Here is a 55,816-nt window from a genome sequence, read left to right on the forward strand (position 1 = left end):
ATGGGCGCGTCTACGCCGGTCAGGCGACGCCGGAGTATGCGACGATGCCCCTCCGCACGGCGAGCAATGCGTCACGCGCGACGGGCGCCAGCCGACCGGTCGCGACGCCGGAGAGCTGGTCGAGCAGGTCGATCACCTGTTTGGCCCAGCGCACGAAGTCGCCGGCGGGCAGATCCGCCTCGGTGAGCACGGCGGCGAGTGAACGGCCGGATGCCCACTGGTGCATGGCGATGCAGAGTGCGGTGGAGAGCGGCTCACTACCTGGCAGGCGGTGTTCGCGTTCCAGATCGTCCAGCTTCGCCCACAGCTCCTCGGTCTTGGCCAGGGCCTCACGGAATGCACCGCGCGGGAGGAAGCGCTCTGCCGGATTCGGCTCCTCGCGCCGCGGCTCGAATACGAGCGCACACGCCATCGCCGCGAGCCCTGGCGCGTCGAGCTCGGCCCAGACGTTCCGCCGCAGACACTCGGCCACCAGGAGGTCGCGCTCTCCGTAGATGCGGCCGAGCACGCGGCCGTGCTGTGTCGGTGCCAGCGCCCCTTCCCGCTCGGAGAGGTACCCGAGTTCGACGAGCACGTCTGCGACGCGGTCGAAGACCGTGGCCACAGCGCCCGTGCGGGTGCGGATCTGGCGCGTGAGGGCATCCGTCTCCCGCTTGAGGCGCCACCAGCGCTCGGCCCAGCGGGCATGCTGCTCGCGCTCCGCGCATCCGTGACAAGGATGCTGCTTCATGCGCCTGCGCAGATCGGCAAGCTCCCTGCTCCGCGACTCCCGCGCAGCGGCGCTCTGCGAGCCTGCTCTGGCACTCTTGCGCTCGAGTTCGGTCAGTTGGCGGCGCAGCGCCGAGTACTCGGCGAAGTCTCCGAGGTGGCACTGCATGGCACGCTCATACCCTGCGAGCGATTCCTCCTGCTTGCGCACCGTGCGGGCAAGGTCGACGACCGCGCGATCGGCTTGGAACTGCGCGAACGAGGACTCGAGCACCTCGCGTGTGCGCTCCCTGCCGAACTGTGCGATGAGGTTGACCGCCATGTTGTAGGTGGGGCTGAAGCTCGAGTTCAACGGGTAGCTGCGTCGGGATGCGAGCGAAGCGACCGCCTGCGGATCCAGACCGTCGCGCCACTGGATGACGCAGTGGCCTTCGACATCGATGCCGCGGCGTCCGGCACGGCCCGTCAGCTGCGTGTACTCACCCGGCGTGATGGGAACTCGCGCCTCGCCGTTGAACTTCTCGAGCCGCTCCAGCACGACGGTTCGGGCAGGCATGTTGATGCCGAGGGCGAGGGTCTCGGTCGCGAACACGACTTTCACGAGCTTGCGGCGGAACAGCTCTTCCACGACCTCCTTGAAGGCGGGAAGCAGACCGGCATGGTGTGCGGCGACGCCGCGCTGCAGGCCCTCCAGCCACTCCCAGTACCCCAGCACGGCGAGGTCTTCGTCTGCGATGGTGCGGCAGCGTTCCTCTGCCACGCGCCTGATCTCCTCGCGTTCATGCGCCTCGGTGAGGCGGATGCCCGACCGCAGCGTCTGCGACACCGCCTGATCGCAGCCGGCGCGGCTGAAGACGAAAACGATCGCCGGGAGCAGATTGCGTTGGTCGAGCAACCGGATGACGTCGGCGCGGTCGAGGCGGTCGGAGTCGCCGCGGCCGTGCCCGCGCCGTCTGCCGCGGTCGCTGAACTGGCGCGACCCGGACGGTCTGCCGCCGAACCTCGCCATCTGCACCAGCTCGGGGTTCACCCGATTCGCTGCGCCCCTCGCCGCCGATTCGAAGAGGTCGACCAGGCGCTGTCGCACGAGCACGTGCTGCTCCAGGGGAACTGGTCGGCTTTCGGAGACGATCACATCAGTGTCGCCGCGCACCGCCTGCAACCAGTCGCCGAATTCCTCCGCATTCGAGACCGTCGCAGACAGGGAGACCAGTCGCACCTCGCTCGGGAGGTGGATGATGACCTCCTCCCATACGGCGCCTCTGAACCTGTCGGCGAGGTAGTGGACTTCGTCCATGACCACGTACGCGAGGTCTGCGAGCAGGTCTGAGTCCGCGTACAGCATGTTGCGCAGAACCTCGGTGGTCATGACCACGACGCGCGCGCCCGCATTCACGTTGGTGTCGCCGGTGAGCAGGCCGACGGCATCCGTTCCGTACTCGTCGGCGAACTCCTGGTACTTCTGGTTCGACAGCGCCTTCATCGGTGTCGTATAGAAGACCTTCGCGGTGGGATCCCTCATGGCCAACGCCACTGCGAACGCCGCGACGACGGTCTTGCCTGCTCCGGTCGGCGCCGCAACGAGAACGCTGTGGCCGTCCTCGAGGCTTGCGCACGCCTCCACCTGAAACGGATCGAGGTCGAATCGCTGGCTCCTGCGGAAGTCCTCGAGGCGTGGATGACCCGTCCTACCGCGGGATGCCGAATAACGTTCCGCGGGCGAGAGCTGCTCGGTCACCCGATCAGCCTAGGGTGCGTGGCGGAAGTCGGCTCAGCGAGCGGAGGCGGCGGCGTCGCCCGGCTGCGGATCGAAAGCGCAGCCGGTTTGCTGCGGGCCCCGCACTCGACGGTGAGCTCGGCTATCCGGCAGCGAGTTCGGCATCGATCTCGAGCGCGCGCTTGGCGACTCGGCGGTCGTGCAGCCAGGCCACGCACCACGCGAGGATGTAGAGCACGACGAGCGGCAGCGCCAGCAGGAACATGGAGATCACGTCTGCCGAGGGAGTCGCGATCGCCGTGAAGACCATGATCGTCAGGATGGCCCAACGCCATGACTTGATGATCGCCTTCGCGCTGATGACTCGCATGAAGTTCAGCAGGACCACGAACACCGGCAGAACGAAGGCTATGCCCACCACGATGATGAGCTTGAGCACGAAGTTGAAGTAGTCGGACGCGACGAGCAGGGTGGTCTCGCCGCTGGGCACGAAGCTCGTCAGCACGCTGACGATGTGCGGAACGACCCACCAACCGGCCGCGCAGCCGGCGAGGAACAGCGGAACGGCGGTGAAGAAGAATCCGAACGTGTAGCGCTTCTCTTTGCGGTTCAGCCCAGGGGTGAGAAACGCGAAGATCTGGTACAGCCACAGCGGTGACGTGATGATGACACCGATGTAGACGCTCAGTTGCAACTTCAGATCGAAAGCCGCCGTGACGTTGGGCCAGTTGATGCTTGCGTGTTGCGTCTTTGCAATCTCGTGCACCGGCAGGCTTATCGCATCCCACACGAACGGCTCGAGGAACCAGCCAGCTATCGCGCCGACCAGAATTCCGCCGGCGATCCACATGAGGCGGTTCTTGAGTTCCCGAAGGTGTTGCCCAAGGGACATCCTGCCGTCGGGGTTGCTACCGCGCTTGGTTCGAGCGGCAGTGCTCACGGCAGCTAGATCTTGTCGGCGGGCTTGTCAGCCGCGGCGGGCTCGGCCTTGGCCTCGTCCTTCGAACCCTTGGCCGTAGCGGCCGCCTCGTCTTCTTCCTGCCCCTCGCGGATCTCCTTCTTGAAGATTCGCGTCGACTGACCGATGCTCCGCGCCAGTGCGGGAAGTCGAGTCGCGCCGAACAGGAGCACGATAATGAGCAGGATGATCCAGATGTGCCATCCGCTGAACAGATCGCCAAGCATTTCAATGTCGCTTTCGCAGTAGGTGGGAGAACCGACTCGGGTCGGCACTCACGAGGAGTTTACCGCGTCGGATCCGTGCTTCCCGCCGAGTATGCCTGATCGTTGCACGGCGCACACGCCGGGCCTGCCATTCCTCGGCGAACTCACGGGCCGGGCGGAAGGCCGCCGGATGGAACGGCGGCTCGGCCGGCTCGTCGTCTGATCGCGCCGATAAGGCATCCGTCTTGTCGGCGAGATCGCCGAGAGCGGCCAGAGCGGCCATCGCCTTCACGAACAGCCGGTAGGCGAGCCACGCGACCATCGCAAGTAGCGCCAAGACCAGCACCACCCAGATGACGAGCCACGACCACCACGGCATGGTGTCCACCCTACGCGGCGCCCGCGGCGGCCGGCCGGGAGTCGTCGTAGCGTGCGCCGCCCGCGCGCACCCAGTCCGCCACCGCCTGTCTGGCATCCTCGGGCGCCGTCACCACGACCTGGCCCGCGAACCTCGCCACCATGCGCTTGAGACCGTGGTAATGCGCCACCCTGACCTTCGTGTGCACCACGTCTCCGTCTTGCACGCGAGCTGCGTCGTCTGGAATGTAGTCGGCGATCAGGGGCAGTGCCGCGGCCGAGACATCGACCGACACGGTCAGGTCTTCCGACGACCCTTGGAACAGCCGCTCGGGCAGCACGATGCGGTCGGCGTGCTCGCTGATCGGCTCTCCGGTGGAGGTGAGACCGTCGATGCGGTCGAGCCGGAATGTGCGAACCGCCTTGCGAAGGTGGCACCAGCCGCGCAGGTACCAGTCATCGTTCACGGACTCGATGCGCAACGGGTCGACCGTGCGACGTTCGGAATCGCCGCGGGCGCTGACGTAGTCGAAGACCAGCTGGGTGCGGCCCGCGATCGCCTCGCGCACTGTCGCGATGGTGTCTCGCAGCGCGGCGGGGGCGACGGCCACCTGTGCTGCGCCAGACGCCGTTCCGCGTTCCAGCTTCGCCATGAGGGATGCCATCGCGTCGCGATCTGCCACCTCTGGGAGTGAGCTGAGGTACTGGAGCCCGGCGATGAGCGCAGCGGCCTCGCGGGCCGACAGCCGCGGCGTGTCGTCGATCGCGACCGTATGCGTGAGCGCGATCCGGTCGTGCTGCTCGAGCTCGTCCCAGTCGATGTCGAACAGGTCGCCCGGAAGGTAGGCGTGCGATTCGCCGGGCAGCCCGGAGACGGCGATCAGGTGAACGGCGTCGCGGATCTGCTTCGGCGTGACGTCGAACGCTTCTGCCGCCTCGGCGACGGGCACGCTTTCGTGGTCCATCAGATACGGGATGAGCGACAGCAGCAGGGCGAGCTTGTCGCGGGCGTCGCGGGGCTGGGCCGAATCAGCCACGGGCATCCACCTCCTCGCTCTGCTGGGAGGTGTGCGCTGCGAGTGCGATGCGAAGACGCTCGCGCACAGCATCGAGGAGACGGGGCGGGGAGACGACACGCACCTCTGGCCCGTAACCGGCGAGTTCGTCCGCGAGCAGTGCCGTGTCGGAATAGTGCACCAGCAGGTGACCGTCTTCTGTGCGCCGGGTGTCCTCGCGTTTGCTCAGCCGCACCCAGGCATCCGTCGCGAGCACGACGTCGAGTTCGGCGAGATTGCGCTCCCAGATCTTCTGCAGCTCGTCGATGGCGTGCGATGCGTAGTCGGTGCCCCTTCTTATGAAGGAGATCTGCGTGACGCGGGGACGCCCGATCACGCGCGAAAGCAGGAACGTGCGCGGGGCATCCGCTCCCCTGTCGTGGGCGTGCAGCAGCCACCGCCCGTGGAACTGCACGAGCGCGAGGGGTTCGACGACGCGCTTGGTCGGCTCGCTCTCCCCCGGCTTCAGATAGTCGAAGTGCACGACCACCCCGCGCTCGAGCGCCACCTCGAACGGCTCGAACGCGGCCTCACGAGTGCGGACCCGCGGTGCGAAACCGACGAGCGGGTCATCGGCCTCCACGCCGAGCGTGCGCAGCTTCATAATGGCGCGACGGGAGTCGGCCGACAGCGATCCCTCCCGCCACACGGTTGCCGCGAGACGCAAGAGGGCCATCTCCTGCGGGGAGAACGTGATGTCGGCGGGTAAGTCGTATTCCGTCTTGGGAATGCGATACCGCAGGCCCTGATTGTTGCCAGGGTCCCCCGGGTCTTCCACGGTCTCCAGCGGAATGCCGAGCTCCCGGATGTCGTCTTTGTCGCGCTCGAACTGCCGCTCCAGGGCGCTGTTGTCGCCGCCCTCCCTGTACCGGGAGTTGTAGCCCTGCACGCTCGAGAGGATCTCGTTCTTCGTCAGCCCGGACTCGGTCGCGACGAGCGTGAGCACGAGTGAGAACAGGCGCTCCTCGACCGAAACCTTCTGTGGTGACACGCAGGCAATCCTAAGACTTCGGTGACGACGGGATGCCGCCGGCCAAGTATGCCACGGCCCGACGCCGCAGGATGCGGCGGCCGTCGGGTGCGCGGCGCTACTTCCAGATGCCCAGGATGTCGATCACGTACGCGGTCGCGTCGCTCCCCGGCGTGACGATCAGGAGCTGGCTGCCCACGTTCTTGCCCACGATCTGCTTGAGCACGCTCGCCGGCGGCGTGAAGCCCTGGAGAGCGCTGCTCGGCCAGACGGTCGGAGAACCGTTCAGCCAGCTCGATGATGCGACGCTGTCCGGGCTGTTCCATGCCACGGCCGTGTAGTTGACCAGCACGCCGCTGGAGCTGTCCAGCTTCTTCACCACCGGCCCGGACCCCTGCTTCAGGATCGCGGTGCGCAGCGCTGTCGGCGCGTCGTGGGATGGGATCTTGATGCCGGGCTGGCCGTTCGGCGCCAGTACGACGGTGGGCATTCCGGGCTGCGCGGGGCGCGGGTCGCCCGTCGCTCGGGACGGGTACGTCTTCTGCAGGTCGACCACGAAAATGGCCGTCGAACCACCCGAGAGGCCGGTCTGCGCCTGAGCGCCGAACAGCTGCGAGACGGTGCCCGTCACGGCGACCCGGGAGCCGATGGTGCTGCAGGCGAGTGCCTTCGCGAGACCGGGCGCCGAGCTGCCCCCGATAAGGAGGTTGAGCTCACCAGGGTCGCCGAGCGGCTTGCCCGTTGCCCCGTTGTAGTACGCGACCTGCCCGACCAGAAGGTCGCCCTTGGCCAGCGTCTGGCCAGAACCGGTCTTGAGGGTGCTCTTCTGGATCGACGACGATTGAAGCGGCTTCGGGAACGACCCGCTCGGCGATCCGAACTCCCCGGATGCCCGCACCAGCTTGGATGCATCGCCCGGCTGCACGCACGAGCTCGCCGACGCCGCGGAGCATCCAGTCAGCCCCACCGCAACCAGAGCTACTGCAGCTAGCGCGGTACCGATGCGGCGACCGCGCGTTCCAGGTGCGGCGGCCGGACGGGCTGGGGTTGTGCGTGGCAGGAGTGTGCGCACGATTCCTCTTTCGACGAGGGACGAAGGGGCTGGGGCGGGCTGGCGCTCCGGCATTCCATGCTAGTCGACGGCTTGATCGCCCTTTGCCGGTTCGGGCTGCTCCGCGACGCCTTCGGCGCCGTGGTCGTCGTGCGGTTCGCCGGCCGGCTCTGCTGCGGGCCCGGCGTCGCGTTCCTTGGCAAGACGCGCGGACTCGGATGCTTCGCGCGCCCTCTTGCGCAGGCTCTTCGGGCTGACGACGCGCTCGCCGAGTGCGCCGGGGGTCCAGGCCTCGACGTCGTCGTCGCTGTATTCGCTCTTGGATGCCCGGCGTTTGAGATCGGGGAGCACGACGCCGGGGGCCAGTCTCCGCGCCGTGATGAGGAATCCGGTGTGCGCGATCATCCGGTGGTCGGGCCGTACGGCCAGCCCCTCGACGTGCCAGCCGCGCACCATCGTCTCGTTCGAGACCGGATGCGTGTACTTCTCGCTTCCGCGGATGGCCTCGGCCACGCGCGACAACTGCGTGACGGTTGCCACGTAGCACAGGAGGACGCCACCGGGTTTGAGGGCCGCTGCGCAGGCATCCACGCACTCCCACGGTGCAAGCATGTCGAGCACGATGCGGTCGACGCTGCCGTCGGCGAGTGTTGCGGGCAGCGCTTCTTGCAGATCGCCCACCGTGAGCGACCATGTGGCAGGAACCTCGCCGAAGAACGTCTCGACATTGCCACGTGCCACGTCTGCGAACTCATCGCGCCGTTCGAACGATGCGAGCCGGCCCTGCGGTCCGATGGCACGCAGCAGCCACAATGACAGCGCGCCCGAACCGACGCCGGCCTCCACCACGGTCGCGCCCGGGAAGATGTCCGCCTGCGCGAGGATCTGGGCGGCATCCTTGGGGTACACGATGGCGGCGCCGCGAGGCATGGACATGACGAAGTCCGTGAGCAGCGGACGCAGCGCAAGATGCTCGACGCCGGCCTCGTTCACCACGACAGAGCCGTCCGGCTGCCCGATGATGGCGTCGTGCGGCAGCGGTCCCTTGTGCGTGTGGAACACCTTGCCGGGGACGAGCGTGATGGTGTGCAGGTGGCCCCGTGGACCCGTCAACTGCACGCGGTCACCGGCCCGGAACGGACCAGAGAATGCTGGCGACGGATGCTCCGTCACGCCGCGCGCTCCTCGAAGAGTGCGACGAGATCGGCGTAGCCCTTGCCTTCGAGCGTCGGCCACAGCGTGTGCTCGTCACTTGCCGGAAGCGGGATCATGTGCGGGACTCCGATCGCAACGGTCCCTGCTGCGACCGCCGAGGCGAGGCCGTTCATCGAGTCCTCGATGGCGACGCAGTCGCGTGGGTCGACACCGAGGATGCGTGCCGCGTCGAGATAGGCGTCGGGGAACGGCTTCGGACGCTCCACGCGGTCTCCGGTGACGAGGGTGTCGAAGGCCGGGAACGGGATCTGCGAGACGACCTGCTCGGCCATGCCGAGCACCGACATGGTCACGAGAGCCGTCTTGACGCCGTGCTCACGGACGTCGGCCAACAGTTCCTTCGCGCCGGGCCGCCACGGAACGCCCGTCGTTTCGAGCTGATACTGCACGCGCTCGGTGAGGGTTGCGACGATCGTGTCGGCGTCGAGGTCGACGCCGTGCTGCTGGAACACCCGTGCGGACTCCCAAAGACCGGACCCGACCAGGGTGAGGGCGTCGTCGTGCGTCCAGCTTCCACCGAACTCGGCAACGAGTACGGTCTCCGCCTCCATCCAGTACGGCTCGGTGTCGACGAGGGTGCCGTCCATGTCGAAAAGGACTGCGGCAGGAGCGGCGGAGATCACGAGCATCGAGTCTATTGCCGCTGCGCGGCGCAAAGGCTCAATCGGGTCGGCCATACGAGCGAGCTCGTGCGGCTCTCCCCTCAATCGCCTCTATTGCCGCTGCGCGGCTCAAAGGCTCAATCGGGTCGGCCATTGAGCAAGCGACCGGCGGTGTAACCGAGTCGGCATAGCCGCGTCGGCGCTGGTGTCGCGGCGAAGGCCCACTGGGTCTTCGCTCCCAGCTCCAGCGCGCGTGCGGCCTATTCTGGGTAGACGCGCCCGCGAGGGCGAACAGCAGACGAAAGCGACAGCGTGAGCAACGACAGCGGGATCTTCGACGGACGCATCCTCGTGGTGGCGTTCGAGGGGTGGAACGACGCGGGCGAGGCCGCGAGCGGAGCCGTGCGCACCCTGAAGGAGGCGCTCGAGGTCGTTCCTGTCGCGAGCATCGACCCCGAGCTGTACTACGACTTCCAGTTCAACCGTCCGATGCTGGCTGCCGATGACGAGGGCAGGCGTCGTCTCGAGTGGCCGGGCGCCGTGGTGTACGCCCCGGTCTCGCCCGGCGTGCACATCGACCCGCTCGATGACGAGTCCGGCGAGCACGCCAGCGGCAGCGGGGTCGGCAAGCTTTACCTGCTGCTGGGCACAGAGCCGTCGCGAAGCTGGAAAGCGTTCACGACCGAACTCATCGACGCGGCGCTCACTGCCGGCATCGACGGGATCGTGCTGCTCGGTTCGATGCTCGCGGATGTTCCGCACACGCGTCCCATCTCGGTGTTCGCATCGAGCGACAACCCACAGGTGCGCACTGACCTGGGAGTCGAGCGGCCGACGTACGAGGGGCCCGTCGGCATCCTCAGCGTGCTTGCCGATGCTGCTGAGACGGTGGGCATTCCCACTCTCTCGCTGTGGGCATCCGTGCCGCATTACGTGCACAACTCGCCCAGCCCCAAGGCCATGCTCGCCCTCATCGAGAAGCTCGAGCAGCTCATCGACGTGACGGTTCCTCGTGGCGATCTCGTTGCGGATGCCGCGGCCTGGGAGAGCGGCATCGACGCGCTCGCCGCGGACGACGAGGACATGGCCGCGTACATCGAGCAGCTCGAGCAGGCCAGAGACACGGTCGACTCCCCGGAGGCGAGCGGTGAGGCGATCGCCCAGGAATTCGAGCGCTATCTGCGCCGAAGGGGCGACAAAGGCGATGGGCGGGCCGACGGTCGCGGAGAGGGCAAGGGTCCGGACGAGCCTTGGCGGCGCGAGTAGCCGCTACAGCGCGATGCCCAGCAGGGCGTCGACGAGCGATCGGATGAGGGCCGGATCGTCCACGCCGTCCCGCGCGGCCTGGTCTACGGCTGCGACCGCTCCGGGAGTGTCGAGATCGTCGGCGAGACGGTCGCGAACTCGCTGCAACACATCGAGGGCAGCCCAACCTCGCGGGTTCGGCTGGATGCCGCGCCAGGCATCCAGCCTGTTCAGGGCGTCTTGCAGACCCTGTTCCGTCCACTCCCACTCGTCGCGGTAGTGGTGCGCTAGAAGCGCGAGCCGGATGCCGTCAGCGGGCACGCCGCGCTCCCGCAGCTCCGATACGAGCACGAGGTTGCCCAGCGATTTGCTCATCTTCTCGCCCTGGTAGGCGACGAGGCCGGCGTGGCTGTACACCTTGGCGAGCGGATGTCTGCTGAGCGCCGCCGCATGACCCGCGCTCAGGTCGTGGTGGGGGAAGATCAGGTCCGCTCCCCCGCCCTGAACGGTGAAGTCGTGCCCGAGGTACTTGAGAGCGATGACGGAGCATTCGATGTGCCAGCCGGGTCTGCCGCTGCCCAGCACGGACGGCCAGCTCGGCTCACCGGCTCTCGCTGCACGCCACAGCAGCGGGTCGAGCGGATCACGTTTGCCGGCGCGGTCGGGATCCCCGCCTCGCTCGGCGGACAGTGTGAGCATCTGCTCGCGATCGAGGTTGCTTTCCTCACCGATGCGCCACGGGCTCGTATGCCCCGCCTCGGCCACGTCGAAGTACACGTCGTCGGTTTCCGCGTCGGCCGTGGGCACGCGGTACGCGGTGCCCCGTTCGAGGAGGGTGGCCACGGCATCCGCGATCTCATCGATCACCTCGGTGACCGCGACGTAGTCCTGCGGAGGCAGGATGCGCAGCGCCGCCATGTCGTCGCGGAACAGCTGAATCTGCCGGTCCGCGAGTTCGCGCCAGTCCACGCCGCTTTCCACCGCGCGCTCAAGGAGCGGGTCGTCGACGTCGGTGATGTTCTGCGCGTAGTGCACCTCGACGCCGGCATCAAGCCAGGCCCGCTGCAGCGTGTCGAACGCCAGATAGGTGTTGGCGTGACCGATGTGGGTGGCGTCGTACGGCGTGATGCCGCATACGTAGAGCCGGGCGACGACGTCGTTCGGCTCGGAGCACAGCAACCGGTTGGTCGCCGTGTCATGCAGATGCGGCGCATGGCCCGCGCCGGGCAGATCCGGCACCGACGGTCGGGACCAGGACTCAGGCATTGAGCGCACCCGTAGCGAGCAGGATCATCAGCAGCACCCCGAGAGCGATGCGGTAGACGACGAACGGCAGGAAGCTGCGGCGAGAGATGTAGCGCATGAAGAAGGCGATGACGAGCAGCCCGACAGCGAAGGCCACGATGGTTGCCCCGAACGTGTCGACTGCGTTGAAGACCTCCGGCGTGCACGCGTGCGCGACGGCTGCGTGAGAGCCTGCGGCGCAGGGATGCTTGACCGACTTGTACAGCTCGTACAGTCCGCTTCCGAAGACTGCGGGCATGGCCAGAAGGAAGGAGTATCGTGCGGCCGCGCTGCGCTGGTAGCCCATGAAAAGTCCGGCGGAGATCGTACCGCCCGAACGCGAGACACCAGGTACGAGAGCGAGGGACTGTGCGAGGCCGTACACGGCCGCGTGGCCCCAGGTGAGCTCCGAGATGCGGCGGGTGCGCGCGCCGTAGTGGTCCGCGATCCACAGGACGATGCCGAACAGCACGAGCATCGCCGCCACGATCCACAGCGACCGGAAGGTGGTCTCGATGGCGCTCTGGAACAACAGCCCGAGGATGACGATGGGAATGCTGCCCACGATGATCATCCAGCCGAGGCGGGCATCCGGGTCGTTTCTGGGGATGCGGCCGAACAGGGCGAGGAACCACCTGGAGACGATGTGCGTGACATCGCGCCAGAAGTAGACGAGCACGGCGACTTCGGTGCCCAGCTGGATGATCGCGGTGAACGCCGCGCCCGGGTCGGCTCCTGTGCCGATGAGCTCGCCGACGATACGGATGTGAGCACTCGAGGAGACGGGCAGGAACTCGGTGAGCCCCTGTACGAGCCCGAGGATCAGCGCGTTGACGAAGTCCATTGCAACTTTCGGTCGGTAGGGCGGCCAGAAGGCGGCTCGGTCAGTAGGTGGAGAGAAGATGCCGGAGCACGGTACGGCCGAACACAAGCGCGTCGAGCGGAACCCGCTCGTCGACGCCGTGGAACATCGCAGGGAAGTCCATGTCCGCGGGAAGCCTGAGCGGCGCGAAGCCGTAGCCCGTGATGCCGAGCTTGCTGAGGGCCTTGTTGTCCGTTCCGCCCGAGAGCAGGTACGGCAGCACGACGGCCTCGGGGTCGTTGTGCAGCAAAGCTCCCGTCATGGCGTCGACCAGCGGGCCCGCGAACGGAGCCTCCAACCCGATGTCGCGGTGCACTATCTCGATGTCGACGTCGTCGTCGACGAGTTCACGCACCTTCAGCAGAGCGTCGTCTTCTTCGCCGGCCAGCGTTCGGATGTCCACCAGTGCCTCAGCACGCTCCGGCACCACGTTGTGCTTGTAGCCCGCCTTCAGGAGCGTGGGATTGCTCGTGGTGCGCAACGTCGCCCTGATGAAGCCGGATGCCGTTCCGCTGCGAAGCACCACCTCGTCGGGTCCCAGCTCCACTGGGTCCACTTCGAGCAGTCGGGCGAGCTCCCCCACGAGCTGAGTCGTGGTGCCGGTGAGCCGGACCGGCCACTCATGAGCTCCGATCGCGACGACCGCCTTGGCGAGCGCCGTCACGGCGTTCTCCCGCACCATGCGGGATCCGTGAGCCGCCCTGCCGCGAGCGATGAGGCGGATCCAGACCAGCGACTTCTCTCCCGTCTGCAGCAGATAGGCACGCGTGCCGGCCACGTCGACGGAGTACCCGCCGACCTCGCTGATCGCCTCCGTTGCCCCGTCGAACACCTCAGGATGCTCGTCGACCATGAAATGCGAGCCGAACAGTCCGCCGTCTTCCTCGTCGGCGAAGAACGCGATCACGAGGTCGCGCTCTGGAGCCTCCCCCGCCCGCAGGATGTCGCCGAGCGCAGTGAGAATCATGGCGTCCATGTTCTTCATGTCGACGGCACCGCGACCCCAGAGCAGCCCGTCGTGGATCTCGCCCGCGAACGGGTCGAACGTCCAGTCCGACGGATCGGCGGGAACGACGTCGAGGTGCCCGTGCACCACGAGCGCCGGCTTGCTTCGGTCGCGCCCTTCCACGCGCGTCACTACCGTCGTGCGGCCGGGACGCGACTCGTAGGTGCGGGGGTTCAGCCCGAGTGACGTGAGGTGCTCGCTCACGTAGGCTGCGGCATCCGTTTCGCCTTTGGCCCTGCCCTCGCCCCAGTTGGTGGTGTCGAAGCGGATCAGGTCGCGAGCGATGCGCGCTGTCTCTTCTATGTCCTGCCCGGCTCCCGATCCGCGCGCGCTGACAGTGGCGTCGTCCGGGGTGGTCATGGTGCAACGCTACCCGGGACTGGCGAACGGCGACCAATCGGATGCCCGAGCGCACGCCGCGCGTCGCAGCTGTGTTGTGCACTTTCTGTCGGTCGAACGCGGTCTCCGACACCGCGAAGCGTCGCTCGACGGGAGCTGTTCCGAGAGCGGGTCGCAGGAGGTGAAGGACGGCCCATGCGGCCGTCTACAGGCGGGCGAGAGCGGTCCGGAATCGTGCTAATGTCTTACGTCGGCGGCTGATTCGTCAGCTTGCAGAAGTGCGCGCGGGTGGCGGAATAGGCAGACGCGCTAGCTTGAGGTGCTAGTGCCCGATTAAGGGCGTGGGGGTTCAAGTCCCCCCTCGCGCACAAAACGAAGAAGGCCGGTCCGAAAGGACCGGCCTTCTTCGTTTTGCACGCGTGCGGGTCGCCGCCAACGCCCTGGGTGGGCCCCAGGTGCTTAGGGGACCCGCGCGCCGCGTGTGTCTACCTCACCAGCCGAGTTCGCCGTCATCCTCCTGGAAGGTACCCGTGGGGCCGTCCTTGCCGATGTCGGCCATCGCGGCGACGATGCGTGCGCTCTCCGCCGCGGGACGACCCGGATGGTTGCCCGGGTCGCCACCGCCCAGCTCCGTCGCGGTGATGCCGGGTTCGACCGCGTTGAACTTGACCTCGGGAACTGCCTTCGAGTACTGGACCGTGATCATCGAGACGGCAGCCTTGCTCGATCCGTACACGACGGAGGGATAGCTCGACGCCGGCCTCGACGGCTCGTGCACTGCCCAGAACGACCCGAGGGCGCTCGATACGTTGACGACCACGGGGTTGTCCGACCTGCGCAGCAACGGCAGGGCAGCCTCGGTCGTGCGGATGATGCCGACGGCGTTGGTGTCGAACACCTCGAGGGCGCTCGGTCCGTCGAGGGCTTCGCCACGGCCATCCTTGGTGCGCTTCGCGATGCCGGCATTGTTGACCAGCACGTCGAGGCCACCCTCCGATTCGATCTTCGCGAACGCCGCGGCGACAGATGCGTCGTCGGTGACATCGAGTTGCACGAAGCGCGCGCCGAGTTCCTCGGCCGCCGCCCTGCCGCGTTCCTCGTCGCGTGCTCCGATGTACACCGTGTGCCCGAGCGCGATGAGCCTGCGAGCGGTTTCCTTGCCGAGGCTCTTGTTCGCCCCGGTGATGAGTGTTGTTGTCATGCTTCGAGGTTCGCGCCGTTGCGCCGAGGTAGGCAGTCGTCCCCTTGTCGTAGGAACGACAGGGCCAGGCAAGCGCGCGGTGATCGCAGCAGACTTGGGGAATGGACGATGAGGATTTCGGTCCGGCCCTGCGTCGCTGGCGTGATCGTGTGGAGCCGGACGCCGTCGGCATCCCCTCAGGCGGCCGTCGTCGCGCCGCGGGCCTTCGGCGTGAGGAGCTCGCTGGCCTCGCCGGAATCTCGGTCGACTATCTGACCCGGCTGGAACAGGGGCGTGCAACCTCACCATCAGTGCAGGTGATCGAAGCCCTCGCCCGGGCGCTTCGTCTCTCCGACCCCGAGCGGGAGCTGCTCTTCAGGCTCGGGCGTCAGGCGCTACCGGGGCGCGAGCTGGTGCCGTCAAAGGTGCCGGCAAGCGTTCAGCGGCTTTTGGATCGACTTGCCGGCAACCCGATCGCGGTCTACGACGCCATGTGGAACCTCATCGTCACGAACGCCGCCTACGAAGCGTTGACGGGGGCATCCGCATGGCGAGGCATCGAGCGCAACGGGGTGTGGCGCAATGTGGTCGGCCCCGGCCCCGTCGCCGAACTCAGCCGGGAGGAGGCGGCGGAGCAGCAGGAAGGGATCGTGGCAGACCTGCGCCTCACGGCGGCGAAGTACCCGAACGATCCGCGGCTGCAGCGACTCGTCGCCGAGCTGAGGAAGCAGAGCCGGCGGTTCGAGCAACTATGGGCTTCGGGTGAGCTGCGTGCGCACGAGGACGGATCCAGGCACAAGTTCGTCGAGCATCCCGAGGTGGGTCGCATCGGGCTGGACTGCGACACGTTCATCGTGGCCGGCGACGACCTGAGGGTCATGGTCTACTCGGCGGAACCGGGCACGGAGGATGCCGATCGCCTCGCCCTCGCCGTCGTGCTGGGAAGGCAGACGATCGCCGCCGAGCACTGAGCTGGTGCGATCAGGATGCGATGGGCTCGATCAGCGACGCGTCGTCGGGATCGGCCGTGCGGGAGTTGTTGACCTTGGGGTCGACCTCGTAGCCGCTGATCGTTGCGGCCATCCTTTCGGATTCGGCGGTCAACAGCTGCACCAGGTGCTGCTTGCCATCGTCATCGAGCTTGTCCGGGGTGAGGAACTCCTCCCAGACATCGCGCTCGAGGAAGACCGGCATGCGGTCGTGAACCTCCCCAGAGGCATCCCTGGCCGGTCGGGTGATGATCGCCGTGGAGACCTGCCAATCGTCGCCCACCTTGCGCACCGTGTAGATGCCGGCCGCCGCGAGAAGCCCACCGTCGGCCGAGTGCAGGAAGTGGGCGCGCTTGTGACCGGGCTCTCCCGTCCATTCGTAGTAGCCGCGCATCGGCACGATGGCTCGTGATGAGGCGAACGCGCCCTTCCACAGCCCGTTGCTCGTGACCGTCTCGATGCGGGCGTTGAAGTTGGGACGCTTGGATTCGCGCATGAAGGCCGGATGGAAATCCCAGACGGCTGCGTCGATGCTTCGTTTCAGCTCGCCCGTCTGCTTGTCGACGCGTTCTCTCACGATGGGCACGACGTCTGTCGGGGCAATGGAATAGCTCGGTCGCCAGTCCTGGTAGTCGCCGCCGGCGGCGACGAACTCCTGGATCAGTTCATCGACATGGTCGTCTAGAGCGAATCTTCCACACTGGTCCAGCCTCTCACCTGCCCCCGACAGTCGCATCGCCGCACTCCCCCGTCGCCGTGTCGGGGGCGTTGCCTACGGTTGGACCGGTCGGAACTCTCAATGTGGATCACGGCGGCGGATGCGCCGATCTCGGGATGCTTTCGTGCGGAGTTCCGGCAGCTTAGGCGGTGCCACCGACATAGCGTATCTTCGAAGAAGAAGTCGCGAACGACACGCCGATGGTGTTTGACAGTCTCGAACATGCGTTCGAAACTGTAGGGGTGACTCTTCTGCTTTCCGATCCCCCGGCGGAGTACCCGCCGTCGGTGAGGCGAGCGCGGGCATCCGTCTCGTACGAGGGCCGGAGTGCGAGAAACGCGGCTGCAGGAGACATCGCAGACCTCACGGCCGGAGACACCGCCGTCGAACGCGCACGAGCCGACCTCGAGCGTCTGCTCAGCCTGCGCTCGCGCATGGGCGAGCTGGAGAGCACCCGCGTCGACGATGCCGTGCTGCGCACCCATCCGGCGTTGGCGCAGCTGCTCCCCGGCGGTGGCCTGCAGCCTGGTGGCGTCTACTCGGTGCAGGGAGCGACCTCGCTGGTCATGGCGCTGCTTGCCGCACCGAGCGCCGAGGGCGCATGGTGCGCAGTGGTGGGGATGCCTGCATTCGGCACAGAGGCGGCAGCACGTCTCGGCATCGACCTCGACCGGTTGGTGCTGGTGCCGCAGCCAGGCGACCGCTGGTTCAGCGTGACCGCAGCGCTCGCCGATGCGGTGAGCGTGGTCGTCACCGTTCCCGGGTCGAGGGTCGGTGAGGCGGAGGCGGCCAGGCTGGCTGCCCGGCTGCGGCAACGTCGCACCGTGCTGCTCGTGTGCGGTGCATGGCCGCGGGTGGATGCCAGGCTCGGTGTGGCATCCAGCAGCTGGACCGGAGTCGGCGAGGGCCATGGGTACCTTGCCTCCCGTGAGCTCACCGTCGCCGCGCAGAGCAGATCGTGGGGGCGGGAGCGGAGGGCCAGGCTGGTGCTGACCCCGGATGGGCGGCTGGCGGAGACGTCTCAGCTAGATGGGATTCCCGTGCTGAAGGCGGTGGGGTGAGCATGCGTGCGGCCGACCGGGAAGCATCCTTCGCACGCGAGGACACGCGGCGGAGCATCGTGCTGTGGTGCCCGGACTGGCCCGTGCGTGCTGCGGTGGCCGCAGGACTTGCTGAGGACGGGCATCCGATCGCCCTCATCGACAAGGGTGTCGTGTTCGCGGCTTCTGTCGCCGCCAGGCGGGAGGGAGTGCGACGCGGCCTGCGGGTGCGCGAGGCGCAGGCCCGCTGCTCGGCGCTCACGGTGCTGCCGTACGACGGCGCCGTCGACCAGCGGGAGTTCGACCCCATGCTGACGGCGATCGAGCAGGCGATTCCCGGTGTGCAGCCGGTTCGGCCCGGGCTGTGCGCGCTTCGTGCTCGCGGACCTGCTCGGTTCTACGGTGGCGAAGATGCAGCGGCCGGCGAGCTGCTGCGCGTCGCCGCCGAGCACGGTTCCCCCGACGCATGCGTGGGGATCGCCGACGGCCCGTTCGCGGCAGAGCAAGCCGCGCGGGCCTGTCTCCGTGTCGCATCGGGAAGTCGCACACTGATCGTCGAACCAGGTCGCTCCGCCGAGTTCCTCGCTCCGCTGCCGGTCGACGTGCTCGGTGATGCCGAGTACGTCACGCTGCTGCACCGGCTGAGCCTGGACACGCTTGGCGACGTGGCGAGGCTCGATGCGCTGGAGCTCGAGGACAGATTCGGCGAATTCGGCATCCGCACCCACGCCCTGGCCAACGGCACCGAACGCGTCGCGGTCGTGCCGCGCGAGCCGCAGGCCGTGCTGGAGCGGACGATCGAGTTCGAACCCGGGCTGGAGCGCGTGGACGAGCTCACCTTCGCCTTCCGTCGCACGGCCGACGACTTCGTGGCGGCCCTGACCGCAGCGAAGCTCGTCGCCACCGCGATCACCGTGCTGGTGCTGGCGGAATCGGGGGCGGTCAGCGAACGCACGTGGCTGCATCCGCGGTGGTTCACGGCATCCGATGTCGTCGACCGGGTGCGATGGCAACTGCAGGGTGCAGGCATCGACAGCGGACTGGACTCCCCCGTCGTGCAGGTGACGGTGACGCCGGAGTCGGTCGACGCCGTGAGCAACCACGAGGACGGCCTCTTCGGCGGCGGCCCTGACGAAGGTGTGCACCACGCGCTCTCCCGGGTGCAGAGCATGCTCGGCCACGATGCCGTCGGCACTCCGGCGATCAGTGGCGGGCGCATGCTCGCAGATCGCTCCGTGCTCGTGCCGTGGGGCGACCGGGCGAAGGATGCCGTGGGTCGTGAAGCCGGGAAGCCGTGGCCTGGATCCCTCCCACCCCCGCTTCCGGCCACCGTCTACTCACCGCCGGTGCGATGTGCTGTGACCGCGGCATCGGGTGCATCCATCGACGTGGACGAGACGGGGGTGCTCACCGCGGCTCCGGCGGGCTTCTCCCCCGCGCTCGGCAAGGCTCCGACGCGGGTGACGGCGTGGACCGGACCGTGGCCGGTGGAGGAGCGCTGGTGGGATCCGGATGCCGCCCGCAGCCTGCACCGCCTGCAGCTCGTCGACGAGTCCGGTGGTGCCTGGCTGCTGCTGCTCGAGCACGGCGAATGGATGCTGGAGGCCCGCTATGACTGAAATGGCGCGCTGACATGGGGTGGAAGAACCCGCCGATCTCGTGGTCGGAGCTGGAACGGACACTCTCGGGGCGCAGACCCCCTGAGGGCAGCCTCGCCGAGCTCGACTCTCCCGCGCGCAGCGTGAAGCGCCGCAGCTATCATGGCGAGCCCATCGTTCCGATCGATGGGCCGTACGTGCCGTACGCCGAGCTGCACGCGCATTCCAACTTCAGCTTCCTCGACGGCGCGAGCGATCCGGAGCGGCTCATCGAAGAAGCGGCGCGGCTGCGGCTGACCGGACTGGCGCTCACCGACCATGACGGGTTGTACGGCGTGGTGCGGCTCGCCGAGGCAGCCGAGGCGCACACGAGCGTGAAGACGGTGTTCGGCGCCGAGTTGTCGCTGGGTCTCGGCAAACCGCAGAACGGCGAGCCCGACCCGCATGGTACACACCTCGTCGTGCTCGCCCGCGGTGAGGAGGGCTACCACCGGCTCGCGGGTGCGATCACCGACGCGCAGTTGCATCCGCACGCCGAGAAGGGGCGCCCGATCTACGACCTGCGGCAGCTGGCCGAGCAGGCAGGCGGTCACTGGACCGTCTTGACCGGATGCCGCAAGGGCGCGGTGCGGCAGGCGCTCGCCGGCAGCGCGGGCACAGGGTTGAACGCGGGCACAGGGTTGAACGCGGGCACAGGGTTGAACGCGGGCACAGGGTTGAACGCGGGCGCAGGATTGAATACGGGCGCAGAGTCCAACGTGAGCACAGAGCCGAATGTGGCCGCGGCATCCCGTGCGCTCGACGAGCTCGTCGAGCTGTTCGGGGCCGAGCACGTTGTCGTCGAGCTGTTCGACACCGGGTCACCGCTTGACACCGTGCACAACGATGCGTTGTACGAACTGGCGAAACGGAAGGGGCTGGCATCCGTGGCAACGGGCCTCGTGCACTATGCGACGAGGGCGGAACGCCCGCTCGCCACCGCGATGGCAGCGGTGCGCGCCAGACGAAGCCTGGACGAACTGGACGGCTGGCTGCCTGCGGCCGCCACGGCGCGTTTGCGCTCGGGAGCGGAGATGGCCGCCAGGTTCGCACGCTACCCGGGGGCCGTCGAGCGCACCGTGGAGATCGCAGAGAGCCACGCGTTCGAGCTGCGTTCGGCCAAGCCAAGGCTCCCGAAGCAGGACGTGCCAGAGGGCAGCACGCCCATGAGCCACCTGCGCGAGCTCGTGGCGCGTGGTGTGGCGAAGAAGTATCCGCCGAGCTATCCGCACGCGCGCGCCGACGCGGTCTCTGCGCGCATGGAGCAGGAGCTGAAGGTGATCGAGGAGAAGGACTTTCCCGGATACTTCCTCATCGTGCACGACATCGTGCAGTTCGCCCGCAGCCGCGGCATCCTCTGCCAGGGCCGCGGTTCCGCAGCAAACTCGGCGGTCTGCTACGCGCTGGACATCACCGCCGTCGACTCCATCCAGTTCAACCTGCCGTTCGAGCGCTTCCTCTCCAGCATGCGGCCGGAGGAGCCAGACATCGATGTGGACTTCGACGCCAGACGGCGCGAAGAGGTCATCCAGTACGTGTTCGACAAGTACGGCAGGCGCAACGCCGCACAGGTGGCCAACGTGATCAGCTACCGGCCGAAGAACGCAGTACGCGACATGGCCAAAGCGCTCGGCCACTCCACCGGGCAGCAGGATGCCTGGTCCAAGCAGGTGGAGAGGTACGGCCCAGACGTGTTCACCGGCGATCACGACATCCCGGATGCCGTCGTCGCGCTCTCCGAACAGCTGCTGCGCGCGCCTCGGCACCTGGGCATCCATTCGGGCGGCATGGTGCTCACCGACCGGCCGATCGGAGAGGTGTGCGCCATCGAGCACGCCCGCATGGAGAACCGCACTGTGCTGCAGTGGGACAAGAACGACTGCGAGTGGATGGGCCTGGTCAAGTTCGACCTGCTCGGCCTCGGCATGCTCGCCGCCGTGCAGTACATGTTCGACATGGTCGAGCAGCACCTCGGAGAGAAGTGGACGCTCTCGACGCTTCCCAAGGAGGAGCAGGCGGTCTACGACATGCTGTGCAGGGCGGATGCCATCGGCGTCTTCCAGGTGGAGAGCCGCGCCCAGCTCGGCACGCTCCCCCGCCTGCTGCCGCGCGAGTTCTATGACCTCGTCATCGAGGTGGCCCTCATCCGGCCCGGTCCCATCCAGGGCGGAGCCGTGCACCCGTACATCCGCAGGCGGGCGGGCAAAGAAGACGTCACGTACGCGCATCCGGATCTGCGGCCTGTGCTGGAGCGCACGCTGGGCATCCCCCTGTTCCAGGAGCAGGTGATGCAGATGGCGATGGCCGTCGGCGACTGCTCGGGGGAAGACGCCGACCTGCTGCGCCGCGCGATGGGGTCGAAACGCGGCATCGAGAAGATCGAGACGCTGCGCGACAAGGTGTTCGCAGGCATGGCCGAGCGAGGGCTTTCCGACGAGGAGGCGCAGAGCATCTGGGCGAAGATCGAGGCGTTCGCCGACTTCGGCTTCGCCGAGAGCCACGCACTGAGCTTCGCGCTCATCGTCTACGCCAGCTCCTGGCTCAAGCTGCACTATCCGGCGGCCTTCCTCGCCTCGCTCATCAAGGCGCAGCCGATGGGCTTCTATTCGCCGCAGACCCTGACCCAGGATGCCGTGCGTCACGGCGTCGTCGTGCGGCACGTCGACATCCTGCGCTCGGGCGTGCATCCCGACCTCGAACCCATTGACCAGAATGTCACCCTGACCGGGATGCCCGCGTGCCTACAGCAGAAGCAGCCACCTGTGCCCAAGCGCTTCGACCGCGAAGCTCCGGATGTCTCGGCCGACCACCGCAGAGACGGCGCGCTCGCCGTGCGGCTCGGCCTCGCAGGCGTGAACACGATCGGTGAGAAGCACGCCGAGCGCATCGTCGATGAGCGCGAAAGCGGTGGGCCTTTCACGAGCATGCACGACCTGGCCCGCAGAGTGGGTCTGACGGCACCCCAGCTGGAGGCGCTGTCGGCGGCAGGCGCGTTCGAATCGCTCGGCCTCACACGCAGGCAGGCTCTGTGGTCGGCCGGACCGGCATCCAGGGAGCGCAGGGGCTACCTGCCCTCCACCGCGGTCTTTGTACAGCCACCGTTGCTGCCCATGCTGACGGCGTCGGAGCAGACGGTGTACGACCTGTGGTCGACGGGGATCTCCCCGGGCGATCATCCGATGCGGCACGCTCGAGAGGCGCTGGCCGAACGCGGCATCCGCTCGATCACCGAGTTGCTGCGGGTGGAGGCGGGCACGCGCGTGGAGGTGGCAGGAGTCGTCACGCATCGGCAGCGTCCGGCGACGGCGAGCGGCATCACGTTCCTCAACATCGAAGATGAGACGGGCATGCTCAACGTGATCTGCAGCGTGGGCGTGTGGACGCGCTACCGAAGGGTCGCACGCGAGGCGGCTGCCATGGTGGTGCGGGGCATCCTCGAGCGTTCGGAAGAAGGCATCCTCAACATCGTTGCCGACCGGTTCGAGAATCTGGCGCTCAAGGCGCGCACCACCTCTCGCAACTTCCAGTAGTGCGAGATGGCCCCGCCGACTGGATCGGCGGGCGTCCGTCGCGTGAGGGGATCAGCCCGGCTTGACGCTGTTGTCCTTCGACTTGCCGGGAGCCCCTGCGCTGTTCGGGCCGGCCGGCTCGTCCATGAGATGCAGACCCTGAGTGCTGTTCGCCGACAGGGTGAGCAGCTCGATCCACTCCCGGTTGATGGCGGGAGACTTGCTGCCCGAGTAGCGGAAGTACAGCGGGATGGCGGGATCGATCCAGACCGCACTGCGGCCGTCGCCCACCGAGATGTCATCGCGCCAGGTGAAGAAGAAGCCTTCGCGGCGACGCAGCTTGGCCCCGATCACAACCTGAAGGTGGGCGAGAACACGGTCCTCGAACTTCACCTCGATGTCGGACCCGCCGTACAAAAGAGCACCCACGACAACCTCCGTATGGATCGGCCCCCGATCCGTCAGCATACCGTCGCCCCTGGCCCCACCGCTCTGCCGCGACACGGCTCAGGTTCGGCCCTGGCGCCCATCGTGCGGCCGCGGCACTGTCAAGCCCTTGTCCGTCGCCGGCTCGCTGCGTAGCGTTCAGGGCGCCTCGCAAGACCATCCGTGAAGGAGGAGTTATGGGCGACGAAGACAAGGTCGAGAACAAGAAGGACGAGCTCTGGGGTAAGGGCAAGGAGGCGGTCGGAAAGGCGACCGGCGACGACGAGCTCGAGTCGCAGGGCAAGTTCGATCAGTCCAAGGCGAACCTCAAGCAGGCGGGCGAAAAGGTGAAGGATGCCTTCACCGACGACTGAGTCGAGCGCCTGCGAGCTAGCTCGCAAGGCCGAGCCGATGGAGTCGGTCGAGCGGTGAAACCGCGAATACCGACGACGACTGAGGGCTAGCCGTAGAGGTAGCGAGGGCGGTCCCGCAGCGTCATGCGCGGGGCCGCCCTTCGTCATGTCGGGCTGCCCGCCCCCGGTACGCTCGGCCGGCCATACGGATCAGCGCAGCAGTTCCTGCCAGCCGTCGCCGACGGCATCCTCGAAGATCAGGCTCGTCTGAGTGTGTGCGACCGCCGGGTCGCCCGTGAGGTACTCCAGCACGAAGTCGCGCAACTCCCCCGCATCGCGTGCCGCCACGTGCAGCAGGTAGTCGTCTGCACCCGCGGTGTGGAAGAGGCGTAGCACGCCCGGCCAGTGCGGGGCGGCCGCACGGAACGCGTCGATCTGGGCTCGCGAGTGCTTGGCCAGTCGCACCGCGATCATGGCCTGCAACGGGATGCCTGCGGCCGGGAGATCGACATCCAGCCGGTATCCCGCGATCACGCCTCTGCGCCGCAACGACTTCAGACGAAGCGACACGGTGGACTCGGCGACGCCGAGTTGGGCGGCCAGGGCCGCGCCCGTGACGCGGGAGTTGCGGGACAGCGCGAGCACGAGTGCCCGGTCGATCGGGTCGAGTTCGGAAATCTTCGGATCTGGCATGGCGGCGTCCTCGTCGATGCAAGAGTATGCGGTCAAAGGCGTGACCCTCGAAGGATATTCGGTTCTTCTTCCTCTGCATCGCTGTATCTGCTGATCTGGAGGCATGGCAGCTTCTTCTTCGCCCTCCCGCCCGGCCCGGGCCCACCTGGAGACCGTGGCCGTGCACGCCGGAATGGAGGGGCTCACCGAGGCCGGATCACACGTTCCGCCGATCGACCTCTCGACGACCAACCCGCTGCCCGGCGTGGAGGCCGGGGGCGACTCCTACGAGAACCTGGCGACGGGCGGCGAACCGCAGCCGGGCGACTCGGCCGTCTATCAGCGGCTGTGGCAGCCGGGCGTCGCACGCTTCGAACGGGCGCTCGCCGAGCTCGAAGGAACCGAGGAATCAGTCGCGTTCGGCACAGGCATGGCGGCCCTCACCGCCTGCTTGATGGCCGCCGTGGCCGCAGGCACGCCGCACATCGTGGCCGTTCGCCCGCTCTACGGCGGAACCGACCACGTGCTGAAGACCGGCCTTCTGGGAACGAGCGTCACGTGGGCGAGCCAGAACGGCATCGCCTCCGCAGTCCGACCCGACACCGGTCTCGTCGTGCTCGAGACTCCGGCCAACCCGACGCTCGAGCTCGTCGACATCGCGGATGCCGTGGCGCAGGCAGGCTCGGTCCCCGTTCTCGTCGACAACACCTTCGCTTCGCCCGTTCTGCAGCGCCCCGCCGAGCACGGCGCCCGGCTCGTTCTGCACAGCGCCACCAAGTATCTCGGCGGCCACGGCGACGTGATGGGCGGCGTGGTGGCCACCGACGACGAGTGGGCGCGTCGGCTCAGGAGTCTGCGTGCCCTGACGGGCGCGCTCCTCCACCCGTTCGCCGCATATCTGCTGCACCGTGGGCTTCGGACCCTGCCCATCCGCGTTCGCGCCCAGCAGGCGACGGCATCCGAGCTTGCACACCGTCTGCAGGAGCATCCGGCAGTGCACCGCGTGCTGTACCCGGGATTGCCTGGGCAGGATCCGCTCGGCCTCCTAGGGCGCCAGCTCGACGGCCCGGGTTCTCTGATCTCGCTCGACCTGGGCGACCATGACAGTGCGGTGCGGTTCGCTGAAGCATGCACGCTGGTGACTCACGCGGTGTCGCTCGGTGGCGTGGATTCGCTCGTGCAGCACCCTGCGTCGCTCACGCACCGGCCGGTCGAAGCCGCCGCGAAACCCCATCAGGGTGTCGTGCGGCTCTCGATCGGTCTCGAGCACGTCGACGACCTGACCGACGATCTGATGCACGCTCTCGACGCGGCCGCGGGAAAGCGACCGTCGTCGAGGCGACCTGCGTCGGAGCGACCTACGGCGCGCCGGTCAGTGGTGGCCGAGTCGTTTGCGTAACAGGTCGATGCGCGCCTGAAGCTGTGTGACGCTGGCCTGTGCGACGGCCGGACCACCGCACAGCTTTCGGAGTTCGGCGTGGACGAGGCCGTGCGGCTCGCCGCTTTGCTTGGCATAGAGCCCGACGAGACTGTTCAGCAGGCTGCGCTGCTCCTTCAGGGTGCGGTAGACGGGTGCCGGTGCCTTCGGAGCGTCCGCCTGGGCTGGTGCACGATGCGCGGCGCGCTTCGCTTGACGCGCCTGGCGGGTGCGCAGCAAATCGTGCACCTGATCGGGTTCCAGCAGGCCGGGGATGCCGATGAAATCCCATTCCTCGTCGCTTCCCGGTTCCGCGTACCCGCCGAAGTCGGCGCCGTCGTAGAGCACCCGGTCGAAGGCGGCGTGCGAGTCGAGCGCTTCGAAGGCGAACTCCTGCTGCAAGGAGTCGGATGCCTTGTCCGACCGCTCGGCCGCCGCCATCATGGCGTCCTCCGGATTCCAGAGGTCGCCGTCGCCTTCGGCGGAGACGCGGTCGAGCGCATGGTCGCGCTCCAGTTCCATGTGACGTGCGAGGGCTACCAGCACGGGCACGTCCGGCAGGAAGACCGTCGCCGTCTCGCCTCGACGTCGGGCACGCACGAAGCGACCGATGGCCTGTGCGAAGAAGAGCGGGGTGGCGGCGCTCGTCGCGTACACGCCGACAGCGAGGCGCGGAACGTCGACGCCCTCCGAGACCATGCGAACCGCGACCATCCAGCGGGACGAGCCCTGCGAGAACTCTTCGATGCGGTCGCTTGACTCCTTCTCGTCGGAGAGGACGACGGTGACCTTCTCACTGCAGATACCCTCGAGGATCGCGGCATAGGAGCGTGCGGCCACCTGATCGGTGGCGATCACGAGACCGCCGGCATCCGGCACCTGCTGTCGTACCTCGCTCAGGCGACGATCCGCGGCGTGCAGCACCTGAGGGATCCACTCCCCTTTCGGGTCCAGCGCGGTGCGCCACGCCTGAGCGGTGATGTCTTTGGTGTTGCCTTCGCCGAGCCTGGCCTCCATCTGGTCGCCGGTCTTCGTGCGCCAGCGCATGTGCCCCGCGTAGACCATGAACAGCACGGGACGCACGACGCCATCGGAGAGAGCCCGGCCGTACCCGTAGTTGTAATCGGTGCGGGAGGTGCGGATGCCTTCTTCGTTCTGCAGGTACGTCACGAACGGGATGGGCGAGGTGTCGCTGCGGAACGGCGTTCCAGTCAGCGACAGGCGGCGCTCGGCGTGCTCGAAGGAGTCGCGGATGGCGTCGCCCCAGCTCAGCGCGTCGCCGCCGTGGTGCACCTCGTCGAGGATGACCAGGGTGCGTCGGTCCAGCGTGATGTCGCGGTGCAGCGCGGCGTTCACGGCCACCTGCGCGTAGGTCACGGCGATGCCGCGATAGTGCGACCCGTATCTGCCGTGCGCATTCTTGAAGGCCGGATCGATGGGGATGCCCACGCGCGCCGCCGCCTCCGCCCACTGCCTCTTGAGGTGTTCGGTCGGTGCCACGATCGTCACCCGTTCGACGGTTCGCCGCTTCAACAGCTCGACCGCGAGACGAAGCGCGAACGTCGTCTTTCCCGCTCCGGGCGTGGCCGCAGCGAGGAAGTCGCGTGGCTCGTAGCGGAAGTACGCCTCGAGCGCCTCCGCCTGCCAGGCACGGAGCTTGCTGGCGGTGCCCCATGGTGCGCGCGCCGGGAACGACGGCGAGAGGTGCTCGATCGCCCAGGTGCCGACGGTGTGATCTGCGTTCTGATCGGCATTCTCCTGGCCCGACGGCTGCTGACCGTCGTTGCTTTCGGCATCGGCGCGCGTCGACGCCGAATCGGAGGCCTGCGCGGGCTCGGACGCGGTCGGCTCGGCCATCGCATTCGGATCGGCCCTCGAGTCCGGATCCTGATCAGGGGTGTGGGCAGACGTCGAGACGGGTGCAGGGGTCGAGGCGCTCACTTCACTCAACGGTACCCAAACCGTGCGACGCTCGTGGCGCCATCCCCATCCATGAGTCGCCAAGGGGGACGAGAGCCGCCGAGGGGCCGCCAAACGCGCAGAGCAGAATGGAGGCATGACGGACCCGCTGCATCCTTTCCACCGGTACGTCGCTGTCGGTGACTCGTTCACCGAGGGGATCGGTGACCCCGACGCGAACGCCCCTGGCGGATATCGCGGATGGGCGGACCGTGTCGCCGAGGTGCTGGCACGAGGCACAGACGATTTCGCGTACGCGAACCTAGCCGTGCGGGGCAAGCTGATCCGGCAGATCGCTGCCGACCAGGTGGGCCCGGCGGTCGCGTTGCGACCCGACCTCGTCACCATCTCCGCCGGAGGCAACGACGTGCTCCGTCCGGGAAGCGACCCGGACGAGATCGCCGCGATCTTCGACGACGTCATCGCGAAGCTCTCGGGCACCGGAGCGGCCATCGTCGTCTTCACGGGCGTGGATGTCGGCTTCTCACCCGTCTTCAGGGCGATCCGCGGCAAGGTCGCGATCTATAACGAGAACGTACGTGTGATCGCTGAGCGATACGGATGCCTCGTCGCTGACCAGTGGGCGCTCAAAGACGTGCAGGACCAACGGCTCTGGTCGGTCGATCGCCTGCACATGAACCCGCTCGGCCACCACACGGTCGCGCGCATGGTGCTTGACACCCTCGGCGTGCCGCACGACCTGCAGCCCATGGAACCCGAGCCGCTTCCGGAGCGCTCCTGGCGTCAGGCGCGCGCGGAGGACCTCTCGTGGGCCAAGGAGTATTTCGTGCCATGGGTCGTTCGCCGCATCAAGGGCGTGTCAAGCGGCGACCACCTGCTGCCGAAGCGGCCCGAGCCGGCACCCGTCACAGTGCCGGGCGACGAAGAGACGGCGATGTAGACCGCGACCCGGTCACGGCAGGAGCAGCTGCGGGTGCGTCAACCGCCAGCCGAGGCCCGGATCTTCGACCGCCTTCGACACCGTGAGCGCGCTGCTGAAGCTCTGACCGCCGCCGGCGAACGTGACGGTTCCGACCTCGTCGCCCGGCTTCGCCACGGTGCCTGGGGTCGAACGCACCGTGACCTTGATGGGCGCGTTCGAGAAGACGAAGATGCCGCCCGTCTTCTGGCTCTTCAGTTGCGCAGTGTCGCCCCACACACTGCGGTACGTTCCGTAGTCGGCGCCGGCAGAGCCCACCGTCACCTCGTGGAAGCCGTCCTCCACGCTCTTGAGCAACGTCGGAACATCCGTCCAGAGGTTGGTGTAGTCCGGAGCGCCGGTGACGACCCCGACGAGCTTCAGCGGATGTCCGTGCACCGTCACCGAGGCGGCGAACAGCAGGCAGTGCCCTGCCTGGTCCGTCCATCCCGTCTTGATGCCGACGATCCCGTCGTGGCCGAGCAGCTCGTTGCCGTTCTGCACCGTGCCGGCACCCGGCAGGTCAGCCGTCGGTGTATCGACGATCTGCGCGAGCACAGGATTCGCGATCACGAGCTTGCCGACACTCACGAGATCCGGCGGGGTGCTCACGCTGCCAGGGTCGAGGCCGGACGGGTCGGTCAGGTGCGTCCCGGTGAAACCGTGCGAGCTCAACCACGAGTTGGCGTAGGTGAGGAACGCGTCGACGGAGCCGAAGCCCCAGATGGCCAGCGAGATGGCGTAATTGTTCGCGCTGGGCAGCAGCATGGCCGTCAGCGCCTGCTTCTCGGTGAGCTGCTCCCCCGCCTGCACGGGTGCCCACGAGCCGTCCTCTGCCCACACCTGGTGCAGGATGTCGACGTCAGCGCTCGTAAACGTGATGGTCGGTCCCTCGCTGCCCTGTGGGATCGGATGCTTGTCCAGCAGCACGAGCGCGGTGATCGTCTTCGTCATGCTCGCGATCGGCTCGCTCTGCATGCTGCCGTTCTGCACGAGCAGCCCGTCGCGGCCGACGAGACCGACCGCCGCGCTGCCCCACGCTGGGAAGGCGGGTTGCACGGCGTCTGCACGGAAGGTGGTGGAAGCGGATGCGGCCTCGGCCGCGGCAGGCAGCGGCGCGACCGCGGCCAGCGCGGTGTAGACGGCCGTGATGACGAGGACTGCGAGCACGGTGAGCGTCGCAAACCGCCTGCGTCGCACCCGACCCGCGCGCTTGCGCCCACGCCCTGACGCGGCGCGGGCGTCGGCAGCGGCGAGCGATGCGACGTCGTCGCTTTCTGTGCTCGGGGGTCGAGAGGCGTCAGGCACGGCTGCCATATTAAGGGCGCGCGCTATGTGCCGGTTTCAGGAATGCGCCGACGTGTTCGACTCTGCAGGGATGCGCAGCGCGTACAACGCCACTGCGGCGGCCGCAGCCACGTTGAGCGAGTCGACCCCGTGCGACATCGGAATCGTGACGACGCTGTCCGCTTCCGCGAGCGCCCGGCGGCTGAGGCCGTCTCCCTCCGAACCCATGACGAGTGCGACTCGGTCAGGCGGATTCGCGGCGAACGCATCGAGGCTCACCGCGTCTTCTGCGAGGGCGAGCGCTGCGAGGTGGAAGCCGGCGTCGTGCAGTCGCGGCACGGCATCCTGCCACTCCCCTATGCGTGTCCACGGCACCTGCAGCACGGTGCCCATGCTTACGCGAACGCTGCGCCGGTACAACGGATCGGCGCAGCGCGGGGTGACGAGAACTGCGTCTGCTCCGAGACCCGCCACCGCCCGGAACGCTGCGCCGACGTTTGTGTGGTCGACGATGTCCTCCAGCACAACGACGCGGCGTGCTCCGTCGAGCACCTCTTCCAGCGCCGGAAGAGCCGGCCGATGCATGGCGGCCAGCGCACCGCGGTGCAGGTGGAACCCGGTGAGCGCGGTGAGGGCATCCTCGCTGCCCACGTAGACCGGAAGGTCGGGGAAGCCCTGCAGGAGGGGCTCCAGATCGGGCAGCCAGCGCTCGTGCAGGAGCACCGAGCGAGGAATGTGCCCGGCGGCGAGGGCGCGCGCGATCACCTTGGTCGACTCCGCCAGGTACAACCCCCCTGCCGGCTCGAGCGCGCGTCGCAGCGCGACGTCGGTCAGGCGGGCGAAGTCGGCGAGTTCTGGGGCGTCGATCGTGTCGATGGGGATGATCTGCATGGCGTCCAGGGGGAGGAAACAAATCCGAAAACTGCGCTGTTTACACTGAAGTCGAATGAGGGGAAATCCGTGAGCACAGCCATGACGACGGATGCCGGGATCGACTCCGCCCTCGACATCCTCGCAGACCGCAAGATCGCTGTGCTCACAGGTGCCGGTATCTCCACCGACTCGGGAATCCCGGACTACCGCGGAGAGGGCGCGCCCCGCCGCACACCGATGTCGTTCTCCCAGTTCCTCGGCGATCCGCGATCGCGCAAGCGGTATTGGGCTGGGAGCCATCTGGGTTACGAGCGGTTCAGAGCCGCCGAGCCTAATGCTGGTCACTTCGCACTCGTGCGCATGGAAGTGGCCGGCGTCGTCCCCGGCGTGATCACCCAGAATGTCGACGGGCTCCACAGCCGTGCTGGGTCGCGGCGTGTCGTGCCGCTGCACGGCACTATGGACCGCGTGCTGTGCCTGAGATGCGGGCAGATGTTCGCGCGTGAAGACGTGGCGGCTCAGATCGACGCCTTGAACCCGTGGCTTGGCAGTCCGGATGCCGTGACCATTGCCCCGGACGGCGACGCCGAGGTGACCGACGTCGACTCGTTCGCCATTCCGTCGTGCAGCGTGTGCGGCGGACCGCTCAAGCCCGATGTGGTGTTCTTCGGCGAGTTCGTCCCTCCGTTGCGATTCGAGGCCGCCCGCGAGCTGGTCGACGGCGCAGAGGCGCTGCTGGTGGCCGGATCGTCGCTCGCGGTGAACTCTGGCATCCGTCTCGTGGAGCACGCTCGGCGCCGTAAGCTGCCCATCGTGGTGGTGAACCGTGGCGAGACAAAAGGCGACACCAGGGCGACTCTGAAGCTGGATGCCGGCACCTCGGAGACGCTGGTAGCGCTCGCCGACGCTCTGGCCGGGACTTCGGCCGCGTGAGCACGGCTCGCGCGAGGGCGCGGCGAGCCGGACCGCGGATGCCGCGTCGTGGCAGCGAAACGCTCCTCACGCTCGTGCGGCACGGCGAGACGGATTGGAACCGTGAGCGCCGAATCCAGGGCTCGTCCGATGTGCCACTGAATGAGGTGGGCGTTGCGCAGGCCGGTGCCGCCGGTGCCGCGCTCGCCGACGCGGGATACGCGGCGGTGTACGCGAGTCCGCAGTCGCGAGCGTTCGAGACCGCGCGCATCATCTCCGAAGCGATAGGCGTTCCGCTCTCCGGCACGTTCACGGAGCTGCGTGAACGGTCGTTCGGAGCGGCCGAAGGCATGACGGGCCCCGAGATCGGCGCGCGGTTTCCCCACGGCATCCCAGACGAGGAGGCCAGGGACGACGTGGTGCGCCGTTCACTGCCGGTGCTCCATCGCATCGCTCGTCGTCACCCGGGCGGCCAAGTGCTCGTCGTGACCCACGGCGCCGTCATCAGCTCGCTCGTTCGGCACCTCAGCGGCGGCACGCTGCCGAAGCCGGGCGAGGGCATCCTGAACCTATCGCTCACCCACCTCGTGCACACGCGGGAGGGGCTGGAGCTCGGCGAGTTCAACGTGCCGTCGCACGATGCGCAGCAGATCGCAGATTCCGTGCTGCTGGCATCGCAGCCCTCGGATCAGGACGTGGCGTCCAACGCCGCGCCCGACGCGACCTCTTCGAGCACGGCAAGCAGCGCGGCGGCGGATCCCGCCCAGGTGTAGCGGGCGGCGGCGCTCACGGAGAGCGCCGAGCGTGAGGCCCACTCCCCCGGCTCCTCGAGGCTGCGGACCGCCTGGGCGAAGGTTGCCGCATCCCGTGGGTCCGCGTAGACGGCGGCATCAGCCCCGATCTCCTTGAAGATCGGGATGTCGCTCGCCACGACGGGCGTGCCCACACGCATGGCCTCGACGACCGGGATGCCGAATCCCTCATCGAACGACGCGGTGACCAGCGCCGTTGCATTCAGCAGAGCCGCGAAGTAGTCCTCGTCGCTCGCCCCGTCGTGAAACACCAACCTGGCCTGGGGCGCGGCGGCCTCGAGACGTGCGCGTTGTGCGTCTGTCACGCGGCTCATCAGATGCAACTCGTAGTCAGGCAGGAGCGCAGCGGCCCGCACGAGCGTCTCGACGTTCTTGTACGGCATGAACGAACCCATGTAGACCAGCGACTTCGTCGCGGGCGCAATGCGGGGCCGGGCCGGCACACCGGCAGGCGCCTCTGCCGCGTTCGGTACGACGTGTACGGGTTTGCGGGTGAGGCGGTGCTGCGCGATGAGTGCCGCGGTGGTGTGCGAGACGGCAACGACGGCATCCGAGCGGTTGAGGAGCATCCGCTGAGGCCACCAGGCGAGGTGGTAGAGGCGCCACAGCCCGCGCACGAACGCGGGCAGATCGCGCGGCGGCGTGCGGTTGCGGTAGTAGATGAGGTCGTGCACGGTCTTGACGAGGCGGTAGCGGCGGCCGATGGACCCCATCGTCTGCATGGGCGTGAACACGACGTCCGGCCGCAGCCGGTTGACCTGCCGCGCGACCAACGGCTCGAGCACGCTCGTCGGCGACGAGACCTTCACCCAGGGCAAGGGCGGCAGCATGTCGAGCTGCGCCGTATCGCTGACCAGCATGGTCACCTCGTGCAGCTTGCCGAGCTCGGTGACGATGGATGCCGTGTAGCGGCTTATCCCGTCGTGCCGCCCGATGCGGGTGTACCGGCAGTCGAAGACGAGCTTCATGCCTGCTCGCGCACGAACCGGCGCACCTGGTCGGCGGCCTCGTCGGGCGCCTCGTAGTGCACGAGGTGCCCGACGCCGTGCACAACGTGCAGGCGAGCGTCGGGGAAGAGCGTCTGCAGCCTGCGCTGTGCCGCGATGGGCGTGATGTCGTCGCGGTCTGCGGCGACGAGCAGCACGGGTTCCGCGATGCTGGCCGCATATTCCGACACGTCGTGTCCGACGGATGCCCGGAACGCCTCGAGCACAACCGTGCGGTTGGCGAACGCACTGAAGTATCTGGCGTGCTGGACGTGGATCCACGCGCGCAACGGACGGTCCTTCGTCTTCGCCATCGCCTCGCTCATGACGCGAACGATGAGCCCGTTGCGGAGCAGCCCGAACCCGAGCGACTCGGGAAGCACTGCCGAGAGCCAGTAGTAGAAGATGGCCAGCCGCGTGAAGACCGCCCTCGGCCCCTTCAGCGCAGGCGCGCCGATGGGATTCACGAGCACGACGGCATCCGGACGCGGGCCCGGCCCGCCATCGGCCTCCCCTTGGAGCATGGCAGCGACCACAATCGAGCCGAACGAGTGGCCGAGAAGTACGAAGCGGCCGGTCAGCTCCACTGCCGAGAGGAATGCCAGCAGCCAGTCCGCGTAGCCGTCGACGTCATGCACGCGGGGCAACGGTTCGGACGTGCCGAAGCCCGGCAGGTCGGGAACCAGCACGCGGTACTCCGAAAGACGCGCCGCGATGGGTTCCAGACCGTGGTGGTCTCCGCGGAAACCGTGCACGAGCACCATCGTCGTGGCGGCATCCTGCGGCCCGTACTCCCAGAACGCGGTTTGCGCTCCTTGCACCTCGACGGAGCGTTCGCGCGGGCGCACTTCGGCCCGATCGGAGGGCGCGTTGTTGCTGGTCGGCGCTGCACGGTTGGACATCACGCCCCAGTGTAGGTGAGCGGTCGTGGAGGTCAGCCGGGCCCGGACAGACCCTAGACTCGATGGAAGCGCCGCGTGCGCCACGACGAGACTCTTTTGAACCATCGAGAACGCACTGCAGCCGCAGGAGGACCCGTACGTGACCTTCACAGCACCGATCCAGCTGCCTGGCCTCACCCTCGACCCGCAGTGGTATCGGCGGGCCGTGTTCTACGAGGTGATGGTGCGCTCGTTCGTCGACAGCAACGGCGACGGGACGGGTGACATCCAGGGCCTGATCTCGAAGCTCGACTACCTGCAGTGGCTGGGTGTCGATGCGCTGTGGCTGCCGCCGTTCTTCACCTCGCCGTTGCGTGACGGCGGATACGACGTCGCGGACTACCGCACGATCATGCCCGAGTTCGGCACCCTCGACGAGTTCCAAGACCTCGTCACGAAGGCGCACGAGCGCAACATGCGCATCGTCATCGACCTGCCCCTGAACCACACGAGCGATCAGCACGAGTGGTTCCAGGCGTCACGCAGCGATCCCGACGGGCCGTACGGCGACTTCTACGTGTGGAGCGACACGGACGAGAAGTGGCCCGACATCCGCATCATCTTCACCGACACGGAGGAGTCGAACTGGGCGTTCGACTCAGAGCGACGCCAGTTCTTCTTCCACAGGTTCTTCTCGCACCAGCCCGACCTCAACTTCAACAACCCGGCGGTGCACGACGCCGTCTTCGACGTGGTCAGGTTCTGGCTCGACATGGGCGTCGACGGGTTCCGGCTGGATGCCATCCCGTACCTCTACGAGTCCGACGAGGGCAACGGAGAGGGCGAGCCGCCCACGCACGAGTTCATCAAGCGCATGCGGGCGATGCTCGACAGGGACTACCCGGGCCGCGTCATGATCGCAGAGGCAAACCAGTGGCCGCGCGAGGTCGCAGCGTTCTTCGGGAGTGAGGAGGAGCCCGAGTGCCACATGGCGTTCGACTTCCCCGTGATGCCCCGCATCTTCTATTCGCTGCGCTCGCAGCGGGCTGACGAACTCGTGCGAGTGCTGTCGGAGACCACCGACATCCCGGAGGGCGCCGGCTGGGGCGTGTTCCTGCGCAACCACGACGAGCTCACGCTCGAGATGGTGAGCGAGGAATACCGGCAGGCGATGTACGGCTGGTACGCCTACGACCCGAGGATGCGCGCCAACGTCGGCATCAGACGTCGCCTCGCACCTCTGCTCGACAACTCACGAGCGGAACTCGAACTCGCCCATGCCCTGCTGTTCTCGCTCCCCGGCAGCCCGTTCCTCTACTACGGCGACGAAATCGGTATGGGCGACAACATCTGGCTGCCAGACAGGGACTCGTCGCGCACGCCCATGCAGTGGACGCCCGACCGCAACGCGGGCTTCTCGACGGCGGATCCAGGCAAGCTGTACCTGCCCATCGTTCAGTCGCTCGTCTACCACTTCAACCAGGTGAACGTCGAGGCGCAGCTCGCGCAGTCGCGCTCGCTGCTGCACTGGGTGCGCAACGTGATCTACGTGCGCAAGGCGCATCCGGTGTTCGGACTGGGATCGTTGGCAGTGCTGCCCTCCGACCACTCCTCCGTCCTCGCGTTCGTGCGGTCGTACGCCGGAACGGGCACGGTCTTCGGCGATCAGCCGGAGAACGTGCTGTGCGTGTTCTCGTTCTCCCACAACCCCATCTCGGTCACGCTCGACGCCCCCGAATTCGCCGGATGCTCGCTCTACGACCTGTTCGGCGGCGGGCAGTTTCCCACGATCGCCGAGGACGGGCGCTTCACACTGACGCTCGGCACGCAGAGCTTCTACTGGCTGCACATCGAACCCCCGCACTGAGCCGTCGTGCGCGCCGCCCAAGAGGCGACGACGTGGATCGGATCCCGCTGGTTGCACTGGCGCGCCGCCCGGCCTTTGACGGTGGCTGTTCCTAACGTTGCAGTCATGAAGCAATGGCACGACGAACTGGGCGTATTCGATCTCGAGACAACGGGCGTCGACGTCAATACGTCGCGCATCGTCTCCGCTCATGTCGGGCTGCTGGATGCCGATGGCAATGTCGTGGAGCGCATCGACTGGCTCGTGAACCCTGGCGTGCCCATACCTGAGGCTGCCACCGCCGTGCACGGCATCACGACGGAACGGGCCCGTACGGAAGGACGGGATGCCCGCGACGCCGTGCTCGAGATCGTGGCGGCGCTGCGCACGCTGTTGCGGCGGAACATCCCGATCGTCGCGTACAACGCGCCATACGACTTCTCGCTTCTGCAGCGCGAGGCTCTTCGGCACGGCATCGAGCCCCTGCGCGACCCTTCGCCCATCGTCGATCCGCTCGTGATCGACAAGGCTGTCGACAAGTACCGAAGGGGCAAGCGAACTCTCGCCATCACCGCAGACCACTACGGAGTCAGTCTCGTCGGTGCACATGACGCGGGAGCGGATGCCGTTGCCGCCGGCCGGGTGGCGCAGGCCATCGCGCGTGCCTACCCCGCCGAGCTCGGAGTGGACGTGACAGAACTGCACAGGCTCCAGGTGCAGTGGTGCCAGGAGCAGGCCAAGGACTTCCAGGCCTACATCCGCAGGGTGAAGGATCCGCTGTTCACGACGAGCGGCACCTGGCCCTGCCGCTGAACCGCGTCACCGGAACCACTTGTCCGCCACGCCGCTCCGTCGGCGCCAGGGGTCGAAGGACCGGTTCGAGCAGGGAGCGGGTACGCGAAAGGGCGGCCGGACGGACCGACCGCCCTCGCGGTGTGCTTGGCACGTCGCCGCAGCGCCGAGGGGCACCCATTGGTGCCGGCTGATGCTACTTGCCGAAGCCCTTGAAGCGCTGGTTGAACTTCTCGACGCGACCGGCGCTGTCGAGGATGCGCTGCTTGCCCGTGTAGAACGGGTGCGACGCGCTGGAGATCTCGACGTCGATCACGGGGTAGGAGTTGCCGTCCTCCCACTCGATCGTCTTGTCGCTCTTCACCGTGGAACGGGTCAGGAACGTGGCGCCCGAAGCGAGGTCACGGAAGACCACCGGAGCGTAAGCGGGGTGAATGTCGGACTTCATCAGGACTTCCTCGAAATGCTGGGGATGAAATGCTGGAAAGTGAAACTGCGTGCACAGGATGGGCACGAAAGCTTGACGGCCGGATCGAACGTCCGGGGCCGAAGATCAAGTTTAGCAGAGACCGGCGGTGGGCTACGACCTGCGGTCGACTCCCCCGGTTCAGTCCTGGCTCTGCGCGCGGGCGGCGCGTGCCGTGTACCGCCCGTCGTCCGACGACACCTCGATGGCGAGCCCGAACGTCTCGCTCAGCGTCTGAGAGGTGAGCGTCTCGTCGAGCGGACCCGCGGCGACGACCTTGCCGGCCGAGAGCAGCAGCACATGGGTGAACCCCGTCGGGATCTCTTCGGCGTGGTGCGTGACGATGATCATGGCCGGCGACCGGTCGTCGCTGGCGTACCCCCCGAGCAGAGTGACGAGCTCTTCGCGCGAACCGAGGTCGAGGCTGGCCGCGGGCTCGTCGAGGATCAGCAACTCGGGGTCGGTCATCACGGAGCGTGCGATCTGCACGCGCTTCTGCTCGCCGTCGCTGAGCGTGCCGAAGGCCCTGTCCGCAAGCGAATCCAGCTTCCACTCGGCAAGCACACGACGAGCCCGACGGGAGTCGATCTCTTCGTACTCCTCGTGCCACCGCCCGGTCACCGAATACGCCGCCGTCATCACGACGTCGAGCACGCTCTCCCGCTTCGGGATGCGCTTCGCAAGTGCGCTGGATGCATATCCGATGCGCGGCTTCAGCTCCGCCAGCTCGGCCTTGCCGAGCTCCTCGTCGAGCACCGTGACGGTGCCGGAGGTGGGGTGAGACGCGGCAGCGGCGAGCTGGACCAGCGTGGTCTTGCCCGCTCCGTTCGGGCCGAGAATGACCCACCGCTGATCGGCCGTGACCGTCCAATCCACCGAGTCGAGGATCGCGTTCCCGTCGCGCACCACAGACACGGAGTTGAACGAGAGCACGGTGTTCGACATGGCATCTAGCCTAGCGGCGCACCGCTGGACCTCGTGTGTGCCCGCACCCCGTGGACGGCCCCGCTGATGAGCTACTGCGCAGCGAGGCGGCGGTACAGAGCGAGGGTCTGCTCGGCGATCGCCGCCCAGCCGAACTGCGTCTGCGCCCGCAGCCGGCCGGCCCTGCCCTGCTCGTGTGCGCGATCAGGGTCGGACACGGCGTCGGTGAGCGCCTCGGCGAGATCGGCGACGAAACGGTCGGGGTCCAGAGGCGTTCCCGTGCCGTCGGATGCCTGCTCGATCGGCACCAGGCTCCCCGTCACGCCGTTCTCGACGACCTCAGGTATGCCGCCCGTCGCCGTCGCCACGACGGGTAGCCCGCATGCCATCGCCTCCAGGTTCACGATCCCGAGGGGTTCGTAGATGGACGGGCAGACGAAGACCGTTGCCGCGCTCAGCAGCGCAGCGAGCTCGTTCTGTGCGAGCATCCGATCGATCCACACGACGTCTGCTCGGGAGGCCTGGAGATCCCGGACGAGCCCTTCGACCTCTGCCATGATCTCGGCGGTATCCGGAGCACCCGCGCACAGCACGAGCTGCACGTCTTCCGGCAGCGCGGCGGCGGCCCGCAAGAAGTACGGAAGGCCCTTCTGCCTGGTGATGCGTCCGACGAAGATGACGGTGCGCTTGTCGGGGTCCACGCCAAGCGAGCGCACCAGGTCGGGCTCGTCGACGATCCGCCAACGCTCCAGGTCGATCCCGTTGTAGATGACGTGGGTTCTGGCCGCGTCCACCTTCGGGTAGACGCGCAGAATGTCACGGCGCATGCCCTCGCTCACCGCGATCACGGCATCCGCCGTCTCGTACGCCTCTCGCTCCACCCAGCTCGACACGCGGTAGCCGCCGCCGAGCTGCTCGGCCTTCCACGGCCTCAGCGGTTCGAGGCTGTGCGCCGTGACCACGTGAGGGATGCCATGCAGCATGCTCGCCAGCCGCCCGCCGTGATTCGCGTACCACGTGTGGGAGTGCACGAGGCTCGCGCCCCCGGCATCCTGTGCGAACTGCAGGTCCACTCCCAGCGTGGCGATCGCCGGATTCGCCTCCGCAAGTTCGGCGGGTACTGCGTAGCCCGTGGTGTCGGTCTCGTCGCGTGGACCACCGAAGCAGCGAACCTGCACCTCGATCGAGCGGCGGAGCGCTCGCACCAGCTCCGTGACGTGCACCCCGGCTCCACCGTAGATATCCGGAGGGTACTCCCGAGTCAAGACGTCCACGCGCATGCGGACGACGCTAGTACAGCGGTACCGGCGGCTCTACTGTTGACTCATGACGGGCAAGAAGATCTTCGGCATCGTTTTGGCTGGTGGCGAGGGCAAGCGCCTCATGCCGCTGACGGCGGACAGGGCCAAGCCGGCTGTGCCGTTCGGCGGACAATACCGGCTCATCGACTTCGCCCTCTCGAACCTGGTCAATTCGGGGCTGAGGCAGATCGTCGTGCTCACCCAGTACAAATCGCACAGCCTCGACCGCCACGTATCTCAGACCTGGCGCATGTCGGGGCTGCTCGGTTCCTACATCGCTTCCGTGCCGGCCCAGCAACGTCTGGGGAAACGCTGGTTCTCCGGATCAGCGGACGCGATCCTGCAGAGCCTCAACCTGATCAGGGACGAGAAGCCCGACATCGTCGTCGTGGTCGGCGCAGACCACGTGTACCGCATGGACTTCGCCCAGATGCTGGATGCCCACATGGCCTCTGGTGCGGGCGCAACGGTTGCCGCGATCCGCCAGCCGATCTCGCTCGCCGACCAGTTCGGCGTGATCGAAGTGGACCCGGCACGGCGCGACCGCATCGCGGCGTTCCGTGAGAAGCCACGGGACCCGGTCCCGCTTCCCGATGCGCCCGACGAGGTGCTGGCATCCATGGGCAACTACGTGTTCGACGCCCAGGCGCTCATCGAGGGCGTGCAGCGTGACGGTGAGCGGCCCGACTCGAACCACGACATGGGAGGCGACATCATCCCCGACTTCGTCTCGAGGGGAGATGCGGCCGTCTACGACTTCCAGCGCAACGATGTTCCCGGATCGACCGACCGCGACCGCTACTACTGGCGCGACGTGGGAACCATCGACTCGTTCTTCGAGGCGCACCAGGACCTCGTGGCAGCGCTACCGGTCTTCAACCTGTACAACGACCTCTGGCCGATCTTCAGTCAGCAGTTGAACTCTCCGCCGGCAAAGCTGGTGCGTGACGTGCGCGGCGCCATCGGCACCACCATCGACTCGATCGTGTCGCTCGGCTCCGTCATCAGCGGCGCCCACCTCGAGCGCAGCGTGCTCGGACCGTGGGCGAAGGTGGAGTCCGGCGCACACGTCGTCGACTCCGTCATCTTCGACCGAGCGATCATCGAACCTGGCTCGTTCGTGGGCAGGGCTATCCTCGACAAAGACGTCATCGTGAGCGAGGGGGCGAAGATCGGCGTCGACCCGGAGCGCGACCGCGCCCGCGGTTTCACCGTCACGCCGTCCGGGATCACCGTCGTCGGCAAGGGAGTTCACGTCCTTCCATGAGCATCGCCGAGTCCGCGTCCGCCCGCCTTCTCGTAGTGCTCGACGTGGACTCGACGCTCATCCACGATGAGGTGATCGAACTCCTCGCCGAGCATGCGGGCGCAGGCTCGCTGGTCGCAGACATCACGGAACGCGCCATGCGCGGCGAACTCGACTTCGCGCAAAGCCTCAGGGAACGGGTCGCGACGTTGCGCGGGCTGCGGGAGTCGGTCTTCGTCGACGTCGCGAGCCGGATCCGCATCACCGACGGCGTACCGGAGCTGGTGGATGCCGTGCATGCGGCAGGCGGGATCGTCGGCGTGGTCTCTGGCGGGTTCCACGAGCTCGTCGACGGGCTGGCCGAGCGGCTGCACCTGGACCTGTGGCGGGCGAACAGGCTCCAGGTGATCGACGGCATCCTCACCGGAGAGCTGGACGGACCCGTCGTGGACGCCGCGGCGAAGGAGAGCGCACTTCGCGAGTGGGCGAAGGATGCCGGTACGCCGCTGAGCAGAACCGTCGCGATCGGAGACGGGGCGAACGATCTGCGCATGATGCAGGCTGCAGCGCTTTCTGTGGCGTTCTGCGCCAAACCAGCGGTGCGGGAGCAGGCGAACGTGGCCGTGGAGACGCGGGATCTCGCGCAGGTGCTCCCCCTCCTCGGCCTGCGCGGCTAGGAGGAGCCCCGGCCCGAGCCGTCGGTGCCCGGGCCGTTCTTTCGGGAGCCCTCGCCGGCACGGTCTTCGGTATCTGAGACGTCCGTCGTCGGACGCGGAGCAGACGGGCTCGCATCCGGCGCGGTAGGCGTTTCCGGGCCGCCCGACGGGGCACCGAGCACGAGCACGTGCCCGTGTCCTGAGGGGGGAACCTCGGCCTCGTTCGAGACATCCTCGTCGTCGGAGGCCTCGAACGGTATCGGTGTGCCGGTCAGGGCTGGCTTGGCAGCCGCCGTCGTCGGCCCGAGTGCGGTGCGCGAGCGCCCGGTCCACCTGGTCAGCGGAAGGTATCCGTCGAGTGATTCGTCCTCGATCTCCTCGTCGGTGAACGCCTTGCGTGCCTGCTTGCGCACACGTTCCGCCTCACGCTGTTGCTCGGCCGGGTCGTCGGCGTTGAGCCTGCGGTATTCCCGGATCGCGCCGCGCCAGAGCAGGAAGAAGCCGATCAGGGCGAAGAGGATCCACTGGATCATGTACGAGTAGTGGTAGCCGACTCCCTCTGCTGGCGGGGTGACCTGGATGCGGCCGAGGCCCTGCCCCGACGACCGAGGCGACACGAGAACGCCCCACGCCTGCGAATACACCGACCCGCCCACGACGGGCGCGAGCTCCGAGAGGTCGACCGACTCGATCTGGTGGGCCTGCACGCCGCCCTCGCCGCGCTTCGCCTGGCTCGGCTGGAGGCGCGCCACGACGTCGATGTCACCGCCTGGCGGTGCGGGCCTGGACACGGGCTTCGACATGTCGGCCGAGGCTGCAACCCATCCCCTGTCGATGAGGAACGTCTCGCCGGATTCGACACGGAAGGCCGTGATGACGTCGAAGCCCGTTTCACCACTGCGCACGACGTTGCGCAGGTAGTACTGGTGCCGACTGTCCCACGTTCCATTCATGCTCACGGCACGCCAGACCTGCTGAGGCGAGTACGAGTCGAGCGCGGGCAGAGCCGACGACAGCGGCATGGTGGGTGCGGCGAAGTTCGACGAGTAGAGGCTGTTGTCCGCCGACGCTTCCCTGCCCCTGTCGTACTGCCACAGCGTGAGCCCTCCGCAAATCACCGCGAAGACGACGGCCGCTGCCATGTAGGCGATCCACCGCCCGGTGCGCAGGAACTGCCAACCGGTCAAGCCCTCTGTCACCGAGTCGTACACGGCAGCGGGTCGCGACAGGCCGCCGGCTGCGACCGGCCGTCGGGTCAGTTCCCCTGTTGCACGCGCTACTGCGTCAGCGCGTGCCCTGTCGGTAGACGTGCTCGATCCTCTCCAGCTGTTCGTGGCATCCAAGCCTCTCGGGTGTCGCTACCAGGCTAATGACCCATCCCCAGGCCGCCGTCGACCGGGATCAACGCGCCAGTGATGTATCCGGCGTCATCGGATGCCAGCCAGGCGACGGCCTTGGCGACGTCGGACGCCTCGCCGTACCGCCCAGCGGGGATGGCGCGCTTGTACTCGGCCTGCTGCTCGTCCGGCAGGGCGGCCGTCATGTCCGTCTCGATGAATCCGGGGGCGACGACGTTCGCGGTGATTCCGCGACCGGCCAGCTCACGGGTGAGCGATCGAGCCATGCCGACGAGGCCGGCCTTCGACGCCGCGTAGTTGACCTGCCCGGGCGAACCATACAAGCCGACCACGCTGGAGATGAGGATGAACCGGCCGAAGCGGGCTTTGAGCATCCCCTTCGATGCGCGCTTGACCACCCGGAATGCTCCACCGAGGTTGGTGTCGACCACCGAATCGAAGTCATCGTCGGTCATGCGCATCAGCAGCATGTCCCTGGTGATACCCGCGTTCGCAACCACCACCTCGACCGGGCCGAGCTCGGCCTCCACCGCCGAGAAGGCGGCATCGACCTGCTCGGTGTCCGTCACATCCGCCCGAACCGTCAGCGATCCGGCAGGGCCATCCCCGTTGCGTGCCGTCACCGCGACGCGGTGTCCCCGAGCGATGAACTCCTCGGCGATGGCGCGGCCGATGCCGCGATTACCTCCGGTGACTAGCACGGTGCGGGGTGTCGTCATGGGCAATCCTCGTGAAGTAGGCGGAACGCAAACGGGTCCCATTCTACGGGCGCCGGGCTGCGCCACGGCTCCGGCGCGGCCTCGCATCCGCGCGCTCTGGTCACGTTCGCACCGCGGCAACGCACGTAGGCTGGAGTTGCGGATCGCTCAGCTGATCCACTCGGGAGCCCACCATCATGAAGCGCGAATCGATCACGTCGCTGCCGGCCTCGCCGGCCGTCGACCGCAGTCATCGCATGATCGAGTACACGATCATGATGTCGATCCGTGTGCTGTGCCTGGTCTCGCTGATCTGGGTACGGGGCTGGTGGATCATGATCCCGGCGGCTGGCGCCATCTTTCTGCCCTACTTCGCCGTCGTGGTGGCCAACGTCGCCAAAGCCCGGCCGTCGGCTCCCGAGCGCCCCGGAAGCATCGTTCCCGTCGGCAGCATTCTGCCCCCGGCCGATGAGGAGCACCCTCAGGAAGGTGCGCCAGAGGATACTCATGGCCGGGCAGAAACTCCGGCCGACGATGACCTGCGCGATCACGCCGAGGAGCGGCAACACGGCCCGGATGCGTCAAGATGAGTCTGCTCGACTCGCTCGGGGGCGGCCCTGAGGTTCCGACCTGCTCGCGTGCCGGCTGTCGTGAACCGGCCACCTGGCGCATCGACTGGCGCAACCCGCGCATTCACACTCAGGACCGCCGCAAGACGTGGCTGGCGTGCGACGAGCACGTCGACTTCTTGCGCGGATTCCTCGACTCGCGCGACTTTCCGCTCGAGGTGACGTCTTTGACTGCCTCGGCGTGACTCAGGCCAGGGCGATCAGATCCGCGTAGTCCGCGTTCCAGTGGTCTTCGACGCCGTCGGGGAGGATGAGCACACGTTCCGGGTTCAACGCCTCGACAGCGCCTGGGTCGTGCGAGACCAGCACGACCGCTCCTTCGTAGTGCGCCAGGGCATCCAGAATCTGCTCCCGGCTGGCCGGGTCGAGGTTGTTCGTGGGCTCGTCGAGGAGCAGCACATTCGCGCCAGAAACCACGATCATCGCGAGTGCGAGCCTGGTCTTCTCCCCGCCGGAGAGCACGCCTGCCGGCTTGTGCACGTCGTCGCCGGTGAACAGGAACGAGCCGAGAACTCTGCGCGCCTCGGTCTCGGTGAGATTCGGCGAGCTCGAGACCATGTTCTGGAGCACCGTGCGGCCCACGTCGATGGTCTCGTGCTCCTGCGCGTAGTAGCCGATGCGCAGGCCGTGGCCGGGTTCGATGGCCCCGGTGTCGGGCACGTCGATGCCGCCGAGGATGCGTAACAGGGTGGTCTTCCCGGCGCCGTTGAGTCCGATGACCACGACCTTCGAGCCGCGGTCGATGGCCAGGTCGACAGCGGTGAAGATCTCCAGTGAGCCGTAGCTCTTGGAGAGATCGGATGCCATCAGCGGGGTTCGTCCGCACGGCGCGGGTGTGGGGAATCTCAGCTTCGCGACCCGATCGTCCTGTCGCGCCTCCTCGAGGCCCGAGAGCAGCTTCTCGGCGCGGGCGACCATCTGGTGGGCGGCTGCGGCCTTCGTCGCCTTCGCGCCGAACTTCGCGGCCTGCAACTGGAGGGCCGTCGCCTTCTTCTCGGCGTTGGCTCGTTCCTTCTTCCTGCGCTCCTCGTCGGCCGCGCGCTGGGCGAGGTAGTCCTTCCAGCCCATGTTGTAGACGTCGATGACCTGACGGTTGGCATCAAGGTAGAACACGCGGTTGACGGTCTCCCCCACGATCTCGACATCGTGGCTGATGACGATGAGGCCGCCCTTGTAGCCCTTGAGGAAGTCGCGCAGCCACACGACCGAGTCCGCATCGAGATGGTTTGTCGGCTCATCGAGGATCATCGTCTGCGCGTCCGAGTACAGGATGCGCGCGAGCTCGATGCGTCGTCGCTGGCCGCCTGACAGGGTCTTCAGCGGCTGATCGAGGATGCGATCGGGCAGCCCGAGATTGCTGGCGATCGATGCCGCCTCCGCTTCGGCGGCGTAACCGCCGAGCACGTGGAATCGTTCCTCGAGCCGGCCGTACTTCTTCATCGCAGCGGAGCTGATCGCCTCGTCGTCGCTCGCCATGTCGAGCGCGGCCTGCTGCATCTGCAGGGCAACCGTGCCGAGCCCCCTGGCGTCGAGGATGCGGGTGCGGGCGAGGTCTTCCGGGTTGCCGCTGCGCGGGTCCTGCGGCAGGTAGCCGATCTCGCCGCTGCGCTCGACCTTGCCGGCCGTTGGCAGGGTCTCCCCCGCCAGCACCTTGGTGAGGGTCGTCTTGCCCGCGCCGTTCCTCCCCACCAGTCCCACCTTGTCGCCCTCACCGACGCGGAACGACACGTTGGACATGAGGGTTCGCGCGCCGACGCGAATTTCGAGGTCGTGCACGGCGAGCACAGGCGTGTTCCAGTTCTGTCGGTCGGACGAGGGATGAGCGCGATCGCGCCATACAAGGGTACCGGAGCGCCCGATGCGTGTTTCCGGAGTACGAGAGTCCCCGCTCGCAAGACGCTCTACGAGGCGGCGGCCTGTACGCCGCCGTACGCAACCACGCGATCAGCCGACCGCGGCACGCCGCCGCTCGCGCGGCGTGCAAATGAATTCAGATCGCGAAGCCCAGGGCGCGCATCATGTCGCGGCCGTCTTCGGTGATGCGCTCCGGACCCCATGGCGGCATCCAGACCCAGTTGATGCGGAAGCGTTCCACGACGCCGTCGAGGGCCTCGGCCGTCTGCTCTTCGAGCACGTCGGTGAGCGGGCACCCTGCACTGGTCAGGGTCATGGAGATGACGAGTGCGTCGTTCTCGTCATCCCAGGCGAGGTCGTAGATGAGTCCGAGGTCGACGACGTTCACGCCGAGCTCGGGGTCCATCACGTCCTTGAGCGCCTCTTCGACCTGGTCGTAGAGGGAGGGAGCGAGCGTGGATGGCATGATTTCAGCCTACGCTTGCGTGCTCACCGGAGCAGGGTCTGCCTCGGGAAGCACGGCATCCGTGTCTGGCTCGCCCTCGGAGACGAAGCGCACGTAGCCCTCTTCCTCGAGGCTCTCGGCCAGTTCGGGGCCGCCCTCTTCCGCAACCCGTCCGGCGACGAAGACGTGCACGAAGTCGGGCTTGATGTAGCGCAGGATGCGCGTGTAGTGGGTGATGAGCAGAACGCCGAGGTTCGTGGTCTCGTGGGCGCGGTTGACACCCTCGGAGACGATCTTGAGCGCATCGATGTCGAGGCCGGAGTCAGTCTCGTCGAGCACTGCGAACTGCGGCTTCAGAAGCTCGAGCTGCAGGATCTCGTTGCGCTTCTTCTCACCGCCTGAGAAGCCCTCGTTGACGTTGCGGGAGGCGAAGGAGGAGTCCATCTTGAGGTTGGACATGGCCGTCTTGACGTCCTTGGTCCACGTTCGGATGGAGGGTGCCTCGCCGTCGATCGCCGTCTTCGCGGTACGCAGGAAGTTGGTGTTGGTGACACCCGGGATCTCGACCGGGTACTGCATGGCGAGGAAGAGCCCGGCACGTGCGCGCTCGTCCACAGTCATCGCGAGCACGTCCTGGCCGTCGAGCTCGATGGAACCCTGCGTGACCTTGTACTTCGGGTGTCCGGCGATGGTATAGGCCAGCGTCGATTTGCCGGAGCCGTTCGGCCCCATGATGGCGTGGATCTCGCCGGTGTTGATGGTGAGGTCGACGCCGCGCAGGATCTCTTTGGTGCCCTGGTCGGTCTCGACGGTGACGTGGAGGCCTCGGATGGCCAGCGTGGAAGCGGACTGGGTTGTCATGGATCAGAATGCTTTCGTGATGGTCGGGTCGATGAAGACGTTTCCGTCGATGAGCTCGACGGTGAAAACTGGGACCGGCTCATAGGCCGGGAGGTTCAGCGGCTTTCCGGAGAGCAGCGAGAACTGGGAGCCGTGCGCCCAGCACTCGATGGCCTCACCTTCGATGAATCCTTCGCTGAGCGAGATGTCGCCATGCGTGCAGGTGTCTCCGATGGCGTGGATGTCGCCGGCCGAGTCCTTCACGAGCGCGATCGGCACTCCGCCGACCACCACACGCTTCGCCTCGTTCTCGGCGAGATCCGCCTCGGAGCAGACGCGCTCGGCGCTCATGCCTGCGCTCCCGTGGCGACCGATCCCCCTGCCAGCTCCGCCTCGATGGCGGCCTGCAGGTGTTCCTCGAGCGCGGGCGATCCGATCTGCTGCACGACCTCGACGAGGAATCCGCGCACGACGAGGCGTCGCGCCTCGTCTTCTGGAATGCCTCGCGACTGCAGGTAGAACAGCTGCTCGTCGTCGAATCGGCCCGTCGCGCTGGCGTGGCCCGCGCCGACGATGTCGCCGATCTCGATCTCCAGGTTGGGCACGGAGTCTGCCCTTGCACCGTCGGTGAGCACGAGGTTGCGGTTCTGCTCGTAGCTGTCGGTGCCCACCGCGTTCTGCCCGATGAGAACGTCGCCGATCCATACCGTGTGAGCGGATGCCCCCTGCAGTGCGCCCTTGTAGGTCACGCGGCTGCGCTGGTGCTGCTCGTCGTGGAAGACGTAGACCTGATGCTCGATGTACTGGCCGGCATCCGCGAAGTACGCGCCGTACGCCTCGATCTCGGCTCCCGGGCCTGCGAGGTGCACCGCCGGGTTCAGTCGGATGAAGGATCCGCCGAGCGAGACGACGACGTGCTTGAGGCGCGCGTCGCGGCCGACAGAGGCGAAGTGAGTCGAGACGTGCCTGGAGGCATCCGTCCACTCCTGCACGCTCACCACCGTGAGCTTCGCACCGGCGTCGAGCACGAGTTCGATGTTCTCGGTGAGGCTGGCGTCTCCCATGTTGCGCAGCAGCAGAGTCGCGTTGCTGCCCTCGGTCGCGTGGATGACGGTGTGCGCTGCACGGTCGGAGAGCCCGAGCGATGCTCGCGTGAGGCTTGCCTCCCCCGCATCTCCCGAGATGGTCACGAGCAGGGCGTCGTCGAACGACGTCCACGCGTTCGCGGATGCCTTCTCCTCAGGGATGCCTGCGGCGCCGATGAGCGCGTGGTCGCGTCGCACCCATTGAGCGCTGACGCTGCCCGTGCCCGTCGCCGAGCTCAGCTCGTAGTCGTACCGTGATCCGTCAAGCCCCGGCTCGAACAGCCGCGCGATGCGCGCAACCGGCGTGTAGCGCCAGGTGGCCTCGCGGCCGGTCACGGCGCCGAAGTCCGCGACGTCTGTCGACGTGAAGCGCTCTGATCGAGTCTGTACCGGGATGAAGGTGGGTTCCGTCTCGGTGATGGTCATGCCTGGCGCACTCGCCTTTCAATCGTGATTGAAGGGTTCAACCCACACTGCCTTCCATGCCCATCTCGATGAGCTTGTTGAGCTCGAGCGCGTACTCCATGGGCAGCTCCCGGGCGATGGGCTCGATGAAGCCGCGCACGATCATCGCCATCGCCTCGTCCTCCGGCATGCCGCGGCTCATCAGGTAGAACAGCTGCTCTTCGCTCACGCGCGAGACGGTCGCCTCGTGGCCGAGCTGCACGTCGTCGACGCGGATGTCGATGGACGGGTAGGTGTCGCTTCGCGAGATGGTGTCGACCAGGAGCGCGTCGCAACGCACTGTGTTCGCCGCGTGGTGGGCATCTTTCTCCACGCGCACCTCTCCGCGGTAGCCGGCCCGGCCGCCACCTCGGGCGATCGACTTGGAGACGATCGACGACTGCGTGTACGGCGCCATGTGGATCATCTTGGCGCCGGCATCCTGGTGTTGCCCCGGTCCGGCGAACGCCACGGAGAGCGTCTCGCCCTTGGCGTGGGCACCCGCCAGGTAGATGGACGGGTACTTCATGGTCACCTTGGACCCGATGTTGCCGTCGATCCACTCCATGGTGGCGCCCTCATGCGCGATGGCACGCTTGGTCACGAGGTTGTACACGTTGTTCGACCAGTTCTGGATGGTCGTGTAGCGCACGCGTGCGCCCTTCTTCACGACGATCTCGACGACGGCCGAGTGCAGCGAGTCCGACTTGTAGATGGGCGCCGTGCAGCCCTCGATGTAGTGAACGTAGCTGTCTTCGTCGGCGATGATGAGCGTGCGCTCGAACTGGCCCATGTTCTCCGTGTTGATGCGGAAGTAGGCCTGAAGCGGGATCTCGACGTGCACGCCCTTCGGCACGTAGACGAACGATCCGCCCGACCACACGGCAGTGTTGAGCGACGCGAACTTGTTGTCGCCCGCAGGGATGACGGTGCCGAAGTACTCCTCGAAGAACTCCGGGTGCTCGCGGAGGGCCGTGTCGGTGTCCATGAAGATGACGCCCTGGGCCTCGAGGTCTTCGCGGATCTGGTGGTACACGACCTCCGACTCGTACTGAGCCGCGACGCCGCCGACCAGGCGCTGACGCTCCGCCTCGGGGATGCCGAGCTTCTCGTAGGTGTTCTTGATGTCTTCGGGAAGGTCGTCCCAGGTCTGCGCCTGCTTCTCCGTGGACCGGACGAAGTACTTGATGTTGTCGAAGTCGATCTCGGAGAGGTCTGCTCCCCACGTGGGCATCGGTTTGCGCTGGAAGAGCTGGAGCGCCTTGAGACGGCGCTGAAGCATCCATTCCGGCTCGTTCTTCAGAGCCGAGATGTCGCGCACGACCTGGTCTGAAAGCCCTCGCCTGGCGGTCGCGCCCGCCGCGTCTGAATCGGACCATCCGAATTCGTACTGGCCGAGACCGGCGAGTTCGGGACGGTCGATGAGAACGTCTGACATTGTGATTACCTCGTTTTCCTGCCGCCCGTGACCGGCTTCAGACCGGCTCCGACCTCGATCGCGTGTCGCCGCGGGTCGACGACACCGAGGATCGGATTGTGCGGATGGCTTGCGAGTGCCAACGGTGCACTCCTGAACCCCCCGATTCTACAGGGCGGGGCACGCCGCCGGTCGAATACGCAGCGGGCTCTACGGTTGGGCGTTCGCGTCTTGCCGTCTGGGACGCCGAATCAGTGCCCCGCGTAGGCGGCGGCGATCTCCTGAGGGGAAGCCCACTTGCCGTAGGTGGGCGACTTGGGCCAGCCGGTCGGGGAGTCCTGCCACTCCTCCTGCCGGCCGTACGGCAGTAGGTCGATGAGCGGGAAGGTGTGGCTGACCTGTTCGACGCCCCTGCCGTTCGTGTGCCACGTGCGGTAGACGTCGTCGCCGTCGCGCAGAAACACGTTGAGGGCGAATCCGCCGCCCTTGGGGGCGCCGACGTCTGCGCCGAACTCGCTGTTCGCGGTCGAATACCACGTCATGCGGTTGCCGACGCGCTCCTTGTATTCGAGCGCCTGGTCGATGGGGCCCTGGGTCACGATGACGAAGCGGGCGTCATATGCCTCGAGGAACTCGAGTCTCGTGAACTGCGACGTGAAGCCCGTGCAGCCCGGGCACTGCCACTCCTCATCGTCGAACCACATGTGGTTGTAGACGATCAGCTGTGGTGCCCCCTCGAAAACGTCGACGAGTCGCACGGGCCCATGCTCGCCCTCGAGCGTGTAGTCGGGCATCCGCACCATGGGCAGCCGTCTGCGCTGTGCCGCTATGGCATCCAGCTCTCTCGTCGCGGCCTTCTCGCGCACGCGAAGCGCTTCCAGTTCCCGCTGCCAGGTCTGTGCGTCGACCACTGGAGGTAGTGCGCTCATGAGATCTCCCCGGTTCGATTCGGAATGGGTATTCGATGCCGATGACCTCCACGCTATGCCGACCTGGTGACAACGACCAGGGGCAGATGCTCGATCAGCGGTCCGCGAGCGAGCCGGCGATCCCGCCAACCGAGAAGTACCTGTTCAGCACCGCGAACAGGATGAGCGGCGGCAGCACGATGACCAGGATGAGGCCGGGAGTTCGCGCCGCCTGAAGGCCGATGGGCAGCGTGTAGAGCGCATTCGATTTGATGAACACGAGCGCGACCAGGTAGTCGTTCCAGGTGAGCAGGAAGCAGTAGATCGCCGTCGAGACGATGCCTGGCCAGCAGCTCGGCAGCACGATGCGGAGGAACGAGCCGAAGACGCTGCAGCCGTCCAGCCAGGCCGACTCCTCCAGGCGAACGGGCACGGAGTCGATCGCGGAGGTGAGCATCCAGATCGCGACGGCGACGGAGAGGCCGATGTAGATGAGGGTGATCCCACCAAGGGAATCGACGAGCCCGGCACCGGCGAAGAGCACGAACAACGGGATCACGAGCACCACGACCGGCAGGGACTGAACGACGAAGAGCACGAGCGACGACACGGAGACGAATCGTCCCCGCGCCCGCGAAAGTGCGTAGGCCGCCGGCGCCGCAACGCCGATGGCGACAACCGTGGTCGTCACCGACACCATGAGGCTGTTGCCCAACCAGGTGAGCGCGGGAGTGAACCGGAACGTGGCGAGGATGCCTGCGAGCGGGCCGCCTGGACCGCCGGGCGGCCCAGGCTGGAACGCCGCCGTCAGGGTGGGCAGGAGCGGGGAGATCACAAGCAGCGTGATCAGTGCCAGGGCGAGCATCCGTGCTGCGGCCGCGGCGCGCCCCGCACGCCTCGGCCGATTGCGATGCACTCAGCTCGCCCGTTCGGCCAAAGGCCTCGTGCGTTGCGTTTCGGCGACAGGCTGCTGCGCCGTGTGCACCCGCGGGAACAGGCCGGGGTTCACATCAAGGAGCACCCGCAGCGCACCGACCCAGACGAGTGCTGCGAACACCAGGTGCACCGCGACGAGAAGAGCAGGCAACGCGGTCAGGGCCTGGATGAGCCCGATGGCGGCCTGCACCACGACGACCACGATGAAGCCCACTGTGCGGCGCAGGGGAACGACGGCTCTGGCGCGCGCAAGCGTCGCGGCGAGCACAACGGCGACAACGAGCGTTGCCGTGCCCAGCACGCCGTGCACCGCAGTGATGGCCACCCAGTCGAACGCCATACGCGGCACTTCTGCGGTGTCGCCCGAGTGCGGCCCGGAGCCGGAGACGAGCGTTCCCACAACGATGAGCACGGCCGTAAGGGTGGCGAGCACCCAGCTGAGCACCCGGGCCGGCCTCGTGATGCGGGAGAGGGCATCGCCAGATACTGGCGCCTCTCGCACCCGGTGCCACGTGAGCGTGGTCGTGGTGAGCAGGCCCATGGCCATCACGAAGTGGAAGGCGACGACGTAGGGGTTCAGGCCCGTCCAGACGCTGATGCCTCCTGCGACGGCGTTGACCACGACAAGCCAGAACTGCGACCATGCCAGCCGCGTGATGCTGTGCACCCGCGGCTTCTGCAGCCGTGCCGCGATGATCACCCACGCAACGGCGAAGCACAGCACGACCGTGAGCATGCGGTTGGAGAACTCGATGACGGCGTGGATGCCCAGCTCGGGAGTCGGCGAGAGCGAGCCCGCTTCGCATGTCGGCCAGGTGGGGCATCCCAGTCCCGAACCGGTGACTCTGACGACTCCCCCGCCCAAGACGATGAGGATGCTCACCACGAGGGACGCGGTGGAGGCCCACCTGAGCGAACGCGGGGAGAGCGTGTAGCGGTCGGCGAGGGCGCCGAGGGGTGTCTTGAGCGCCACGATCAGAACGGCAGCAGGGGGTCGATGGCGATCGCCAGGAAGAGCACGGAGAGATAGGTGATGGAACCGTGGAACACGCGCATCGGCGACGGGTTCTCGTGGCGGATCGCCAACGCGTAGAGCCTGTGCGTCTCGTAGATGAACCACACGCCGGCCGCGAGGGCTGTGACCGTATAGACGACGCCCATGTGAGCGACGGGAATGAGCAGAAGCGAGCAGGCGATGGTCGCCCATGCGTACAGGATGACCTGGAGGCCGACCGCCGCGCGCCCTCGCGTGACGCCGAGCATGGGAACTCCGACCGACTTGTAGTCGTCGCGGTACTTCATCGACAGCGGCCAGTAGTGCGGAGGGGTCCAGAGGAACACGACCCCGAAGAGGATGAACGGAGCCCAGTCGAGCGAGCCGGTCACGGCGGCCCAGCCGATCAGCACAGGGAAGCACCCCGCGATGCCGCCCCAGATGATGTTCTGCTGGGTGCGCCGCTTCAGCCAGAGCGTGTAGACGAACACGTAGAAGACGATGGCGACGACCGAAAGCAATGCCGCCAGCCAGTTGGTGGTGAAGTACAGCCAGACAGTGGATGCGACGGCGAGCGCCCATGAGAAGACATACGCTTCGCGCGGCGTCAGCTCTCCCGTCACCAGAGGACGGTTCTTGGTGCGCGCCATGACCTTGTCGATGTCGCGGTCGATGTAACAGTTGAACGCCGCGGCAGAACCTGCACTCATTGCGCCGCCGATCACGGTGGCCGCGATGAGCCAGATGTCGGGTACGCCGCCTGCTGCAAGGAACATGACCGGGATGGTGGTCACGAGCAGCAGCTCCATCACCCGCGGTTTGGTGAGGGCGACGTATGCGGCGAACTTGCGCCGGAACCCGATTCTGGCCGGTGTTGCCCGGCTCTCAACGGCTACGTCCATCGCTCCTCAATCGCTTCTGACCCGTTCGTCGAGTCTAACGTGGCTGCGCGGCCGAAGACTCACCCCGGGTCTGCAGCACCAGCCGGTACGCCCGATTCTCTCCTCGATCCCGTGCTCCGCGCGGAGCGCAGGCGCCGCCGGATGCGGCCGATTCCGTTTTGTCGGGTCGCCACAGAAGGAGGCCGCTCAGGGCCGCCCCAATCTGGCAATCTCCCTATACTTGGGTGTGCTCGCCTATCGATGCGCGCCTGTTCCGCCAGCACCTCACTGGTTCGCGAACGCGCACGCATGGGTGCCGAAGATGTCAGGGCGCGCGCACTACCTCTCACTGGTGCGGGTCCGTTCGACGGGCCCGTCGTCGCACCGACCAACATAAGAAGGGTCAGTCTCAAAGTGGCAGCACTGCAATGGGATCCCATTGACAACAAGGCCGTCGACACCGCGCGCATCCTCGCAGCGGACGCCGTGGAGAAGGTGGGCAACGGGCATCCCGGCACTGCCATGAGCCTGGCTCCGGCCGCCTACCTCCTGTTCCAGCGCGTCATGCGCCGCGACCCGAAGGATCAGCACTGGCTGGGGCGTGACCGTTTCGTGCTCTCGGCCGGGCACAGCTCCCTGACCCAGTACGTTCAGCTCTACCTCGGCGGTTATGGTCTCGAGCTCGACGATCTCAAGGCGTTGCGCACGTGGGGCTCACTGACCCCCGGTCACCCGGAATACGGACACACCGACGGCGTGGAGATCACGACTGGCCCGCTGGGCCAGGGCCTCTCCTCCGCCGTCGGTTTCGCATATGCGGCCAGGTACGAGCGCGGGCTGTTCGACCCCGACGCCGCTCCCGGCACCAGCCCGTTCGACCACTTCGTCTACGTGATCGCCAGCGACGGCGACCTCGAAGAGGGCATCACGAGCGAGGCATCCTCGCTCGCCGGGCACCAGGAGCTCGGCAACCTGGTGGTGCTGTACGACAGCAACCAGATCTCCATCGAGGACGACACGAACATCGCCTTCACCGAAGACGTCAAGGCGCGCTACGAGGCGTACCACTGGCACGTGCAGGTCGTGGACTGGAAGAAGACCGGCCAGTACGTGGAAGACGTGCAGGAGCTCTTCGACGCCATCGAAGAGGCCAAGGCCGTCACCGACAAGCCGTCGATGATCATCCTCAAGACCATCATCGGATGGCCGAGCCCGAAGAAGCAGAACACGGGCAAGATCCACGGCTCCGCACTGGGTGCGGACGAACTGCGTGCCGTCAAGGAGGTGCTCGGATTCGACCCGGAGCAGACCTTCCAGGTGGCGGACGAGGTGCTCGAGCACACGCGCAAGGCCGTCGAGCGCGGTGCGGAGCAGCGCGAGCAGTGGCAGGCCGGCTTCGATGCGTGGGCGGAGGCGAACCCCGAGCGCAAGGCGCTGCTCGACCGGCTGCTGACCGGCGAACTCCCCGAGGGCGTCGAAGAGGCGCTCCCCGTGTTCGAGCCGGGCAAGGACGTCTCCACGCGCGCCGCAGGCGGAAAGGTGCTGAACGCCATCGCACCGCTGGTGCCCGAGCTGTGGGGCGGTTCGGCGGACCTGGCGGAGTCCAACAACACCACGATCGAGTCAGGTGCATCCTTCGTGCCGACCGAGCGTTCGACGCACGAGTGGAGCGGTAACCCCTACGGGCGCGTGCTGCACTTCGGCATCCGCGAGCACGCGATGGCCGCGATCCTCAATGGCATCGTGCTGCACGGTCCGACACGTCCGTTCGGCGGCACCTTCCTCATCTTCAGCGACTACCAGCGTCCGTCGCTGCGTCTTGCCGCGCTGATGAACATCCCGACGATCTTCGTCTGGACGCACGACTCCGTCGCGCTCGGCGAGGACGGCCCGACCCACCAGCCGATCGAGCAACTCGAGACCCTGCGGGCCATTCCCAACTTCACGCTCG

Annotated in this window: 53 protein-coding genes and 1 tRNA gene (1 of these 54 only partly in view); 18 read left to right on the forward strand and 36 right to left on the reverse strand. The window is 67.2% G+C overall.

The window, feature by feature from the left end; all coding sequences use genetic code 11:
• Window positions 1–19 precede the first annotated feature (19 nt).
• The 9 genes from ACO2Q7_RS00830 to ACO2Q7_RS00870 all read right to left on the reverse strand — a co-directional run bounded on the left by ACO2Q7_RS00830 (window position 20) and on the right by ACO2Q7_RS00870 (window position 8,860).
• Window positions 20–2,446, reverse strand: a complete 2,427-nt coding sequence (locus tag ACO2Q7_RS00830; RefSeq protein ID WP_423353754.1) for a DEAD/DEAH box helicase — start codon at window positions 2,444–2,446, stop codon at window positions 20–22.
• Window positions 2,447–2,567: 121 nt separating this feature from the next.
• On the reverse strand, window positions 2,568–3,365 hold the full coding sequence (tatC, locus tag ACO2Q7_RS00835) for a twin-arginine translocase subunit TatC (protein WP_423353755.1): 798 nt from the start codon (window positions 3,363–3,365) through the stop codon (window positions 2,568–2,570).
• A gap of 5 nt (window positions 3,366–3,370) precedes the next feature.
• Window positions 3,371–3,610: a twin-arginine translocase TatA/TatE family subunit gene (gene tatA, locus ACO2Q7_RS00840; protein WP_423353756.1), complete on the reverse strand. Its 240-nt coding sequence runs from the start codon at window positions 3,608–3,610 to the stop codon at window positions 3,371–3,373.
• 1 nt (window position 3,611) lies between these two features.
• Window positions 3,612–3,968, reverse strand: a complete 357-nt coding sequence (locus ACO2Q7_RS00845) for a hypothetical protein (protein WP_423353757.1) — start codon at window positions 3,966–3,968, stop codon at window positions 3,612–3,614.
• Window positions 3,969–3,978: 10 nt separating this feature from the next.
• Window positions 3,979–4,983, reverse strand: coding sequence for a helix-turn-helix transcriptional regulator (locus ACO2Q7_RS00850; protein WP_423353758.1), 1,005 nt, complete (start codon window positions 4,981–4,983; stop codon window positions 3,979–3,981).
• Entirely contained in the window at window positions 4,976–5,992 is a 1,017-nt protein-coding gene (locus ACO2Q7_RS00855; RefSeq protein ID WP_423353759.1) for a helix-turn-helix transcriptional regulator, read from the reverse strand. The genes ACO2Q7_RS00850 and ACO2Q7_RS00855 overlap by 8 nt, the downstream gene beginning before the upstream one ends.
• Before the next feature lie 97 nt (window positions 5,993–6,089).
• A complete protein-coding gene (locus ACO2Q7_RS00860; RefSeq protein WP_423353760.1) occupies window positions 6,090–6,896 on the reverse strand; it encodes a peptidylprolyl isomerase in 807 nt (268 codons plus the stop codon).
• A 207-nt stretch (window positions 6,897–7,103) separates the two neighbouring features.
• Window positions 7,104–8,195, reverse strand: a complete 1,092-nt coding sequence (locus ACO2Q7_RS00865) for a tRNA (adenine-N1)-methyltransferase (protein ID WP_423353761.1) — start codon at window positions 8,193–8,195, stop codon at window positions 7,104–7,106.
• Window positions 8,192–8,860, reverse strand: a complete 669-nt coding sequence (locus tag ACO2Q7_RS00870; protein ID WP_423353762.1) for an HAD family hydrolase — start codon at window positions 8,858–8,860, stop codon at window positions 8,192–8,194. Before ACO2Q7_RS00870 ends, ACO2Q7_RS00865 begins: the two co-directional genes overlap by 4 nt.
• A 291-nt stretch (window positions 8,861–9,151) precedes the next feature.
• On the opposite strand from ACO2Q7_RS00870, the gene ACO2Q7_RS00875 reads away from it, so the two are divergent.
• Window positions 9,152–10,105 (forward strand): PAC2 family protein, encoded by a 954-nt coding sequence (locus tag ACO2Q7_RS00875; RefSeq protein ID WP_423353763.1) that lies wholly within the window; start codon window positions 9,152–9,154, stop codon window positions 10,103–10,105.
• Window positions 10,106–10,108: 3 nt separating this feature from the next.
• Here the strand turns inward: ACO2Q7_RS00875 and mshC are convergent, their stop codons facing one another.
• Genes mshC through ACO2Q7_RS00890 form a run of 3 tightly spaced genes read right to left on the reverse strand, consistent with a single transcriptional unit; the run spans window position 10,109 to window position 13,596 of the window.
• Window positions 10,109–11,350: a cysteine--1-D-myo-inosityl 2-amino-2-deoxy-alpha-D-glucopyranoside ligase gene (gene mshC / locus ACO2Q7_RS00880; protein WP_423353764.1), complete on the reverse strand. Its 1,242-nt coding sequence runs from the start codon at window positions 11,348–11,350 to the stop codon at window positions 10,109–10,111.
• Window positions 11,343–12,212: an undecaprenyl-diphosphate phosphatase gene (locus ACO2Q7_RS00885; protein WP_423353765.1), complete on the reverse strand. Its 870-nt coding sequence runs from the start codon at window positions 12,210–12,212 to the stop codon at window positions 11,343–11,345. Before ACO2Q7_RS00885 ends, mshC begins: the two co-directional genes overlap by 8 nt.
• Window positions 12,213–12,252: 40 nt before the next feature.
• On the reverse strand, window positions 12,253–13,596 hold the full coding sequence (locus ACO2Q7_RS00890) for a M20/M25/M40 family metallo-hydrolase (RefSeq protein WP_423353766.1): 1,344 nt from the start codon (window positions 13,594–13,596) through the stop codon (window positions 12,253–12,255).
• A 261-nt stretch (window positions 13,597–13,857) separates the two neighbouring features.
• On the opposite strand from ACO2Q7_RS00890, the gene ACO2Q7_RS00895 reads away from it, so the two are divergent.
• Window positions 13,858–13,943: transfer RNA gene (locus ACO2Q7_RS00895), tRNA-Leu, on the forward strand.
• Between the two features lie 122 nt (window positions 13,944–14,065).
• Here ACO2Q7_RS00895 and ACO2Q7_RS00900 read toward each other — a convergent pair.
• Complete coding sequence (locus ACO2Q7_RS00900) at window positions 14,066–14,776, reverse strand: SDR family NAD(P)-dependent oxidoreductase (RefSeq protein ID WP_423353767.1); 711 nt, start codon at window positions 14,774–14,776, stop codon at window positions 14,066–14,068.
• Window positions 14,777–14,877: 101 nt separating this feature from the next.
• Between ACO2Q7_RS00900 and ACO2Q7_RS00905 the strand changes: the two genes are divergently transcribed.
• The gene (locus ACO2Q7_RS00905) at window positions 14,878–15,726 is read left to right on the forward strand and encodes a helix-turn-helix transcriptional regulator (protein WP_423353768.1); all 849 of its coding nucleotides are present in this window, start codon (window positions 14,878–14,880) and stop codon (window positions 15,724–15,726) included.
• A 10-nt stretch (window positions 15,727–15,736) separates the two neighbouring features.
• Here the strand turns inward: ACO2Q7_RS00905 and ACO2Q7_RS00910 are convergent, their stop codons facing one another.
• A complete protein-coding gene (locus tag ACO2Q7_RS00910) occupies window positions 15,737–16,480 on the reverse strand; it encodes an SOS response-associated peptidase (RefSeq protein ID WP_423353769.1) in 744 nt (247 codons plus the stop codon).
• 224 nt (window positions 16,481–16,704) lie between these two features.
• Here ACO2Q7_RS00910 and ACO2Q7_RS00915 point away from each other — a divergent pair, with 224 nt between their 5' ends.
• From ACO2Q7_RS00915 to ACO2Q7_RS00925, 3 genes are read left to right on the forward strand one after another with little or no spacing between them, the layout of a single operon-like run.
• A complete protein-coding gene (locus tag ACO2Q7_RS00915; protein ID WP_423353770.1) occupies window positions 16,705–17,523 on the forward strand; it encodes a hypothetical protein in 819 nt (272 codons plus the stop codon).
• Window positions 17,524–17,525: 2 nt separating this feature from the next.
• Window positions 17,526–19,121, forward strand: a complete 1,596-nt coding sequence (locus ACO2Q7_RS00920) for a DNA polymerase Y family protein (RefSeq protein WP_423355925.1) — start codon at window positions 17,526–17,528, stop codon at window positions 19,119–19,121.
• Between the two features lie 14 nt (window positions 19,122–19,135).
• Window positions 19,136–22,669 carry an error-prone DNA polymerase gene (locus ACO2Q7_RS00925; RefSeq protein ID WP_423353771.1) on the forward strand — a complete coding sequence of 1,178 codons (3,534 nt, stop codon included), beginning with the start codon at window positions 19,136–19,138 and terminating at the stop codon, window positions 22,667–22,669.
• 51 nt (window positions 22,670–22,720) lie between these two features.
• Here the strand turns inward: ACO2Q7_RS00925 and ACO2Q7_RS00930 are convergent, their stop codons facing one another.
• Window positions 22,721–23,077: an ATP-dependent DNA ligase gene (locus tag ACO2Q7_RS00930; protein WP_423353772.1), complete on the reverse strand. Its 357-nt coding sequence runs from the start codon at window positions 23,075–23,077 to the stop codon at window positions 22,721–22,723.
• Window positions 23,078–23,271: 194 nt separating this feature from the next.
• On the opposite strand from ACO2Q7_RS00930, the gene ACO2Q7_RS00935 reads away from it, so the two are divergent.
• Entirely contained in the window at window positions 23,272–23,448 is a 177-nt protein-coding gene (locus ACO2Q7_RS00935; RefSeq protein WP_423353773.1) for a CsbD family protein, read from the forward strand.
• Between the two features lie 189 nt (window positions 23,449–23,637).
• Here ACO2Q7_RS00935 and ACO2Q7_RS00940 read toward each other — a convergent pair whose 3' ends face one another.
• Window positions 23,638–24,120, reverse strand: coding sequence for an Lrp/AsnC family transcriptional regulator (locus ACO2Q7_RS00940; RefSeq protein ID WP_423353774.1), 483 nt, complete (start codon window positions 24,118–24,120; stop codon window positions 23,638–23,640).
• 103 nt (window positions 24,121–24,223) lie between these two features.
• On the opposite strand from ACO2Q7_RS00940, the gene ACO2Q7_RS00945 reads away from it, so the two are divergent.
• On the forward strand, window positions 24,224–25,498 hold the full coding sequence (locus tag ACO2Q7_RS00945) for a trans-sulfuration enzyme family protein (RefSeq protein WP_423353775.1): 1,275 nt from the start codon (window positions 24,224–24,226) through the stop codon (window positions 25,496–25,498).
• Here the strand turns inward: ACO2Q7_RS00945 and ACO2Q7_RS00950 are convergent.
• On the reverse strand, window positions 25,472–27,373 hold the full coding sequence (locus tag ACO2Q7_RS00950; RefSeq protein WP_423355926.1) for a DEAD/DEAH box helicase: 1,902 nt from the start codon (window positions 27,371–27,373) through the stop codon (window positions 25,472–25,474). The two genes, ACO2Q7_RS00945 and ACO2Q7_RS00950, sit on opposite strands and share 27 nt — an antisense overlap.
• A gap of 199 nt (window positions 27,374–27,572) precedes the next feature.
• On the opposite strand from ACO2Q7_RS00950, the gene ACO2Q7_RS00955 reads away from it, so the two are divergent.
• Window positions 27,573–28,376 carry an SGNH/GDSL hydrolase family protein gene (locus tag ACO2Q7_RS00955; RefSeq protein WP_423353776.1) on the forward strand — a complete coding sequence of 268 codons (804 nt, stop codon included), beginning with the start codon at window positions 27,573–27,575 and terminating at the stop codon, window positions 28,374–28,376.
• 12 nt (window positions 28,377–28,388) lie between these two features.
• On the opposite strand, the gene ACO2Q7_RS00960 is transcribed toward ACO2Q7_RS00955, so the two are convergent.
• A complete protein-coding gene (locus ACO2Q7_RS00960) occupies window positions 28,389–29,702 on the reverse strand; it encodes a D-alanyl-D-alanine carboxypeptidase family protein (RefSeq protein WP_423353777.1) in 1,314 nt (437 codons plus the stop codon).
• A 36-nt stretch (window positions 29,703–29,738) separates the two neighbouring features.
• Entirely contained in the window at window positions 29,739–30,572 is an 834-nt protein-coding gene (locus tag ACO2Q7_RS00965; protein WP_423353778.1) for a TrmH family RNA methyltransferase, read from the reverse strand.
• Window positions 30,573–30,653: 81 nt separating this feature from the next.
• Between ACO2Q7_RS00965 and ACO2Q7_RS00970 the strand changes: the two genes are divergently transcribed.
• Window positions 30,654–31,487, forward strand: coding sequence for a Sir2 family NAD-dependent protein deacetylase (locus ACO2Q7_RS00970; protein ID WP_423355927.1), 834 nt, complete (start codon window positions 30,654–30,656; stop codon window positions 31,485–31,487).
• A gap of 38 nt (window positions 31,488–31,525) precedes the next feature.
• Complete coding sequence (locus tag ACO2Q7_RS00975) at window positions 31,526–32,239, forward strand: histidine phosphatase family protein (protein ID WP_423353779.1); 714 nt, start codon at window positions 31,526–31,528, stop codon at window positions 32,237–32,239.
• Here ACO2Q7_RS00975 and ACO2Q7_RS00980 read toward each other — a convergent pair.
• A complete protein-coding gene (locus ACO2Q7_RS00980; protein WP_423353780.1) occupies window positions 32,155–33,246 on the reverse strand; it encodes a glycosyltransferase family 4 protein in 1,092 nt (363 codons plus the stop codon). The genes ACO2Q7_RS00975 and ACO2Q7_RS00980 overlap by 85 nt on opposite strands.
• The gene (locus ACO2Q7_RS00985; RefSeq protein WP_423353781.1) at window positions 33,243–34,166 is read right to left on the reverse strand and encodes an alpha/beta fold hydrolase; all 924 of its coding nucleotides are present in this window, start codon (window positions 34,164–34,166) and stop codon (window positions 33,243–33,245) included. The genes ACO2Q7_RS00980 and ACO2Q7_RS00985 overlap by 4 nt, the downstream gene beginning before the upstream one ends.
• Before the next feature lie 139 nt (window positions 34,167–34,305).
• Between ACO2Q7_RS00985 and treS the strand changes: the two genes are divergently transcribed.
• Together treS and ACO2Q7_RS00995 are read left to right on the forward strand one after the other, a co-directional pair.
• Window positions 34,306–36,012, forward strand: coding sequence for a maltose alpha-D-glucosyltransferase (gene treS / locus ACO2Q7_RS00990; protein WP_423353782.1), 1,707 nt, complete (start codon window positions 34,306–34,308; stop codon window positions 36,010–36,012).
• A gap of 105 nt (window positions 36,013–36,117) precedes the next feature.
• Entirely contained in the window at window positions 36,118–36,804 is a 687-nt protein-coding gene (locus ACO2Q7_RS00995) for an exonuclease domain-containing protein (RefSeq protein WP_423353783.1), read from the forward strand.
• 175 nt (window positions 36,805–36,979) lie between these two features.
• Here ACO2Q7_RS00995 and ACO2Q7_RS01000 read toward each other — a convergent pair whose 3' ends face one another.
• From ACO2Q7_RS01000 to glgA, 3 genes are all read right to left on the reverse strand, one after another.
• On the reverse strand, window positions 36,980–37,231 hold the full coding sequence (locus tag ACO2Q7_RS01000) for a type B 50S ribosomal protein L31 (RefSeq protein WP_423353784.1): 252 nt from the start codon (window positions 37,229–37,231) through the stop codon (window positions 36,980–36,982).
• 159 nt (window positions 37,232–37,390) lie between these two features.
• Window positions 37,391–38,194, reverse strand: a complete 804-nt coding sequence (locus ACO2Q7_RS01005; RefSeq protein WP_423353785.1) for an ABC transporter ATP-binding protein — start codon at window positions 38,192–38,194, stop codon at window positions 37,391–37,393.
• A 71-nt stretch (window positions 38,195–38,265) separates the two neighbouring features.
• Complete coding sequence (glgA, locus tag ACO2Q7_RS01010) at window positions 38,266–39,453, reverse strand: glycogen synthase (RefSeq protein ID WP_423353786.1); 1,188 nt, start codon at window positions 39,451–39,453, stop codon at window positions 38,266–38,268.
• Between the two features lie 46 nt (window positions 39,454–39,499).
• Here glgA and ACO2Q7_RS01015 point away from each other — a divergent pair, with 46 nt between their 5' ends.
• Together ACO2Q7_RS01015 and serB are read left to right on the forward strand one after the other, a co-directional pair.
• Entirely contained in the window at window positions 39,500–40,741 is a 1,242-nt protein-coding gene (locus tag ACO2Q7_RS01015) for a glucose-1-phosphate adenylyltransferase (RefSeq protein WP_423353787.1), read from the forward strand.
• A complete protein-coding gene (gene serB, locus ACO2Q7_RS01020) occupies window positions 40,738–41,397 on the forward strand; it encodes a phosphoserine phosphatase SerB (RefSeq protein ID WP_423353788.1) in 660 nt (219 codons plus the stop codon). The genes ACO2Q7_RS01015 and serB overlap by 4 nt, the downstream gene beginning before the upstream one ends.
• Here the strand turns inward: serB and ACO2Q7_RS01025 are convergent.
• A complete protein-coding gene (locus ACO2Q7_RS01025; RefSeq protein ID WP_423353789.1) occupies window positions 41,394–42,719 on the reverse strand; it encodes an SURF1 family protein in 1,326 nt (441 codons plus the stop codon). The two genes, serB and ACO2Q7_RS01025, sit on opposite strands and share 4 nt — an antisense overlap.
• Window positions 42,720–42,742: 23 nt before the next feature.
• Complete coding sequence (locus tag ACO2Q7_RS01030) at window positions 42,743–43,453, reverse strand: beta-ketoacyl-ACP reductase (protein ID WP_423353790.1); 711 nt, start codon at window positions 43,451–43,453, stop codon at window positions 42,743–42,745.
• Window positions 43,454–43,629: 176 nt separating this feature from the next.
• On the opposite strand from ACO2Q7_RS01030, the gene ACO2Q7_RS01035 reads away from it, so the two are divergent.
• Entirely contained in the window at window positions 43,630–44,022 is a 393-nt protein-coding gene (locus ACO2Q7_RS01035) for a DUF3099 domain-containing protein (protein WP_423353791.1), read from the forward strand.
• Complete coding sequence (locus ACO2Q7_RS01040; protein ID WP_423353792.1) at window positions 44,019–44,246, forward strand: hypothetical protein; 228 nt, start codon at window positions 44,019–44,021, stop codon at window positions 44,244–44,246. The genes ACO2Q7_RS01035 and ACO2Q7_RS01040 overlap by 4 nt, the downstream gene beginning before the upstream one ends.
• Before the next feature lies 1 nt (window position 44,247).
• On the opposite strand, the gene ACO2Q7_RS01045 is transcribed toward ACO2Q7_RS01040, so the two are convergent.
• From ACO2Q7_RS01045 to ACO2Q7_RS01090, 10 genes are all read right to left on the reverse strand, one after another.
• Window positions 44,248–45,846 (reverse strand): ABC-F family ATP-binding cassette domain-containing protein, encoded by a 1,599-nt coding sequence (locus ACO2Q7_RS01045; protein WP_423353793.1) that lies wholly within the window; start codon window positions 45,844–45,846, stop codon window positions 44,248–44,250.
• 205 nt (window positions 45,847–46,051) lie between these two features.
• Complete coding sequence (locus tag ACO2Q7_RS01050) at window positions 46,052–46,381, reverse strand: metal-sulfur cluster assembly factor (protein ID WP_423353794.1); 330 nt, start codon at window positions 46,379–46,381, stop codon at window positions 46,052–46,054.
• 9 nt (window positions 46,382–46,390) lie between these two features.
• Window positions 46,391–47,221, reverse strand: a complete 831-nt coding sequence (sufC, locus tag ACO2Q7_RS01055) for a Fe-S cluster assembly ATPase SufC (RefSeq protein WP_423353795.1) — start codon at window positions 47,219–47,221, stop codon at window positions 46,391–46,393.
• Between the two features lie 3 nt (window positions 47,222–47,224).
• Window positions 47,225–47,551 (reverse strand): non-heme iron oxygenase ferredoxin subunit, encoded by a 327-nt coding sequence (locus ACO2Q7_RS01060; protein ID WP_423353796.1) that lies wholly within the window; start codon window positions 47,549–47,551, stop codon window positions 47,225–47,227.
• Window positions 47,548–48,711, reverse strand: a complete 1,164-nt coding sequence (gene sufD / locus ACO2Q7_RS01065) for a Fe-S cluster assembly protein SufD (protein WP_423353797.1) — start codon at window positions 48,709–48,711, stop codon at window positions 47,548–47,550. Before sufD ends, ACO2Q7_RS01060 begins: the two co-directional genes overlap by 4 nt.
• A gap of 37 nt (window positions 48,712–48,748) precedes the next feature.
• Window positions 48,749–50,167: a Fe-S cluster assembly protein SufB gene (gene sufB / locus ACO2Q7_RS01070; RefSeq protein ID WP_423353798.1), complete on the reverse strand. Its 1,419-nt coding sequence runs from the start codon at window positions 50,165–50,167 to the stop codon at window positions 48,749–48,751.
• Window positions 50,168–50,397: 230 nt separating this feature from the next.
• Window positions 50,398–51,075 (reverse strand): DUF899 domain-containing protein, encoded by a 678-nt coding sequence (locus ACO2Q7_RS01075; RefSeq protein WP_423353799.1) that lies wholly within the window; start codon window positions 51,073–51,075, stop codon window positions 50,398–50,400.
• Between the two features lie 94 nt (window positions 51,076–51,169).
• A complete protein-coding gene (locus tag ACO2Q7_RS01080) occupies window positions 51,170–51,919 on the reverse strand; it encodes a carbohydrate ABC transporter permease (protein WP_423353800.1) in 750 nt (249 codons plus the stop codon).
• Between the two features lie 51 nt (window positions 51,920–51,970).
• Window positions 51,971–52,963 (reverse strand): COX15/CtaA family protein, encoded by a 993-nt coding sequence (locus tag ACO2Q7_RS01085; protein WP_423353801.1) that lies wholly within the window; start codon window positions 52,961–52,963, stop codon window positions 51,971–51,973.
• A 2-nt stretch (window positions 52,964–52,965) separates the two neighbouring features.
• Window positions 52,966–53,886, reverse strand: coding sequence for a heme o synthase (locus ACO2Q7_RS01090; protein ID WP_423353802.1), 921 nt, complete (start codon window positions 53,884–53,886; stop codon window positions 52,966–52,968).
• A gap of 393 nt (window positions 53,887–54,279) precedes the next feature.
• On the opposite strand from ACO2Q7_RS01090, the gene tkt reads away from it, so the two are divergent.
• Window positions 54,280–55,816, forward strand: the 5' portion of a protein-coding gene (gene tkt / locus ACO2Q7_RS01095) for a transketolase (RefSeq protein ID WP_423353803.1). Its footprint extends 557 nt past the window's final position; the window shows 1,537 of its 2,094 coding nt (coding positions 1–1,537); its start codon is at window positions 54,280–54,282; its stop codon lies off the right edge, out of view.

Source organism: Rathayibacter sp. KR2-224 (genome assembly GCF_049446075.1).
Lineage (GTDB): Bacteria > Actinomycetota > Actinomycetes > Actinomycetales > Microbacteriaceae > Humibacter.

What these genes read in the sequence shown, in the direction of transcription:
- tatA (WP_423353756.1), bottom strand. Translation starts at nt 3,610, where the DNA reads ATGCTTGGCGATCTGTTCAGCGGATGGCACATCTGGATCATCCTGCTC.
- ACO2Q7_RS00845 (WP_423353757.1), bottom strand. Translation starts at nt 3,968, where the DNA reads ATGCCGTGGTGGTCGTGGCTCGTCATCTGGGTGGTGCTGGTCTTGGCG.
- mshC (WP_423353764.1), bottom strand. Translation starts at nt 11,350, where the DNA reads ATGCCTGAGTCCTGGTCCCGACCGTCGGTGCCGGATCTGCCCGGCGCG.
- ACO2Q7_RS00885 (WP_423353765.1), bottom strand. Translation starts at nt 12,212, where the DNA reads ATGGACTTCGTCAACGCGCTGATCCTCGGGCTCGTACAGGGGCTCACC.
- ACO2Q7_RS00890 (WP_423353766.1), bottom strand. Translation starts at nt 13,596, where the DNA reads ATGACCACCCCGGACGACGCCACTGTCAGCGCGCGCGGATCGGGAGCC.
- ACO2Q7_RS00900 (WP_423353767.1), bottom strand. Translation starts at nt 14,776, where the DNA reads ATGACAACAACACTCATCACCGGGGCGAACAAGAGCCTCGGCAAGGAA.
- ACO2Q7_RS00905 (WP_423353768.1), top strand. Translation starts at nt 14,878, where the DNA reads ATGGACGATGAGGATTTCGGTCCGGCCCTGCGTCGCTGGCGTGATCGT.
- ACO2Q7_RS00910 (WP_423353769.1), bottom strand. Translation starts at nt 16,480, where the DNA reads ATGCGACTGTCGGGGGCAGGTGAGAGGCTGGACCAGTGTGGAAGATTC.
- ACO2Q7_RS00920 (WP_423355925.1), top strand. Translation starts at nt 17,526, where the DNA reads ATGCGTGCGGCCGACCGGGAAGCATCCTTCGCACGCGAGGACACGCGG.
- ACO2Q7_RS00925 (WP_423353771.1), top strand. Translation starts at nt 19,136, where the DNA reads ATGGGGTGGAAGAACCCGCCGATCTCGTGGTCGGAGCTGGAACGGACA.
- ACO2Q7_RS00935 (WP_423353773.1), top strand. Translation starts at nt 23,272, where the DNA reads ATGGGCGACGAAGACAAGGTCGAGAACAAGAAGGACGAGCTCTGGGGT.
- ACO2Q7_RS00940 (WP_423353774.1), bottom strand. Translation starts at nt 24,120, where the DNA reads ATGCCAGATCCGAAGATTTCCGAACTCGACCCGATCGACCGGGCACTC.
- ACO2Q7_RS00945 (WP_423353775.1), top strand. Translation starts at nt 24,224, where the DNA reads ATGGCAGCTTCTTCTTCGCCCTCCCGCCCGGCCCGGGCCCACCTGGAG.
- ACO2Q7_RS00950 (WP_423355926.1), bottom strand. Translation starts at nt 27,373, where the DNA reads ATGGCCGAGCCGACCGCGTCCGAGCCCGCGCAGGCCTCCGATTCGGCG.
- ACO2Q7_RS00955 (WP_423353776.1), top strand. Translation starts at nt 27,573, where the DNA reads ATGACGGACCCGCTGCATCCTTTCCACCGGTACGTCGCTGTCGGTGAC.
- ACO2Q7_RS00965 (WP_423353778.1), bottom strand. Translation starts at nt 30,572, where the DNA reads ATGCAGATCATCCCCATCGACACGATCGACGCCCCAGAACTCGCCGAC.
- ACO2Q7_RS00970 (WP_423355927.1), top strand. Translation starts at nt 30,654, where the DNA reads ATGACGACGGATGCCGGGATCGACTCCGCCCTCGACATCCTCGCAGAC.
- ACO2Q7_RS00975 (WP_423353779.1), top strand. Translation starts at nt 31,526, where the DNA reads ATGCCGCGTCGTGGCAGCGAAACGCTCCTCACGCTCGTGCGGCACGGC.
- ACO2Q7_RS00980 (WP_423353780.1), bottom strand. Translation starts at nt 33,246, where the DNA reads ATGAAGCTCGTCTTCGACTGCCGGTACACCCGCATCGGGCGGCACGAC.
- ACO2Q7_RS00985 (WP_423353781.1), bottom strand. Translation starts at nt 34,166, where the DNA reads ATGTCCAACCGTGCAGCGCCGACCAGCAACAACGCGCCCTCCGATCGG.
- ACO2Q7_RS00995 (WP_423353783.1), top strand. Translation starts at nt 36,118, where the DNA reads ATGAAGCAATGGCACGACGAACTGGGCGTATTCGATCTCGAGACAACG.
- ACO2Q7_RS01000 (WP_423353784.1), bottom strand. Translation starts at nt 37,231, where the DNA reads ATGAAGTCCGACATTCACCCCGCTTACGCTCCGGTGGTCTTCCGTGAC.
- ACO2Q7_RS01005 (WP_423353785.1), bottom strand. Translation starts at nt 38,194, where the DNA reads ATGTCGAACACCGTGCTCTCGTTCAACTCCGTGTCTGTGGTGCGCGAC.
- glgA (WP_423353786.1), bottom strand. Translation starts at nt 39,453, where the DNA reads ATGCGCGTGGACGTCTTGACTCGGGAGTACCCTCCGGATATCTACGGT.
- ACO2Q7_RS01015 (WP_423353787.1), top strand. Translation starts at nt 39,500, where the DNA reads ATGACGGGCAAGAAGATCTTCGGCATCGTTTTGGCTGGTGGCGAGGGC.
- serB (WP_423353788.1), top strand. Translation starts at nt 40,738, where the DNA reads ATGAGCATCGCCGAGTCCGCGTCCGCCCGCCTTCTCGTAGTGCTCGAC.
- ACO2Q7_RS01030 (WP_423353790.1), bottom strand. Translation starts at nt 43,453, where the DNA reads ATGACGACACCCCGCACCGTGCTAGTCACCGGAGGTAATCGCGGCATC.
- ACO2Q7_RS01035 (WP_423353791.1), top strand. Translation starts at nt 43,630, where the DNA reads ATGAAGCGCGAATCGATCACGTCGCTGCCGGCCTCGCCGGCCGTCGAC.
- ACO2Q7_RS01040 (WP_423353792.1), top strand. Translation starts at nt 44,019, where the DNA reads ATGAGTCTGCTCGACTCGCTCGGGGGCGGCCCTGAGGTTCCGACCTGC.
- ACO2Q7_RS01050 (WP_423353794.1), bottom strand. Translation starts at nt 46,381, where the DNA reads ATGCCATCCACGCTCGCTCCCTCCCTCTACGACCAGGTCGAAGAGGCG.
- sufC (WP_423353795.1), bottom strand. Translation starts at nt 47,221, where the DNA reads ATGACAACCCAGTCCGCTTCCACGCTGGCCATCCGAGGCCTCCACGTC.
- ACO2Q7_RS01060 (WP_423353796.1), bottom strand. Translation starts at nt 47,551, where the DNA reads ATGAGCGCCGAGCGCGTCTGCTCCGAGGCGGATCTCGCCGAGAACGAG.
- sufD (WP_423353797.1), bottom strand. Translation starts at nt 48,711, where the DNA reads ATGACCATCACCGAGACGGAACCCACCTTCATCCCGGTACAGACTCGA.
- sufB (WP_423353798.1), bottom strand. Translation starts at nt 50,167, where the DNA reads ATGTCAGACGTTCTCATCGACCGTCCCGAACTCGCCGGTCTCGGCCAG.
- ACO2Q7_RS01075 (WP_423353799.1), bottom strand. Translation starts at nt 51,075, where the DNA reads ATGAGCGCACTACCTCCAGTGGTCGACGCACAGACCTGGCAGCGGGAA.
- ACO2Q7_RS01080 (WP_423353800.1), bottom strand. Translation starts at nt 51,919, where the DNA reads ATGCTCGCCCTGGCACTGATCACGCTGCTTGTGATCTCCCCGCTCCTG.
- ACO2Q7_RS01090 (WP_423353802.1), bottom strand. Translation starts at nt 53,886, where the DNA reads ATGGACGTAGCCGTTGAGAGCCGGGCAACACCGGCCAGAATCGGGTTC.